Genomic DNA, 55,787 nt, shown 5'->3' on the forward strand with positions numbered 1-55,787 from the left:
CTCCCGGCCGGAGGCCTCACCCGTCGGCCAGTGGTCTCACCCGGACGAACCCGAACGAGGTCTCCGGGCCCGTCGCGACCCGGGCGGCGCTGACCGTGTACGCGCCGGCGCTCAGCGCCACCCGTACGTGGTCCGTCTCCCGCAGCGATCTGCCGGGCCGGACGGCGTCGAGGAGGACGACCGGGCCCGGCACCCGCCACCGCAGCTCCGGTTCCCAGGCGGTGGTGGCGAGCGCCGCCGGAACGTCCGCGAGGAGGGCGTCGGCGGAGTCGCCCGCATACCGGCGGACGAAGGTGCCGTGCTCGGGGAGGTACGCGGTGGGCGCGGGTTCGTCGCCGAGGACCAGGGCGCGGGTGTCGCCGACCGGCAGCAGGCCGATGTGTCCGGCGACGTCGCAGGCGCGGTCGTAGTCCGAGGAGGTCTCGTCGCCGTCGGCGCCCGCCCAGAACGCGAGCACCGCCTCCGGTATCGCCATGAGCGGTCCACCGCTCGACTTCACCCACCGCACCACATCGGGCACCGCCGCCGCGTCCGCGTATCCAGCCATGCCCAGAAGCTACACGGCGACGGCCGGGCCGAACTCGCTGCCCCTGAAGCTTTCTTGACAGTTTGTCAGCAAGCGGGGCGGCGACCGGTTCAGCAGCCGCAGTCCTCGGCGTCCACGGGCGCGGTCAGCGGGTCGGCGGCTCGGCGCGCCCCGCCCTCCCAGGTCTCGTAGGCGAAGCCCTCGCGCGCCCAGTACTCGAAGCCGCCGAGCATTACCTTGACCTGGAAGCCGAGTTCGGCGAGGGCGAGGGCCGCGCGGGTCGCGCCGTTGCAGCCGGGGCCCCAGCAGTAGGTGACGACGGGCACGGACTTGTCGAGCAGCTGCTCGGCCTGCTCAGGGATGAGAGCGGTGGGGAGGTGGACCGCGCCCGGGATGTGCCCCTGGTCCCAGGACGCGGTGGAGCGGGAGTCGAGGACCGCGAAGCCGGGGTCGCCGTCGGCGGCGAGGGCGGCGGCCACGTCGGAGACGTCGGCGTGGAAGACGAGACTCGCCCGGAAGTACGCGGCGGCCTCGGCCGGGGCGGCGGGGGCGACCCGCAGGACGGGGTTGACGGCGGATGCGGTGGCGACGGTCATGAGCTGGCCTTTCCCTTGGGGAAGCCCTTGTTTCCCTCACCGGAAATCTACGCCGGATGATCATCCGCCTGAAGGGGCGATCCACGGCCGGGGCCTTGATCGGCCGGGGATTCCCCTGCTATCCATCAGGCATGGCCGTGAATTCCCCGTACCTGCCCGATGCCACCGACTGGCGCATCCTGGAGGTCCTCCAGCGCGAGGGCCGGGCCAGCTTCGCCGAGCTGGCCCGCGCCGTGTCGATGTCGGCGAGCGCGGTGACCGAGCGGGTGCGGCGGCTGGAGGAGGCGGGTGTGATCCAGGGCTACGCGGCCGTCGTGGACCCGGAGCGGCTGGGACTGCCGATCCTGGCGTTCGTCCGCCTGCGCTACCCCACCGGGAACTACAAGCCGTTCCACGATCTGGTGGCCGTCACGCCCGAGATCCTGGAGGCGCACCACGTCACGGGCGACGACTGCTTCGTGATCAAGGTCGCGGCCCGTTCGATGCGGCATCTGGAGGAGGTGTCGGGCAAGATCGGCGCCCTCGGGTCGGTGACGACGAGCGTCGTCTACTCCTCACCACTGCCCCGCCGCCCTCTGGGTCACTGACCTCGCCACCGCCCCGCCGCCGCCCGCCGGGTCACCGGCCTCGCTGCCGCACGACCGAGCCCGTCCGCTCCTTCACGACCTCCAGCTGCGCGTGGACCCGCCTGCGCAGATCGGCGACGTGGCTGACGATGCCGACGCTGCGGTCGCGTTCGCGCAGTGCGTCGAGGACGTCGAGGACCTCGTCGAGGGTCTGGTCGTCCAGGCTGCCGAACCCCTCGTCGATGAAGAGGGTGTCGAGCCGTACGCCGCCCGCCTCGTCGGTGACGACGTCGGCCAGACCGAGGGCGAGCGCGAGCGAGGCGAAGAACGTCTCCCCGCCGGAGAGCGTGGCCGTGTCCCGCCCCCGTCCCGTCCAGGCGTCGACGACATGCAGCCCGAGACCGCTGCGACCGCGTCCGGCCCGGTCGTCGGAGTGGACGAGGGTGTAGCGGCCGGAGGACATCCGCTGGAGCCGTACGGTCGCGGCGGCGGCGACCTGCTCCAGCCGGGCGGCGAGGACGTAGGCCTCCAGGCGCATCCTGCGCTCGTTGTCGGCGGAGGTGCCGGCCGCGAGCCCCGCCAACCGGGCGACACGGTCGTACTCCTCGCGCAGCGGTGCCAGCCCGCGCACGGCGGCGGTGGCCCGCGCGGACAGCCGGTCGAGTTCGGTGCGACGCCGCTCGGCGGCGTCCCACGCGGAGACGGTGTCCTGGAGCCGCCGGGCGGCGGCTTCGGCCTCCCGCTCGGCGGCCTCGAGGTCGACGGGCGGCTGCCCGCCCGCGGCCGTCGTCCCGGCCTCGGCGAGGACGGCCCGTACAGCGGCCTCCTCCGACTGCCAGGCGTCGAGGCGGTGTTGCAGGTCCCGGTGGGCGGCGTCGTCGAGCACGGCGTCGGCCGCGTCCCGCGGCGTGTCGAACCCGGCGCGGAACGCCGCGTCGGCGAGACGCGCGTCGGCGTCCTTCAGGCGTTGCGCGGTGTCGTCGGCCACCCGGGCGGCCTCGGCGGCCGCACCGAGCCTCGCGGCCCGCGCCTCCAGCCGCCCGGCCAGCTCGGCCACGCTCCCGGCGTCGCCCCGGGCCTGCGTCAACTCGGCCTCCAGCGTGGCCCGTTCCCGCTCCAGCGTGTCGCGCCGGGTGTCGCGGGACGCGGCCCTGACCGCCGCCTCCTGCCGTGCGGCGGCCCGCCGGTCGCGCTCCTGTTCGGCGTGCAGCAGCGCCTCCTGCGCGGGGTGGAGGTCGACGGCACGCCGCCGGGCCTCCGTGTGCTCCCGCTCCAGTTCCGCCACCGTCGCCGCGAGCCGCTCGGTCGGGGTGTCACCGGCCTCGGCGCTCGCAGCGGCCAACGCCCGCTGCGCGACGCCCAGTTGCCGCTCCGCCTCGGCCCGCTCCTCGTCGGCCCGCTGGAACGCGGCGAGCGCCTCCTCCTCCGCCTCCCGGTCCACATGCCCCGCGACCTTCCGGGCGGGGGCGGGGTGTTCGGTGCCTCCGCAGACGGCGCACGGCCGCCCCTCGACGAGTCCGGCCGCCAGCTCCGCCGCGATCCCCGACAGGCGCTGCTCCTTGAGGTCCAGCCAGTGGGTGCGGGCCTCGGACGCCCGCTCGGCCAGCCGGAGCACCCGCGCCTGTGCCGCGTCGGTGTCGCGGCCGAGCTGGTCGCGCTGCCGGGCGGCGGCGAGCCGCTGCTCGGCGGGTTCCCGCCGCACGGCGAGCTGTTCGGCGCGGGCGGCGGCCTCCTGCGCGGACTCGATACGGCTCTGCAGCCCGGCCCGGGTGGTCTCCCACTCGGCGAGCCAGCCCTCGGCGTCCTGCAGAACCCCCTCGTCCGCCCGCTCCTCACCGTCCAACTCGGCCTGCTCGGCGAGGAGGACGGCGAGCCTCCGCTCGGCACGCCGGGCCGACTCCAGCGCCCCCAGCTCCTCCGAGGCCCTCCGGGCGGCGGCGGCCAGTCCGACGGCACCCGCGTCGGCGTGCTCCCCCGACAGGCGCGCTCGGGCGTCCTCCTCCTCCGCCCTGGCCCACCGGTGCTCGGCCTCGGCCGCGTCCCGCAGCTCCAGTGCCGGGACCACGGCCTCCGCCTTGCGGGCGCGCTCCATCCGCGCCCGGTCCTCCCGGTGGTCGTCCGCCCGCTCCTCCAGCCGTGCGGCGCGCTCCCGGGCCTCCGCGAACCGCCTTTGCAGCCGCGCCACTTCGCGTACGTCGTCCAGGACCCGGTCGGCCTCGGCGCGGGCCGACTGTGCCGCCGCCCGCGCGCAGTGGGCGATGGTGAGCCGTTCCCGGGCGGTGCTGCGGGCGACGGCGGCCCAGGCGAGGACCGCGTCGGCGAGACCGGGGTCCCCCGGGGCCAGCTCGGGCAGGTCCGGTGCGTCGCCCGCCGCCTGGTGCATCCGGTGGGCGTCGGCGAGCAGGGCGGCGTCGCCCTCGCGCACCCTGGCCTCGGTCTCCCGGCGGCGGTCGGCGAGCCGCTTCTCGACGGCGGCGAAGTGGTGGGTGTCGAAGAGGCGGCCGAGGAGCCGGCCGCGCGCCTCGGCGTCGGCACGCAGGAACCGCGCGAAGTCGCCCTGCGGCAACAGCACGACCTGGCAGAACTGTTCCCGGCTCATCCCCAGGAGCTGGGTGACCTCCTCACCGATCTCCTGGTGGGAGCGGCTGAGGTCCTTCCAGGCGCCGGCGACCGCGTCGTACTCGCGCAGCCAGCTCTGCGCCTTCTCGACCGTGGTGCCCGACCCGCGTTTCTTGGGCCGCTCCCAGGGCGGCTGCCGGGTGATCTCCAACCGGCGTCCGGCGACGGTGAGTTCGAGGCGGACCTCGGTGCGGGTCGTGGGTGCCGCGTGGTCGCTGCGCAGGTTCATGCCCTGGCCGCTCTGCCGGGCCCCCGGCACCGAGCCGTACAGCGCGTAGCAGACGGCGTCCAGGACCGAGGTCTTGCCGGCGCCGGTCGGGCCGTGCAGCAGGAAGAGGCCGGCGGCCGAGAGGTCGTCGAAGTCGACGGACTCGGTGCCGCCGAAGGGGCCGAAGGCGGCGATGTCGAGCCGGTGGAGTCTCATCGGGCGACCTCCCGGACGGTCTCGTCGGCCCGTACCGCGTCGAACGCGTCCCTGAGCACGGTCCGTTCGTGCTCGTCGGGGCCGGTGCCGCGGACATGGGCCACGAAGTCCTCGGCGATCTCCTGGTCATCCCGGCCGGCGAGGCGCCGGGCGTAGGAGACGTCGGGGTCGCCGGGGGCCCGTTCGGGGGCGAAGACGAGGCTGAGCGTGTGCGGGAAGCGCGCGCACAGCCGGGCCATGGGCTCGGCGGGCCGGACGGGGTCGGTGAGGGTGGCCTCGACCCATGCCTCCTGGTGCCGGTCCAGGGCGGGGTCGGCGAGCAGGTCGTCCAGCCGCCCGCGGATCCGGGCGAGGGGGCGTGGCACGGGGCAGTCGATCCGCTCGGCGTCGATCGAACCGTCGGCGCCGAGGTCCACCAGCCACATGCTCTTGCGGTGGTCGGCCTCGGAGAAGGAGTACGGCAGCGGGGAACCGGAGTAGCGCACCCGGTCGGTGAGGGTCTGGCTGCCGTGGAGATGGCCCAGCGCCACGTAGTCGACGCCGTCGAAGACACCGGCGGGCACGGCGGAGACGCCGCCGACGGAGATGTCCCGCTCGCTGTCGCTGGGTTCGCCGCCGGTGACGAAGGCATGGGCGAGGACGACGGAACGGGTGCCCGCCGGCCGGCCGGCCAGGTCGGCCCGGACGCGGTCCATGGCGGCGGCGAGCACCGTTTCGTGGCCCGCCTTCTCGACCCCGAACTCGTCCTTCACCAGGGCGGGTTCGAGGTAGGGCAGCCCGTAGAAGGCGACGTCGCCGTGGGCGTCCGAGAGCGTCACCGGGGTGCCGGCGGCCGAGGCCGACGTCCGCAGATGGATGCCGGCACGGCCGATGAGGCCCGCCGCGACACCGAGCCGCCGCGCCGAGTCGTGGTTCCCGGAGATCATCACCGTGGGCACGTCCAGCTCGGCCAGCCGGTGCAGGGCGTCGTCGAAGAGCTCGACCGCGGCCAGCGGCGGCACCGCCCGGTCGTACACGTCCCCCGCCACGACCACCGCGTCGACGTCGCGTTCCCGCACCGTCGCGACCAGCCGACCGATGAACTCGGCCTGCGCGCCCAGCATGTTCACCCGGTGGAACGTCCGACCGAGATGCCAGTCGGATGTGTGCAGAATTCTCAAGAAACTGCTCCGACCTGCATGCATCCCCCTTTGTCACCCGTGGACCCGGCACCCGACCGCCGCGGCCCCGCTCTCAGCACGGACCACGCTAACGCCTGTCGGTACCCGGTCCGGCACGGGCCTCGGTCCGCCGCCCCACGGCCGGCGGGTGCCGCGGAGCCCCGCCCGGGACGGGCGGGGCTCCCCCCGGCGCGCGCACGGCACGCCTCGGTCAGCTCTCGGCCCGCTCTCAGCTCACCGTCGGCGCCGGGCCGGCCGGTGCGGGCAGACCGGCGAGACCGGCTCCGCCGACCGGTCCCGCGAGGTCCGCCCCGGCGCTCTCGCCGAGGAAGCCGCCCGACTGGTGCTGCCACAGCTTGGCGTAGGCGCCGTTCGCCGTGAGCAGTTCCTCGTGGGTGCCCTGCTCGACGACGCTCCCGCGGTCGAGGACGACGAGACGGTCCATGCCGGCGACGGTGCTCAGCCGGTGGGCGACCACGAGGGCGGTCCGCCCGTCCATCAACCGCCACAGGGCGTCCTGGACGAGGATCTCGCTCTCCGAGTCCAGCGCGCTGGTCGCCTCGTCGAGGAGCAGGACCGGGGCGTCGCGCAGGATGGCCCTCGCGAGCGCGACGCGCTGACGCTGGCCGCCCGAGAGTTTCACTCCCCGCTCCCCCACCAGCGTGGCGAAGCCGTCGGGGAGCTGGCCGACGAACTCCGTGACGTGCGCGGCCTCGGCCGCGGCGTGGATCTCCTCGTCGGTGGCGCCGGGCCGGGCGAAGGCGATGTTGTCCCGCAGACTGCGGTGGAACATGGCGGGTTCCTGCGGGACGTAGGCGATCAGTGAGCGCAGATCGGTCTGGCGCAGCCGGCTGATGTCCTGCCCACCGATGAGGATGCGCCCGTCGTCGATGTCCGACATCCGCAGCAGCAGCCGGGTGAGCGTGGTCTTGCCGCCGCCGGACCTGCCGACCAGTCCGATACGCGCCCCCGCCGGCACGTCCAGGTCGAGTCCCTGGAAGATCGGCTTCACGCCCGCGTGGGCGAAGGTCACCGTCTCGAAGCGGACGCCGGTGTCGCGCGGTGCGAGCGGTTCGGGCTCCGGGGGGTCGAGCACCGTGGGCGGGTCCAGCAGCAGCTCGGTGAACTGCGCGGCCTCGGTCATCGAGCTTTCCAGGCGCCGGTAGATCTGGTTGAACTCGAACATGATCTGGGTCGCGTTGGAGTAGTAGGTGAAGGCGACGACGACCTCCTCCACTCCCCGGCCCGAGCCCCCGAAGACGATGGCGACCAACAGCCCCAGCACGTTGGTCAGTACGGACATGGGGGCGATCAGAGTGTCGACGCGAAGATTGCCGTAGTCCCACGACCGCAGCGTCAGACGCCGGGAGTCGGCGACACGGCTGCGGTGTTCCTCGGCCTCCCGCCGCTCGGCCGCGAACGCCCGGATGGTCTCCATGTTCACGAGGCTGTCGGCGACGTGGCCGGAGACCCGGGCGACCGCCGCCTCCCGGTCGTTGACGAGCCGCTGCCGACGTCGGATCAGCGGTGTCGCGGCCACCACGGTCACCGCGATCATCACCAGGAGGCCGACGACGAGCATCGGTTCGTAGGTCCACAGCACCACGGCCCCGAACAGCAGGGGGACGACGCTGCCCACGATCCGGTAGGTCAGCGTGTCGACGAAGTCCTCGAAGCGCTTGCCGAAGCTCAGCACCCGTTTGGTCAGGGAGCCGGCGAAGTTGTCGTGGAAGAACGCCGCGTCCTTGGCGAGGAGTTCGTCCATACCGCTCACGTACAGGTGCTCCATGCCGAGGGCGTCCACCCGGTTCAGGCAGTGCTGCCCGACCCGCCACACCGCCTCGGCGAGCAGCAGTGTCGCACCGAACGCCCACACGTACGGCAGCGCCGAACCGAGGGTGAGACCGCCGTCGTCGGCGGCCTGTCCTGCCAGTTTGGCGATCAGAAGGGGGGCCACATAGCGGATACCGATGTTGCCCACGGCCGGCAGCAGCAGCGCGGGCAGGGCCAGTCGTCGTAGGCGCAGCAGTTCCCGACCGTAGTGGCGCAGCGCCAGAACGACCGCGCTCCTGCCCGGCGTCGACCCTTGCGTGTCTGTCGTCCCCATCACACTCCCGGAGTTAGGAAGTCGGAAGTGTCCCGTTGATGGAGGCCGTCAGTCCACATATTTACCGCGGACCGGCGAGAATCGGACACGGTGTCACTCAGGGGACGCGGGGGGCTTTTTCGCTCAGCCGTCCCCGTACGCCTCCCCGCCGAGTTCGAACGCGGCGGTGCCCGCGGTGGCGTCGGCGAGCCAGGCGCGGAAGGCGTCCACGTCGGCGTCGGGCAGCCCGATCTCGATGGTGACGGTCTCGCCGTAGCGCACGTCCCGGACCTCGCGCCCGGTGGACCGCAGGTCGTTCTGCACCTTGCCGGCGCGCTGGTGGTCGACGGTCACCGTGGCCAGCCGGAAGCGCCGGCGCGTGATGGTGCCGAGCACGTCCAGCGCCTCGCCCACGGCACCGCCGTACGCCCTGATGAGGCCGCCCGCGCCCAGCTTGACCCCGCCGTAGTACCGGGTGACGACGGCGACGACGTACCGCATGTCCCTCCGCAGCAGCATCTGGAGCATCGGGACGCCGGCGGTGCCGCCGGGCTCCCCGTCGTCGCTCGCCCGCTGGACGGCCGCGTCGGCGCCGACGACGTACGCGAAGCAGTTGTGCGTCGCGTCGGCGTGCTCCCTGCGGACGGCCGCGACGAAGTCCTGCGCCTCCTGCTCGGTGGCCGCCGGGGCGAGCGCGCACAGGAAACGGGAGCGGTTGACCTCGGTCTCATGCACTCCGGGGCGGGCGACGGTGCGGTACTCGTCCTGCATCCGGCCAGCCTAATCCGTGGTGAAGGGCGTCCCGATGGGGCGGATGCGCCGCCGCGCATGAAACGGCCTGATGATGCGATCACAGATCCGCTGAGTGATCGGCCCTCTGAACCCGCCGGGCCGCGCTGACCTCAGCAAGCAGCTGCCGGGCTGCCTCGCGGCCGTCGGGACGTGGTGCCGGCACCCTCGGGCCGGCCAGATCGCGGCCGGTGAGTGACCGGGCCGGGACCGCGGCCCAGTCGTCTCGGTGGACCACCGCGACGTGCCCCTCCACACGGGCCTGTTCGTCCTGCCAGTCGTCGGGCGGGGCCATCAAGACGCGCAGGGCGTGTTCGTCGACCCACTCCAGCCCCAGGACCTGCCGGCCGCACTCGTGCTCGATGAGCGTTCGGGTTTCGTCGGTCTCGAGATGCACGAGCAGCAGTTCCCCCTCGAAGAGGTAGCCGCCGTCGTAGCGGCCGGTGCCGACCGCCAACAGCGAAAGCGCGGGATGGAAAGCCATCGCGTGCACAGGGAAGCGCGAGTGAACGAGGACACGGCAGCTCAGATCGGACGTGTCATAGACCGCCACCGGGGCCGGGACGTCATGTCCGCGCCTCCCCGCCACGGCCAGCAGACCACTCCGCTCGTCCCGCACAGCCAGGGCGGGTTCTGCTACGGCGGAGAAGGGATGAGGATCGGCTGCGGTCACACTCATGATCTTCGCAGGCCTCGAGGCAGCTGGGAAGCGTCCTGTTTTCAGGAAGCTTCCGGCGCAACCGGGAAACGACCTGCCCAGCTCAGACGTCCTTCGCGCGCTGGACGCCCTTGCTGCCCTTGCTGCCCTCTCTCCCCTTCGCTTCCTTCGCTTCCTTCTTGGCCTTCGGGCTCTTCCTCCCCCTCGCCACGATCATGTCCGTCAGCAGCGCCGTGCCCGGGGCGAGTGCGGACCAGGTCTCGCCGTGCCAGGAGAGGAAGGCGATCGCCGCGGTGGGGAACTTGGCGCGCACGTCGTCCAGCGCGTCGTCCAGGGCGTCTCCGGCGAGGTCGAGGACGAGTTCCTCGAGCCCCGGGTTGTGGCCGACGAGCAACAGCGTCCGCACCCGGTCGGGGGTCTCGCGCACCACGTCCAGCAACTCGGGCACCTCGGCCGCGTACACCCGCGCGTCGTGCCGTACGGGAGGCGGCGTGCCCCACTCCGCGGCGGTCAGTTCCCATGTCTGCCGTGCGCGGACGGCCGTGGAGCACACGGCCAGGTCGGGCAGGCAGTCCGCCTCGGCGAGGGCGCGCCCGACGGCGGGGGCGTCCCGTCGGCCCCGTGGCGCCAGGGGCCGCTCGTGGTCGGGGACGCCCACCGGCCAGGCGGACTTGGCGTGCCGCACGACGATCAGTCTGCGCAGCGGGCCCGCGCCGGCGCGGGCCGTCATGCCGATGCTCCGATCCGCCGCGTGAGTTCCAGTCCGAGGAGCCGGTCGGCGTAGGCGTACGTCTCGAACCGTGCCCCGTCCGGTACGTCCCGCGCGTGTTCCACGTCCCGGAGGACGTCGAGCACGGCGCGTACGTCCAGATCGTCCTCCCAGGCGGCGCGCAGGGCCTGCCGTACGGGCTCGGGAACGGGCCGTGACGGTCGCGTCGCCCACGCCGCCACCGCCGTGCGCCAGTGGTCGAGCGTGTCGGCGGCCTCGCCGAGCGCGGTGGCGTCGAGGGTCACGGGGGTCCGGCGGGGCTGGGTGAGCAGGGCGAGCCGGAGAGTGGTGCCGCCCGACGCGGCCGCGGCCTCGGTCCCGCGCACCGGGGCGACGTCGACCGTGATGTCGGTGTCGGCCCCCGCGGCGCCGACGCCGTGCCCGGCGTGCTCCGGCTCCCCCGAGCCGGTCACGCGCAGCACCCGCCCGCCGCCCCTCGGCGCGGTGGTCTCGCTCGGCCGGACGCCGAGGTCGTCGGCGCGCCGCCGCAGCGCGGCGGGCGGGTCGGCGACGAGGAGGACGGGGCTTCCGCCCAGCTCCAGGGCACGGGCGAGGACGTCGGCGACCAGCAGGACGCGCAGGGCCGAGGTGTCGTCCCCCGGCACCTGGGCGTGGACCCGGGTGAGCGCCCTGCGGATCTCAGCGGGTTCGCCGGTCCGGGCGTCGGTGATACGCAGCACGGGGTGAGCGTAGGCGCGGAACCGGCCGAACGCAGCGCGGAGGACGGCCTTCCGGTGAACGGGCCGCCCTGAACGCGCCCATGAGGGTGCCCGCCGCCCGGGAATCGCCGGGCGCCGCACGCTGTTGGCGCAGGCGGGCCCCGCCCCCGGGCGCTCCTGCCCCAGCAGACGGACGACCGGCGGACAACCGACGGACAAGCGACGGACCGGCGGCCCGACGGCCCGACGACGGACAGACGGACAGACGGACAGAGGAGACACACACATGCACGGCGACCCGGCCACGATCCGCAAGATCCTGACGGAACTCGGCGACACCTGGGCGGTCGTCGGCCTGTCCACCAACCGCGACCGGGCGGCGTACGGCGTCGCCCAGGTCCTCCAGCGCTACGGCAAGCGCGTCGTCCCGGTCCACCCCAAGGCCGAGCCGGTCCACGGCGAGCAGGGCTACGCCTCGCTCTCCGACATCCCCTTCGCGGTGGACGTCGTCGACGTCTTCGTCAACAGCGACCTCGCGGGGTCCGTCGCCGACGAGGCGGCCCGTATCGGTGCCAAGGCGGTCTGGTTCCAGCTGGGTGTGATCGACGAGGACGCCTACGACCGCACCCGCGAGGCCGGCCTCGACATGGTCATGGACCGCTGCCCGGCGATCGAGATCCCCCGCCTCGGCTGACCGCGCCGACCGCGGCGGAGCCGTCGCGCCCGGCGTGCGGGAGCGCGGGCGCCCCGGCACGACAGGCCTGGCCGGGTGCCGCGCCGGGTGACACACTGGTGCGCTGCTGGATCGGCGGAGCATACGGGGGCGCGATGGGCCAGGCGGTGACCGCGGCCATGCTGCGGGTGGCGGACGTGCACAAGTCGTACGGTCGGGGGGCCGGCGCCGTGCACGCCCTGCGGGGCGTCTCCTTCGAGGTCCCCCGCGGGGAACTCGTCGCCCTCAAAGGCCGCTCGGGCTCGGGGAAGACCACCCTGCTCAACATCGTCGGCGGCCTGGACGAACCGGACAGCGGACACGTCACCGTCGACGGGCTGGACCTCGGTGACCAGGGTGAGGACGCCCTGCTCGCGCTGCGCCGGGAGCGCATCGGCTTCGTCTTCCAGTCGTTCGGGCTCATCCCCATCCTCACGGCCGCCGAGAACGTGGGCGTACCGCTGCGCCTGCGCAGGGCGGACCCGCGCGAGCGGCAGGAGCGCGTCGATCTGCTGCTGTCCCTGGTGGGGCTCGCGGACCATGCCGCGCAGCGGCCGGGCGAGTTGTCGGGCGGGCAGCGTCAGCGGGTCGCCGTCGCCCGCGCCCTGGCCAACAGTCCCTCGATCCTCATCGCCGACGAGCCGACCGGCCAGCTGGACGCGGAGACCGGGCACTCGGTGATGGAACTGCTGCGCGCGGTCGTCCGCAGCGAACGGATCACGGCTCTGGTGGCCACCCACGACACGACACTCCTCGACCTCGCCGACCGTGTGCTGGAGCTGAAGGACGGGGAGATCACCGAGTCCTAGGGCGCCCTAGGACTGCTCCTCCGCCGAATTCCCGCCGGGGCGGTCGCTGCGGGTGTCGTCGGGGCGGACGGCGATGTGGTCGGGTTCCAGTTCCAGGGCGACGCGGTCGCGCATCCCGAGGGCCCGGGTGTACTCGGCGGGGAGCTGGAGGCGGCCGGCCCGGTCGAGCATGGCGTACTCGCGGGCGACCAGGTTCTCCTGGCCGGTGGCGGAGTCGACCTCGCTGTGGCGCAGGACCTCCGTCGCCGTGCGGCCGTCCCGGATGGCGACCGTACGGCGGACCTCACCGGCGACGGACTGGTCGTGGGTGACGATCACGATGGTGGTGCCCAGCTCCTCGTTGGCGGTGCGGAACGCGGCGAAGACCTGTTCGGCGGTGTGGGAGTCGAGTTCGCCGGTGGGCTCGTCGGCGAGCAGGACCGCGGGATCGTTGGCGAGGGCGACGGCGAGGGCGACCCGCTGCTGCTGTCCGCCGGACATCTCCCGCGGCCGGCGGTCGCGGCATTCGGCGACGCCCAGCAGGTCGAGGAGTTCCCCGGCGCGGACGGCACGGGCCCGGCGCCCGCCCCGGGCGCGCGCCAGCTGTAGCGGCAGCGCGACGTTCTGCGCGGCGGTGAGGTAGGGCAGCAGGTTCTGGGAGGTCTGCTGCCGGACGAAGCCGACGGTCCTGCGACGGTAGACCAGGCGTTCCTTGGCGGACATCGTGACCAGGTCGTGGTCGGCGACGCGGGTCGCGCCGGCGGTGGGCCGGTCCAGTCCGGCCAGGATGTTCATGAGGGTGGACTTGCCGCTGCCGGAGGCGCCGACCAGGGCCAGGAGTTCTCCTTTGCGGACGAGGAGGTCGAGGCCTTGCAGGGCCTGGACCTCCACGCCGTCGGCGGTGAAGATCCGCACCAGCCGGTCGCAGCTGATCAGGGCGTCCTGACCGTAGGCGGCGGCGTCGCGCGCGGCGAGGGCACGGTCGGCGAGTTCGTGGAAGGTCGGGCTGCTGGTCATCGGCTGCTCCTGGGCGGTCGGATGGGTACGGGCCGGTGTCGGAGAGGGCGTGGTCTCGGGTTCCGCTCACGGTGCGGGCCCTAGGTGTCCCCCAGCCGCAGCTCGCGCACCGAGCCCCGTCGGCCCGACCACCAGGCCTGCCCGGCGGGCACCCCGACGGCCAGGAGCAGCACGGCGAGCGCCGGAAGGACCAGGGAGAGCGGATCGGTGCGCAGGACGGCGTCCTCGACCGCGGACGGGGAGGCCGACGCGATGGCCGTGAGGTCGACGCCGGGCGACAGCAGGCGTATGGCGACCCAGCCGGTCAGCACGCCGCCGGCGGCGGCCAGGAACGCCTGGGGGAGGGCCGTGAGGATCAGCAGCCGCCGGCCCTGGGACCGGGTCATGCCCATCGTGCGCAGCCGGGCGAGCAGGGCGCCGCGGGCGGGCGCGGTGCGCAGCACGGTCAGTACGAGCGCGAGGACCGCGTATCCGGCGCCGGCGGCGACCGCGACCCCGTACAGGCGTTCCGCGCCGGACTGGAGCGGTGAGTCGGCGTCGCGTGCGCGTTCCTCGGCGCGCAGCCGGACGGTCGCCGCCGTGCCGTGCGTCGCCGAGCGCAGTTCCCGGCCGTTCAGGGCGTCACCGGTCAGCAGCAGGGTGGTCGTGCGCCGGGCGCCGCGCGGGAGGCCGGCGCGGTCCACGATCAGGAAGTCGTCGCCGGACACGGCCGGGGTGCGGTCCCGGACCTCGACGACGCGGACGGTGACGGTGGTGCCGTCCGGGAGCAGGACGGCGTAGGGGCCGGTGCCGTACTCGTCGGCCACGCGTGGTGAGGCCAGCGCGGGCAGGGGCCGGTCGGCGCCGCCCGTCGTACCGGCGTCCGTCCGCCGGAGGCGTGCCGCGTCGAACGGTCCGAGGTCCGTGCTGCGGGCGAGGCGAGCGTAGGCGTCGGGGTCCACGGCGGCGAGCGGCACCGCCTGGCTGCCCTGTTGCGGCTTGGCGTCGTAGGTGACGGTCGCCTCCGTCGCGTCCCGGACGCCGGGCAGTCGGCGTATCCGGTCGGGCAGGGCTCGGGGGAGTTCGCCGGTGGTGGTCTCGACGCGGCCGTCGGCCCCCACTTCGAGGAGGGCGGCCCGGTCGCGGGCGGCCGTGACGCCGGCCAGGACCGAGCCGCCGAACGCGGCCGTGGTCAGGGCGCTGAGCAGGGCGAGCAGGGGCAGTACGGCGAAGCCGGGGGCGCGGGCCACCTGGGCCAGCGACAGGGGAACCACCAGGCCGCGCATGCGCGTGGCCGCCCTGCTCAGCGCGCGGAGCGGCAGGGGGTGCAGGCGGGCCAGCAGCAGGGCCGCGACCACGCCCGTCAGCAGCGGGGCGGCGGCGACCAGCGCGGTTCCGCCGGATCCCTGTCGGCGCAGTGCGGCGACCGCTCCGGCCGCGATCACCACGACGGTCAGTTCCGCCACCGTCCGGCGGCGTGACGGCCGGGTGGCGGCGAGGTCCTCCCGCCCGTCCTGGATGCGTACGGCGCGGTGGGCCGCCATGGCGCGCAGGGGCAGGGCGAGGCAGGCGAACAGGGTGACGGCGAGGGCGGCGGCCAGGGCGGGCCCGGTGCGGGCGCCGGGCAGGGCGAGCAGCGCGGCGGTCAGTCCGAGGGCCCCGGCGGGCACCGCCACCGCCGCGGTCTCCGCCAGCAGTCTGAGGGCCAGGCCGGGCAGGGAGGCGCCGCGGGCGCGCAGCAGGGCCAGCTCCGCGCGCCGCCGATCGGCCGCCACGCCGCCGGCCATGGCGAGGACGATCACGGCGAGGCTGCCGGTGCCGACGGCGGCGAGGAGCAGCAGCGGGTCGAGCCCGGACCGCAGCCGGGCGTGGTCGGCGAGGACCGCGTCGAGGTTCGTCTCGGCCTCCAAACCGTCGTCCACGACCGTCCGCAGTCGCTGCACTCCCGGCCCCGACTCCAGGGCGGCCACGGCGGACGCCAGCCGGTCGAGGTCGTGGCCGCGCAGGGCGTCGACGTCGGGGGCGAGGTTCCAGTACCGCTGCGGGCGGCCGGGGGTGCCCAGGAGGACCGGGCCGGCGTCGGCGGCGAGCAGCAGGCCGCCGAGCCAGTGGACCTCCGTCGGCGGGAGGTCGGGCCGGCGGCTCAGCGCGGGGGTGCGCAGCACCGGCAGTGCCGACCAGTAGGCGCCCTCGGGTGCGCGGGGGGCGACGATCCCGGTGATCCGGACGGCGAGCGGGGCGCGGGCCGAGCCCGGCAGGTGGATCACCGAGCCCACCCGGATGTCGAGCGTGCGGGCGGTCTCCACCGTGACGGCGGCCTCGACCTGCGCGGTCGCCGCGGTCACGGGTGTGCCCGTGGTGCGGGGCAGCCGGCCCGCGCTGAGTCCGCTGTGGGAGGCCAGCTCCTGCTGGGCGGCGAGCACCAGTTGGGCGGGGCGGCCGCCGGGCTGGGGGAGCCAGTCGTCGGACGCCTCCATGGGGACGGTCGTGCGCACGCCGTACGACGACTGCGCGGGGTCGGGGACCAGGGGGGCCTCGGCGGTGGCGAGGATCTCGGCCCGCGCCTTGTCGAGCGGACCGGCCCGCAGCGCGGCCTCCATCTCCGCGACCGTGTCCATCCAGGGCAGCGGGACCTGCATCTGCACGGTCGTCCGGTCGGGCAGTGCCTGCTCGACGGCCCGGCGCAGGCCCGCGTCGCCGTACCGGTCGACGGCGCGCGGGTAGGCGGCGGCCAGCGTCGCGGTGACGGCCACCAGGAGCGCGAGGGCCACGGACGTGCCGGCGAAGGCCCTCAGCCGGGTCCGCGACCCGGCCCGTACGTGCGGTGGCACCTGCGTCGTCCCTCCGTCGCGTGGGGGTACCGGCTGCGGGGTCACTGCGTCACCTCGTCCCTCAGAGCCGTCACGGGTCTGGCCCGCCGGAGGGCGAGGGCCGCGGTCACGAGGGCGGGGCCCGCCGCGAGCGCCACCAGGAGGGAGGCCAGACGCGGGAGCGGCAGTTCGACCAGGACCGGGGGGAGCGGCCGGGTGGCCTGACCGGTCAGGACGACGAGGGGAACCAGGGCGTGTGTCAGGACTGTGCCCAGGGCCGTGCCGACCAGCAGCGCCAGGGTCACCAGGACGCCGTGCTCCACGGCGACCAGCCGGGCCAGGCGACGGCGTGGTGTCCCCAGGGCGCGCAGCACGGCGAACTCTCCGTCGCGGGTGCGCATGGCCCCGGCCGCGCTCACCGCGAAGCCGAGCGAGGCGAAGAGCACCGTCACCGCGGCCGCCGCGATCAGCGCCGCTTCCGGGGCCGCCCCGAACGGGTCGTCGCGCAGCTTCGCCGCCGTCTCGTCGCGCACCGTCACCTGTTCGGGGTCGACGTCGGGCAGGGCGCGCGCGGCCGCCGCGGTGGCGCCGGGTGCGGTCGTGCCGAGCCACCACTCGGTGGGGGCGAGGCCGGTCCCGTAGCGGGCCTGGAGGACCCGGTTGACGGCGCTGAGGTCGACCAGCAGGGCCCCGCCGTCCTGGGTGGTGGCCTCCGTCGTGGGCAGCGCCCTCGCGGTGCGGGCGATACGGACGGGCACGGAACGGCCGTCGAACGTCACCTCGACGCGCTGTCCCTCGCGTGCGCCGGACGCGTCGAGGAACCGGTCGGTGGCGACGGCGACGATCTCGGGCGCCGGCGGCTGGTCGACTGTGAGCCGGACCTCCAGCGGCAGGGCGGGCGGCAGCAGGTCGGGCAGCTGGTACCCGGTGCTGTACGTGAGGGTGAGGGGGGCCGTCGACGTGACCCGGGGGAGCGTCGGCCGGGCGTCGTCCTCGGGCGGGGCGGCGCCCGGGTCGGCCTCGGTCGCGGTGGTCCAGCTCGTCGGCAGCGCCGGCCGCCGGGTGGTGCCGTCGCCCGCGGTCGCCGTGAGCGCGCCGAGGACCAGGCGGTGCCGGTGCGGGCGCTCGGTCGGCTGGGGCGTGCTCAGCCGGATCCCGGTCAGCGCCAGGGGGCCCCGGGCGCCCTTCAGGTCCGGGGTCAGCCGGTGCGGGCGGCCGTCTGCGGGGAGGTGGCCGGACGGCAGTTCGTAGGAGGTCCCGTGCCGGTCGCGCACCGTGAGCGTGACGTCGGCCTCCGTCCCCGGTGTGGTGCTGTGCAGGGCGGCGGTCAGGGTGAGCCGGGTGGTGCCTTCGGGCACCTCGATGCCCGCGGGGGTTCCGGGAGGCGCGAGCCCGGCGAGCAGGGGGCCGTCGGTCAGGTCGGGCCGCACCAGCACCGCCCCGGCGGCCTCCTTCGTGTTCAGGGCCAGGACGGTCGCCCTGCGGCTGCCGGAGAGCGACATGGTGCCGCGGACCGCGGGGGCCACCGCGTCCACGTGCGGGAGGTCCCCGTAGACGTCGGTGCGGCCCACCACGCCGCCTCCAGAGGCCTGGACGCGCACGTCGGCCCCCGCGCGGAAGTCGGCCTGGTCGGCCTGGGACCGCCGCCAGGACGCGTCCTGCCCGAGCGCCACCACCCCCAGCGCCACGGAGATGACCAGCAGCAGCACGGGACCGGCCCCGCGCATCGGGCGGCGGCCGAACTGCCAGCCGACCATGGCCGCGGTCAGCCCCTGCCCGCGGGTCAGCAGCCGCTCGCCGACCCGCGCCAGCAGGGGCAGCAGCCGCAGCACCAGGACCGTTCCGGCGAGCAGCACGAGGGCGGGCGCCACGACCAGCAGCGGGTCGACGCCGAGGACGCCCTCGCGGTCGGCGGTGACGGCACCGGAGTCCTGGCTGTCGAGCATCCAGAAGGCGACACCGGCCACCGCGAGCAGCCCGACGTCCGCGCCGGCGCGCAGCGACGCGGGCAGCGCCCCCGCCCGGATCGCGACGGTGCCCGCGAAGGAGGCCCGCCATGCCGGGACCGCCACCGCCAGCGCGCACAGCGCGGCCACGCCCGCGGCGACCGCCCACACCTCGGGTCGGCCCCCGGCCGGCACGTCGACGCTCACCCCGGTCCGGCTCAGCGTGCCCCGCGCGGCCAGGAGCCGCGTCAGCGGTCCCGACAGCAGGGGCGCCAGGACCACCGCCGGCGCGGAGATCAGCAGGGCCTCCAGCGCGGCCAGGCCCGCCAGCCGTGCCCGGGTGGCACCGCGCGCACGCAACAGCCGGGTCTCGGCCGTCCGGTCGGAGTCGAGGAGCCGTGCGACGAGCAACAGGGCGCAGGCCGCGAGCAGTCCGAGCTGCCCGGCGACGATCAGCATGCTGGAGCGTGTGACGAGCAGGGAGCGTTCGATGCGGTCCAGCACCTCGGGCAACGCGGTGTCCGCCACGGTCGCGCTGCTGAGCGCGGGGCTCTCGCGCAGTTCCGCGTTGCCCGAGCGGGCGGCCTCGCGCAGCGGTCCGATCCGCTCCGTGGTGAGCGAGGAGTAGTCGGCCGAGGCCAGCCACCCCGACGCGCCGACGCTCACCCGGCCGGACATCGGCACGCCCGGGGCGGTGAGCAGGGGGCCGTACGTCGTGAAGCTCGACGCCTTCACACCGCGGCCGCCCAGGTCGTCCAGCTGCCAGTAGGGGGCCCGGACGTCCACCGGGCGGTAGACGCCGGTGATCAGCACGGGTACCGCCGGGCCGTCCAGCTGGTCGGTGACGGTGAGCCGGGCGCCGGGTTTCAGGCCGAGCCGCCGGGCGGCGCTCTGCGGCAGTGCGACCTCGAGGGGCCCGGCGGTCACCGCGTCACGGGGGAGCCGCCCGGCGAGGGCGCGCACCTGGGTGCGGTCCAGGGCCGCGAAGTAGGTGAGGTTCGGGTTCCCGCCTCGCTCGGCGGGCGGCCGCAGCTTCTCCGGCAGGGCGTACGGCCCCGACCTCAGCAGGGTGCGGACCCGCACGGGAAGCCCGTCGAAGATGCCGCGCGCGCCCTCCCGCACGGCGTCGTCGGCCGCCTGCCGCTCGGCGGCCGGCACATCGGCCTTGAGCACCAGGGCGGCCTCGGCGGCGGTCCGCTGCTCCGCGAGCGACCGCCGCAGCGCCGCGTCGCCTATGGCGCCCGAGTAGGCGGTGAGCGCGGCCAGCACGGCTGTGGTCAGCAGCACGGTCAGCAGCACGGCACCGAGGAGCGCGCGGTACATCCACGCGCGCAGCACGATGAAGCGCACAATGCCCGCGGGCACGGTTCGGTCCCCCACCACATCCCCCGTTTCGAGTCACACGGACCGGAACGCGCCAGGGCGTCGGCAGCGTGCGACTGCAAGTGGGCATTGTAGGACCGGCTTTGGGCGCCTTGTGATCGTATTTCGGCTGAACTTGAGGGTCCGTCATCGGACACGCCGCCCGAAACCTTCTGGAACCTCGTCTCCGATGTCCGGAACCTCGTCTGCGATGTCCTGGAAGGTCGTCTCCGAGGTCTCAGCCGTGCGGGACGACCGCCACGGGCACACCGGCGTGATGCAGCACCGCGTGGGCGACCGGCCCGATGTGCGCCCCCAGCGGCGAACGGCGGACGTGCCGCCCGACGACGACCAGACAGGCATCCCGGGACGCCTCCAGCAGATGGTCGGCGGCCTTCCCGCGCCGCGGCTCCTCCACCACCTCGACGGACGGGTACTCCAGCCGCCACGGACGCAGTACGTCGCTCAGCGCGGCGGCGTCCGTCCCGCCGAGGTCGGTGTCGAGATCGGCGTCCAGCCCGGGCCGCTCGCGCAGGCCGGAGTGGGACGGCGGGCGCCAGTCGTGGAGGACGCGCAGCGCGGTCCGGCGCACGGCGGCCGCCTCGCAGGCGAACCGGATCAGCGTGGGGTCGGGGTCGGCGAGGTCCACCCCGAGCACGACGGGCCGGAACGGCGCCTCGGCGGCCGGCGCCCCGGCCGGACCCGGCACGTGCTCGTCCGCCGCCCGCTCCCCAGCCCGTACGAGGACGACGGGCCGCTCGGTGTGCGCGACCACGTGCAGCCCCACGGAACCGAGCAGGAAGCCGGCGATCCCGCTCAGCCCACGGGAGCCGAGGACCAGCAGCTCGGCCTCCGGAGCCGCCTTCACCAGCTCCTCCGAGGCCCGACCCGTCAACTGCTCGACCGCCACGTCGACACCGGGATGGCGCAGCCGGATCCCGTCGGCCGCCTCCCGCAGAACCTCCCCGACGCCCGGCTCCGCCGCTGTCTCCGCTCCCGCGTCCGCATCCTCCCCCAGCGCCGGGGCCCGCCCCATCGGCTCGGGGACCATCTCCCAGACGTTGAGCAGCCGCAGCGGAAGTGCGCGCAGCCGTGCCTCCCGGGCCGCCCATGCGGCGGCGGCGAGGCTCTCGCGTGAACCGTCGATGCCCACGGTGACGGTGCGGGACATGGGCGCACCTCCTGAGGTCGAGGCCTGTTTCCAGCATCGCCGCAGGGCGGCGGTTCCGCAGGGGCGAGAATCGGACCGTGCTGAGAATCGGATCCGTGGTGATGGGTGCGTACGACGTGCGGCGGGCGGCCGCGTTCTGGATGGTGGCCCTCGGGTACGTCCCCCGCGAGGAGCCGGAGGACGACTGGGTCGTCCTGGTGGATCCGCGAGGCCTCGGAGCGCAGATCTCCCTGGGCCTCAGCGAGACCCCGGTGCAGGACCGGCCGCGCGTGCACCTGGACCTCTACGCGGGGAACGCGGAGGACCAGGCGGCCGAGGTCGAGCGGCTGGTGGGCCTCGGCGCGCGGCGCGTCGACTGGGACGACTACCCGCGGGACGCCGACTTCGTGGTCCTCGCCGACCCGGAGGGCAACCGCTTCTGTGTGATCGACACCGGCCGGGGGTGACGGCTCACACCGGCAGCAGCCGCGTCACCAGTTCCCCGAGCCGTCGCGCGTTCCGGCAGGTGTGCATGTCGACGATGTCGGCGTAGACCGGGGCGGCGGAGTCGCCCGTCCCCCAGGTGCTCGGTGTCTCGGGGTTCAGCCAGTGGACACGGCGGGCCCGGGCCACGATGCGCCGCAGGGCCTCCGCGTTGGGGTCGAACCCGTTGGTGCGGGCGTCCCCGAGCACGATCACCGACGTACGGGGGCCCACGGCGTCGAGATGGCGCTCGGCGAACTCACCGAGCGCGGCGCCGTAGTCGCTGCTGCCGTGCCACCCGGTGAGCGTGGCCTCGCTGGCGATCCGGCGGCCGAGTTCGGCGGGATCGGCCTGCCCGGTGGTGACGAGACGGGTGACCTCGTCGACGCGGTTGACGAAGGCGTAGACCCTGACCTTGCTGAACTGGTCCCGCATCGCCTGCACCAGGAGCATCGTGAAGTTCGCGAACCCGGCGACCGACCCGGACACGTCGCAGAGGAGCACGATCTCCGGGCGGGCCGGCCGGTGCCGTCGATAGGCCGGGCGCAGCGGCACTCCCCCGGTGGACAGCGAACGCCGGAGCGTGCGCCGGATGTCGATCTGGCCGCGCGCGGACCTGCGTCGCCTGGCGGCCAGCCGGGTCGCGAGCTTACGGGCCAACGGCTGGACGGTACGGCGCAGTTCGACGAGCTGTTCGCGGTTGGCGACGAGGAAGTCGACCTGGTCGGCGCTCGGCGCGATCCCGCGCTCGGCGATCATCTCCGCGCCCCGGCGCTCGGCGACCCGTCGCCGCGCCTCGGTCCGCACGCGGTTACGGAAGTCCTCGATCCGGCGCCGGATCTCGTCGGCGTCCAACCGCTCGGTGAACCCGCCCGCACCGAGCGCGGCCCCTGAGCCCGCGCCCGCCCCGGCACCCGCGCCCGCTCCGGCGCCCGCCCCCGAGCCGAGGACGAGCCCTCCACCGAACCCCATACGGAACCCACCACCGGCCCCGCCACCCGCACCGGCTCCCCCGCCCGCACCGGACCCGGCGCCGCCGAGCCCGGCCCCTTCGCCGTCCCCCCGCGCACCCGCGAGGATCCGGGCCAGCAGCGTCTGCGGTCGGAGGCGGTCCAGCGTCTGGTGGGCCGACCAGCCGTCCGAGCCCGGGGAGCCGTAACGGCCGAACAGTTCCACCGCCTCGGCGGCGAGCCGGGTGAGCGCGGCCGTGTCGTTCGCGGCCAGCGCCTCGGCGAGCCGTTCGCGCAGTTCGTCCCGGTCACCGGCCGACGCGCCCCGCGCCCCCGTCAACTCCCCCACGCCGAGCGGGAAGTACAGCTCGAAGGCCGCGTCGAAGACGGCCCGTTGCCGGTCGGCGCGCAGCAGCGCCGCCGCCAGCCCCTCCCGGATCCGCTCCCGGTCGGTGAGGCCCAGCACCTCCAGCACGGCCGCGGCGTCGACGGTCTCGCCGGGCCCGATCCGGATGCCGTGGCCGCGCAACGCCCGTACGAACGCGGTCAGCCGGTCGGGCAGAGTGGATGCCGGGGTCGTACCGCTCGCGCCGCGGGCCCCGGCGCTCATACCAGCGTCAGCTTCCGCGCGGCCTTCTCGATGTCGTCCTGGTGCTTGAGGATCACACCGAGACTGTCCCGGACGACGGCCTCGTCGAGGGTGTCGGCGCCGAGGGCCAGCAGGGTGCGCGCCCAGTCGATGGTCTCGGCGACGGAGGGGGCCTTGCGCAGCTCCATCTCACGCAGCGCGCCGACCACCCGGACCAGGGAGTCGGCGAGGGTGTCGTCCAGGCCGGGGACCCGGAGTGTGACGATCCGCCGCTCCAACTCGGCGTCGGGGAAGTCGAGATGGAGGAAGAGACAGCGGCGGCGGAGCGCCTCGGAGAGCTCGCGCGTGGCGTTCGAGGTGAGGACGGTGAAGGGGCGCCGGGTCGCGGTGATCGTGCCCAGCTCGGGCACGGTGACCTGGAAGTCGCTCAGCACCTCCAGCAGCAGCCCCTCCACCTCGACGTCCGCCTTGTCGGTCTCGTCGATGAGGAGCACGGTCGGCTCGTCGCCCCGGATCGCGGTCAGCAGGGGGCGGGCGAGCAGGAACTCGTCGCTGAAGATGTCGGAGCGGGTCTCGTCCCAGGCCTCGTCGCGCCCGGCGGTGATGCGCAGCAGCTGCTTGGCGTGGTTCCACTCGTACAGGGCGCGGGACTCGTCGATGCCCTCGTAGCACTGGAGCCGGATCAGGCGGGCGGCGCCGACCTGCGCGACGGCCTTGGCCAGTTCGGTCTTGCCGACGCCCGCCGGGCCCTCCACCAGCAGCGGCTTGCCGAGCCGGTCGGCCAGGAAGACGGTGGTGGCGACGGCGGTGGAGGCCAGGTAGCCGGCTTCGGCGAGCTGCGCCGAGACGTCGTCCACGGAGGAGAAGAACCCGGTCCCGGCGAAGTCCGTCCGGCCGCCCCCACCGCCTGCGGCGCTCTCGCCGTTCCCGTCGCTCACCGCGTTCGTGTCGGTCATGTGGCCCCTCCCGCTCCGCCCGGCGTACGAGGCCCCTCCCCGACACCCGCCCCCAAGTTACCAAGCGGTCGCTTTGACTGTCCTACGCCGCCACGACCAGCCGCGCGATCAGCTCCTCCCACCCCCGCTCCAGCCGGTCGAGGGACATCCCGCGCCGCTCCACCAGGTGGTCGACGAGGTTGATGTCCAGATAGCCCAGCAGGGTCTGCGCCAGCAGCTCGATGTCGCCCTTCACCCCGGCGCGGCGCAGCAGCATGCACAGGTGGCCGACGCGGAGCTGGGTGGCCGGGTTGGCGTGCCGGCGGGTGGCGTCCGCGCGGGCGGCGAGGTAGAGGTCGCGATGCGCGTACTCGTGCCGGATGACGGCGGCGCCGAAGGCGTGCAGCCGCTCGACGGGGGGCGCGTCGGGGCCGAGCGGGGGCGGCCCGGAGAGGAACGCGGCCTGGAGCTCCCGCTCCTGGTGGTCGAGGAGTGCGGCCAGGAGCCCGAAGCGGTCGCCGAACCGCCGGAAGACGGTGCCCTTGCCCACCTCGGCGGCGGTCGCCACGGCCTCCATGGTCAGGTTCGCGGCCCCGCACTCCGCCGCGAGGCGGGCGGCGACCTCCAGCAGCCGTGTGCGGTTGCGGGCCGCGTCCGCGCGCAGCCGGGGCTGGTCGGTGGCGGTGGGGGTGAGGTTCAGCAGTCCGTCGAGGGGGTCCGGGTCCTGAGGCGCCGGGAAGGGCGGCAGCGACTCTTTCATGAAATGAGCGTAACGCTCACCACACACAAGTGGACCCCGGTCCGGATAGCTGCTACAAATTTCAACGGACCCCGGTCCGTTTCGCAGGTACCGCAGACCCCCGGTCCGTGGCTCACCTCGCGTGTTACCTACGCGCACACCCTTTGCTAGGAGTCAGCTCATGTCCGTACGCATCCTCGCGCTCGTCGGCAGCCTTCGCGCCGGTTCGCACAACCGTCAGCTCGCCGAGGCCGCCGTGAAGCACGCCCCCGAGGGCGTCGAGATCGAGCTGTACGAGGGTCTGGCCGACGTCCCGTTCTACAACGAGGACATCGACAACGAGGCCGCCCTCCCGGCCACCGCCGCGCGCCTGCGTGAGGCCGCCGGCCGGGCCGACGGCTACCTGCTCTTCTCCCCCGAGTACAACGGCACCATCCCCGCCGTCCTGAAGAACGCCATCGACTGGCTGTCCCGCCCGTACGGCGCCGGCTCCTTCACCGGCAAGCCCGTGGCCGTGGTGGGCACCGCGTTCGGCCAGTTCGGCGGCGTGTGGGCGCAGGACGAGACCCGCAAGGCCGTCGGCATCGCCGGTGCCACGGTCCTGGAGGAGGCCAAGCTCTCCATCCCCGGCTCGGTCGTCCGCTTCGCCGAGACCCACCCGGCCGACGACGCCGAGGTCGTCACCGGCCTCACCGAGGTCCTGAACCAGCTCACCGCCAAGGCGGGCAGCGCCGCCGCCTGAGGCCCGTCCTCAGTCGCACCTCGTCGGGTCCGGGCCGCCGCCCGGGCTCGACATCGGCGTTCCGGCATGGGATCGGGTCGGCATCGGCATCCGGGATCGGGCCGGTGTGCAGTCGAGCCGATGCTCAGACGGTGACGCCCAGTCCCTCCAGCACCACCGCGTTCGGCAGCTCCGCGAACGCCTTGCCCGGCACCAGCAGCTTGCCGCGCCGCCGTCCGCTGCCGACCAGGACGTACGGCAGGTCGACCACGGCCGAGTCGACCAGGACCGGCCACGCGGCGGGCAGCCCGACGGGCGTGATGCCGCCGTACTCCATCCCGGTCTCCCCGGTGGCGGTGTCCATCGACGCGAACGAGGCCTTGCGGGCGCCCAGTCGGCGGCGGACCACACCGTTGACGTCGACACGGGTGGTGGAGAGCACGACACAGGCGGCCAGGCTCGACCCGCCGCCCCGCTTGCCCGCGACGACCACGCAGTTCGCGGACCGTTCGAGCAGGTCCTGCCCGTAGTGCTGGACGAACACCGCGCTGTCGGCCCACTCGGGCTCCGTCTCGACGTACAGGATCTGGTCGGCGGGCACGCTGCCGGGCCAGTCGCGTACGGCGTCGGCGACCGGGCGGACGAGGTCGTCCAGGCAGTCGGGGGCAGGGACGGCGTGGTCGAAGTCTCCGATGGGTGCGCGCATGGGCCGCACGGTAACAAAGGCCCGTGGACACCCTGATCCGGTGCCTCAGGGCACGGCCGGAACCGAGACCGTGAGCACCATCTCGGTCGGCACGTCGCCCCGGTTGGCGTACTCGTGGGCCGCGCCCGCCTCGAAGGTGACGCTCGCGCCGGCCGGGACCCGGTACTCGGCGCCGTCCACGGTGAGGGTCAGCTCGCCCGCCGTGACATGGGCGATCTCGACCGTGCCCACGGGGTGCGGGTCCGAGCGGCTGCCCTCGCCCGGCATCAGCCGCCAGTCCCACATCTCCAGCGGACCGGGCGCCTCCGTACCGGCGAGCAGTCGGCTGTAGCTGCCCGTCCCGGTGTGCCACAGGCGGACCACCTGCTCGGCCGGAACGACCCGGACCTTGGGCCCCTGTTCGTAGTCGAGCAGGGTGGTGATGCTGACCCCGAGGGCGTCGCCGATCTTGACGACGGTGCCGAGACTGGGGTTGGTGCGGGCCTGTTCGATCTGGATGAGCATCCCGCGGCTGACTCCGGCGCGAGCCGCCAGGGTGTCCAGGGTGAACCCGCGCTCGGTGCGCCAGCGCTTGACGTTCCGCGCCAGGGACTGGGTCAGCAGGTCGAGGTCCGACACATTCCGTCCAATATCTCGGTCACAGAGTCCAACACGACGAACGGAGGCGGCCGCACCCGACGTTCACCGAACTGTACTGCGAGGACCGCGCCCCCTCAGGACCCCTGGGCCGACCCCTCGGTCCCCCGCGCGTCCCACTCCGCCAACGCCAGCAGCTGCTCGGGCGTGACCCCGTCGGGGATCGGTACCGGCGCGGGTGTCCGGATCGGGGGCTGCCACCCCTCGGCCGGGTCCCACCGGCGCACCACCCGCGCGGGTGCCCCGGCCACCACCGAGTGGTCCGGCACCGCCCCGCGCACCACCGCCCCCGCCGCGACGACCACGTTCCGCCCGATCCGCGCCCCCGGCAGGATCACCGCGCCGGTGCCGATCCAGCAGCCGGGTCCGATCGAGACGGGATCCATCCGGGGCCACTGCCTGCCGATCGGCTCGTGCGGGTCGTCGTAGGAGTGGTTGGTGGAGGTCACGTACACGTACGGCCCGAAGTAGCAGTCGCTGCCGATGGTGACGGTGGTGTCGGCGATGACATGGCTGCCCCGCCCGAGCACGACCCCGTCCCCGATGCGCAGGATCGGTTCCGCGCCGAGGTCCAGGTCCGGCATGAGGCCGGCGGTCAGGGTGACCTGCTCGCCGATGATGCAGTGCGAGCCCAGGTGGATCCACGGCTCGCCGAAGACGGTGCCGAGCGGGAAGGCCAGCCTGGTACCCGTTCCCATCGCACCGAAGCGGAAGCGGCCGGGCCGCTCGGCCGTCACCGACCCCGTGCGCTGCAACCACGCCCAGCCCGCGTGGACGGCGCGCTGCACGAGGCGGCCCCACCAGGACGAGAACGTGTTCTTCTTCGGCACCCGCTCACCGTACTCACCGGGCGGCACCCGCATGACGTCGTACGGCTGTGATCTTCACCCCACGCGATGCGCACCCCATGGCTTACGGTGCGGGTGAGCACTGATCTTCACCCAGCATCTGGAGGCGGCGATGAACCGGCAGCGGGCCCTGATCACGACGTTCGACGGCAAGAAGCCGGAGGTGGAGGAGGCCGCGTTCGTGTCCCCCACGTCGACGGTGATCGGCGACGTGACCCTGCGGCCGGGAGCCAGCGTCTGGTACGGGGCGGTGCTGCGGGCCGAGTTCGAGCCGATCGTCATCGGCGCCGACGCCAACGTCCAGGACAACTGCACGTTGCACGTCGACCCCGGTTTCCCCGTCTCGATCGGCGAGCGGGTGTCCATCGGGCACAACGCGGTGGTGCACGGGGCGACCGTCGAGGACGACTGTCTGATCGGGATGGGCGCGACGGTGCTGAACGGCGCGGTGATCGGCGCGGGGTCGCTGGTGGCCGCGCAGGCGCTGGTCCCGCAGGGCATGCGGGTGCCGCCGGGCTCGCTGGTCGCGGGGGTGCCCGCGAAGGTGAAGCGGCCGCTCACCGACGAGGAGCGGGAACTGGTGACGCTGAACGGCACCCACTACACGGAGCTGGCCAAGGCGCACCGGGAGGCACAGGAGGAGTACGGGGCGTAGACCGACCACGGGCCGGCGCGCGGCCGCGTCCCGCGCACCCCCTCGGGGGCGGGCATCACTCCGCGGTGGTGACCAGCTCCCCCTCGGCCGTCCCGGCCGTCTCCGCCTTCTCCGCCGCCTTCTTCGCCTTGCGCTTGATCACCAGCATCGAGGTGACGCCGATCAGGACCGCCAGGACCAGGCCCAGCCAGGAGAAGCGCTTGAGCCAGGCCTCGGCGACGACACCGACGTAGTAGATGACGGCGGTGGTGCCGCCGGCCCAGAGGATGCCGCCGAGGACGTTGGCGACGAGGAAGCGCCAGTAGGGCATCTGGAGGACGCCGGCGAGCGGGCCGGCGAAGATGCGCAGGAGGGCGATGAAGCGGCCGAAGAAGACGGCCCACATGCCCCACCGGTCGAAGGAGCGCTCGGCGACGGCGATGTTGCTCTCGCTGAAGTGTTTCGGGAACCGCCGGTTCAGCTTGGCCAGCAGGGGGCGTCCGCCCTTGCGGCCGATGGCATAGCCGATGGAGTCGCCGATGATCGCGCCGGCGGTGGCGCAGGCCCCGAGGACGAACGGGTTGATCTCTCCGTGCTGGGACGCGAGCAGCGCGGAGGAGACCAGGATGATCTCGCCCGGCAGCGGGATGCCCAGGCTCTCCAGGCCGATGACCAGCCCCACCAGCAGGTAGATGGCGAGCGGGGGCACTGTTTCGAGCCACTCCTGGACGTGCAAAGCCGGTTCCTCCCGTGCAGGCGGATCATGTGGATCGGGCGGATCTCAGGGCCCTCGGCGCGCGTTCCGCACGGAGCGCGCGCCGGGGCAGCCTACCCGCTTACTCGGACGGCGCCGGAGCCCTGCGGGTTGTCCCGCAGGCCGCACCGGTGCTCACCGTGCATGTCCGCGCTCAGCGCGTGGCCGCCCCGCACCTCGTTGACGTGGGTCGCGCCGCGGGGGATCCCCTCGGCCGGCCTGCCGCGCGGACAGGCCACGTCCGCGTAGTCCGGCCGGGCCACCACCCGCGACGCCGTTGGGCGCGGGGTGCCGTCGCGGGTGTGGGCGTCGGAGCACCCTCCAAGAGCGACGGCGTCCGGGGCGGGGGGTGTCAGGTGTTGGGGCGCAGGGTCCAGACGACCGTCATCTCTCCCGTCACCGCACCGTCGGCGCGCTGGATGGCGATGGTGACGGGGAACTCCGGACGCTGTCCGGCGTCGAGTTCGGCGACGACCTCGGCGGCGGGGCGGCCGAGCGTGGCGGTGGCGGTCACGGACCCCATCGCGAGCTTCTTGTACGCGATCTCCGCCCGCACCGCGAGCGGCACGGCGCGGGAGAGCTGGTCCCCGAACGCGGCGAGCACGATCGCCCCGCTCGCCGTCTCCCCCAGCGTGAACATCGCACCGGCGTGCGGTCCGCCGACATGGTTGTGGAAGTCACCCTCGTCCGGGAGCGCCACGACGGCCTTCTCCGGGGTGGTCTCCAGGAACTCCAGCTTCAGGGTCCTGGCCATCGGCACCGTGGCGGCGAGCATCTCGCCGATCGACATCTGGTCTGCGCTCATGGCGCGATGTTACCCACGAGTAGACAGCGATGACCAGGGGCGCCCGCGGGCCGCGGACGTTCGCGTCCGAGAACCCGGCACCCCCGCGAGGAGCGGTCCACCTCCTGACGACCCGAGAGCCGGCGGCTCAAAAGTCCTCCGCCCGGGGCGTTTTGGAGCCGTTCGTCCCGACCGCGAAGCGGCTTGGTGGACTCCCGTGGCACCCCGCCCCCCGGCGCATCTATGGTTACGAGCCATGTGGCCAGGACAGCAGCAGCCGCCCGGGGGCGAGCACCAACCGCAGCAGCCGAATCCGTACCAGCAGCCGGGGTACGACCAGTCGGGTCAGCCGGTACAGCCGGGATACCAACAGCAGGGGTACCAGACACCGAACCCCTACCAGCAGCCCGGATACCAGTCGACGGGCCAGCAGGCCCAGTACGGGCAGCAACCGCAGTGGGGCGCGCAGGCCCCCGCGGGCCCGCCGGTGCCGCCGGGCGGAGGCGGCGGCAACCGGACGAAGCTGATCGCGATCATCGCGGCCACGGCCGTCGTCGTCGCGGCCGGTGTGACGGGCTTCCTGGTGCTCGGCGGTGACGGCGACAAGGACAAGGTGGACGCGCAGTCGTCCCCCTCGGCCTCCCCGTCGCCGACCGCGTCCGAGAGCACCGAGGACAACCCGCGCGGCGAGGACGCCGGCGCGAAGCCGACCGTCGAGGGCTGGAAGGTCGTCGTCAACCCCAAGTGGGGTACGGCCTTCGACGTGCCCGCCGACTGGGAGGTCCAGTCGCCGGACACCTTCATCGGCTTCGAGGACTCCGAGAAGGGCGACGGCTCGGTCCTCATCGGGATGTCGGCGCCCGCCATCCTCAAGGAGAAGTACTGCACCTCCGACGACGACAAGGACGGCAACGAGGAGTCGAGTTCCCTCGCCGCCGTGGGCACCAAGGGCCAGCAGGGCGCCAAGGGCACCGAGGACATCGCCCGCAACGACTCGGCGTGGTGGGTCTTCGGCGGGTACACCGACCAGAAGGCCGCGTCCAAGAAGAAGATGACCATCGGCAAGCCCAAGGCGTACACGACGGCGTCGGGCGTCGAGGGCAGTGTCGCGACCACGTACTCGACGGGCGTCGCCAAGAAGGACAAGTGCGACACCGACGGCAAGGCGACCACGTTCGCCTTCAAGAACTCGGCCGGTGACTACGTCTCCTGGACCTTCCACGGCGCCAAGGACGTCAAGGAGGAGGTCCCGGACGCCACGGTGCAGAAGATCCTGAGCACGGTACGCCTGTACGGCGACCCCACAGGCGGCTGAGCGAACGGGCCCACGGCCCCCGCTCGACCACCCCGCCCCCCACCTGGCCCGATCCCGCCCCACCTTGTGCGGAAACGGTTTGGCAGACGGGGTCGGGGCGGCGATAGTCGGCGGGTGACCACTCCCGCCGTCCCCCGTCGCCGCCCCGCCTGGGCCGGCCGTAACTACACCCTGCTGACGACGGCCGCGGTCGTCACCAACCTGGGCAGCAACGGCGCCCTGATCGCGGCCGCGTTCGCGGTGCTGGAGGCCGGCGGCGACGGCGGGGACGTCGGCCTGGTCGCGGCCGCGCGCACCCTGCCGCTCGTGCTGTTCCTGCTGGTCGGCGGCGCGATCGCCGACCGGCTCCCCCGGCACCGGGTGATGGTCGCGGCGAACGCCCTCAACTGCCTCTCCCAGGCCGCCTTCGCCGTCCTCGTCCTCACCGGCGAGGCCCGTCTGTGGCAGATGATGCTGCTCTCCGCGCTCGGCGGCGTCGGCCAGGCGTTCTTCGGTCCGGCCGCCGAGGGCATGCTCCTGTCGTCCGTCACCGCCGAGCAGGCGGGCCGCGCCTTCGCGCTGTTCCGCTTCGCGTCGCAGGGCGCGACCATGAGCGGCGCGGCACTCGGCGGCGCCCTGATCGCGGTGATCGGCCCCGGCTGGGTGCTCGCGGTGGACGCGGCGGCCTTCGCCCTGGCCGGCGCCCTGCGCGCCTTCCTCGACGTGAGCCACATACCGGAGCGCGGGGCGGGCGGCGGGCTGCTCGCGGATCTCCGGGACGGCTGGCGGGAGTTCACCGGCCGGACCTGGCTCTGGGCGATCGTGGTCCAGTTCTCCCTGGTGAACGCGGTCATCGTGGCCGCCGACGCGGTCTACGGCCCGCAGGTCGCCCGGGACAGCCTGGGCGGGCCGGGCCCCTGGGGCCTGGCCCTCGCCTTCTTCGGGGCCGGCAACGCCGCGGGAGCACTGCTCATGGCCCGCTGGAAACCTCGCCGCCTCCTCCTCGTGGGCGTCCTCTGCGTCTTCCCCTTCGCCCTGCCGTCCGCCGCGCTGGCCGTGCCGGTGCCGATCGCCGCGCTGTGTCTGGCCATGTTCGTCAGCGGTCTGTCGATCGAGGTCTTCGGGGTCTCCTGGATGACCGCGCTGCACCAGGAGATCCCCGAGGACAAGCTGTCCCGGGTCTCGGCGTACGACTGGTTCGGTTCGGTGGCCATGGTGCCGCTCGCCGCCGCGCTGGCGGGCCCGGCGGAGAGCGCCTTCGGACGTACGGCGGCCCTGTGGGGCTGCGCCGGGCTGTGCGTGACCGCCACGGCGGCGGTGCTGTGCGTACGGGACGTGCGCAACCTGACCCGGCGCGGCACGCCGGTGGTCCTGGTCGAGCCCGGCCCCGAGGCCGGCGGTGAGGCCGGCGGTGAGGCCGGCGGTGAGGCCGGTTCAGCCGATGCCGAAGGCCCCGTCGGGCGGCTCGGGTGACGGTACGGCGTCCTCCTCGCGCACGGGCGCCGCACCGCCGATGAACGCGCGCAGCGCCGGACCGTGCTCGACCCGGGCGGGGAAGGCGTCGGCGGCGGTCCGCCGGGCGAGGACGGCGATGTCGAGCGGCTGGTGGGCGGCGACCAGCACGGCGTTGCCGAACCGCCGCCCGCGCAGCACCGCCGGTTCGGCGATCAGCGTCAGTTCCTCGAACACCGTCGCCAGGGTGGCCAGTTGGGACCGCAGATAGGCGAAGGGCGCGGCGTCGGCCAGGTTCGCGAGGTACGCGCCGTCCGCGCGCAGCACCCGTGCGACGGCCCGCGCGTATCCCACGGTCGACAGATGCGCCGGGACCCGTGAGCCGCCGAACACATCGCCCACGAGGACGTCGGCGGAGCCGGCGGGGGCCGCTTCGAGCCATTCCCTCGCGTCCGCCCCGTGCAGCGCGATCCCGGCGTCGCCGGGCGGCGGCAGCTGCTCGACGACGAGGTCCAACAGGCCCCGGTCGTACTCGACGACATGCTGCCGGGACCCGGGCCGGGTGGCGGCCACGTACCGGGGCAGGGTGAGCGCGCCGCCGCCGAGATGCACCACGTCGAGCGGCCGCCCCGGTTCCGCCACGGTGTCCAGCACGTGCCCGAGCCGCCGCGCGTACTCGAACTCCAGGTGGGTGGGCTCGTCCAGATCGACGTACGACTGCGGCGCCCCGTCCACGGTCAGCAGCCAGGCCCGCTCCCGGTCGACGTCGGGCATGAGCTTGGCGGTGCCCCGATCGATGGCTCGGGACACGGGTATGGCTTCGTTCACGGTCCCCATTCTGGTGCAGGCGACGCCCCGCGACGGGCGCGGGGAACCGCGCGGCCGGCCGATCGCCGGCCCGCGGTCCCCCGCCCAGGGCGACCGTCTACCGGACGGCCGTCACGGTCCCCGCCCCGACGGTCCGGCCGCCCTCACGGATGGCGAACCCGAGCCCCGGCTCCAGCGGGACCTCCCGGCCCAGCTCCACGCTCATCGTGACGCGGTCCCCGGGCCGGGCGACGGCGACCTCGCCGAGGTCGATGTCCCCCACCACGTCGGCGGTACGGATGTAGAACTGGGGCCGGTACCCGCTGGACACCGGGGTCGTACGGCCCCCCTCGCGCGCCGACAGCACGTACACCTGCGCGGTGAAGTGCCGCCGTGGCTCGACGCTGCCGGGCGCGGCCACGACATGTCCGCGCCGGACGGCGTCCCGTCCCACCCCGCGCAGCAACAGCGCCACGTTGTCCCCGGCCTGGGCCTCCTCCATGGGCTTGCCGAAGGTCTCGACGCCGGTGACGACGGTCTCGATCCCCGCGCCGAGCACCTCGACGCGGTCGCCCACGCGGACGGTGCCGCGTTCGACGGCCCCGGTGACGACGGTCCCCCGACCGGTGATCGTCAGGACGTTCTCCACGGACAGCAGGAACGGCGCGTCCAGATAGCGCTCGGGCATCGGGACGTAGGTGTCCACGGCGTCCAGCAGCGCGTCGATCGACGCCGTCCACCGCGGGTCCCCTTCGAGCGCCTTGAGCCCGGAGACCCGTACGACGGGTACGGAGTCACCGCCGTACCCGTGCGCGGTGAGCAGGTCGCGGACCTCCAGCTCGACGAGGTCGCTGAGCTCCTCGTCGCCCGCGTCGGCCTTGTTGAGGGCGACGACGATGTGGTCGACGCCCACCTGGCGGGCGAGCAGCACGTGCTCGGCGGTCTGCGGCATGATCCCGTCGAGCGCGGAGACGACGAGGATCGCCCCGTCGAGCTGCGCGGCGCCGGTGACCATGTTCTTGACGTAGTCGGCGTGGCCGGGCATGTCGACGTGCGCGTAGTGCCGGGTGTCGGTCTCGTACTCGACGTGCGCGATGTTGATGGTGATGCCGCGCGCTGCCTCCTCCGGGGCACGGTCGATGCGGTCGAACGGGACGAACGTGCCGGCCCCGCGCTCGGCGAGGACCTTGGTGATGGCGGCGGTCAGGGTGGTCTTGCCGTGGTCGACGTGACCCATCGTGCCGATGTTGAGATGCGGTTTCGTACGGACGTAAGCAGTCTTGGACATGGCGGTACCTCGAAGCCTCTTCAGCGGTACTGGGTGATGGCCCCGGCGGCACGGAACGGCGGCCGGGACGGGGACCCCGAGGTCTTGCCGACCCTCCCCCTGCGGGGTCCGCCGGAATGTCCGGGAAGGGTCAGCTTCGGGCGCCGTCCGCGGCGGCCACGACGATCAGAAGGGCAGCCTTCGGGGCATCCGCGCCTGTGGCGGATGCGGCGAGAGCGAAGGCGTGCCGGAACATGACGTCGATCATCGTCGACAAGTCGGCCCGCGTCGAATGGTTTTCGGTGCGCGGGAGTTCCGGGAGGGAGCGGAAGAGAGATGCTTCACAGGAGGCCGCACGGGGTGAACGGCGCGCGGGCCGGGTCCGTGGTCCGGAAGGTGCAGGCAGCGCGGTGCGCGGTGCCCGGCGGACGTCCGGGCGCACCGGTCCCGGCGAGCCTGTCGTTCCGCTCGCTGTGACGCCCGTGAGACGTTCCGTGGGGCATACCCGTACATGGGTCGGTTACCGTCGTCGAATGCTCGATGCCACCACCCGCTCTGGGGGCACCGCCACGGTCCTTCCCCGGACCGCCGCCACGGAGCTCGCCGTCGTCACACCCACCACGGTCGCGGCCGTGCCACCGGGGCGCGCCGCCCGCTGGGGCAGAGTGCTGCTCTCGCCGTGGGCGCGGTTCTCGCTGCTCGTCGCGCTGCTCCTGGCCGCCGTGTCCACGGTGCTGCTGTTCGAGCCGCAGCGGCTGCTGGCCGACGGCTGGCCGCCGCAGCTCGGCGGTGCCGCCGCGGCCGCGGTGTTCGCGGTGGCGTACGGGCTCTGCACGGTCGCCTTCGTCCCCCGTCCGATCCTCAACATCGCGGCGGGCGCCCTCTTCGGCTCCCAGCTCGGTCTGGCGTCGGCGCTCGCGGGCACGGTCCTCGGCGCGGGCCTCGCCTTCGGCCTGGGGCGGGTCCTCGGTCAGGACGCCCTGCGCCCGCTGCTGCGCCACCGCTGGCTGAAGTCGGCGGACGGCCAGCTCAGCCGGCACGGCTTCCGCTCGATGCTGGCGGCCCGCCTGTTCCCGGGGGTGCCGTTCTGGGCGGCCAACTACTGCGCCTCCGTCTCCCGCATGGGCTACCTGCCCTTCCTGCTGGCGACCGCCCTCGGCTCCATCCCGAACACCGCCGCCTACGCCGTGGCCGGCGCCCGTGCCTCGTCGCCGACCTCCCCGGCCTTCCTGATCGCCATGGCCTGCATCGCGCTCCCGGCCCTGATCGGCGCGACGGTCGCCTGGCGCAAGCGCCACCACCTACGGGCCCGCTGAGGTCCGGCGGAGGGCCCGAAGGGCCGTCCTCCAGGGGCGCGGGGAACTGCGCGACCAACCCCCACTCACCCGCGCCCGACACTGGCCCGACGGGCCCCCCGCCTCAAACCGCCTCCAGCACCATCGCGTTGGCGAGCCCACCCGCCTCACACATGGTCTGCAACGCGTAGCGAGCGCCGCGCTCCCGCATCGCGTGCACCAGCGTCGTCGTCAGCCGGGTCCCGCTGGCCCCCAGCGGATGCCCCAGGGCGATGGCGCCCCCGTGGACGTTGACCTTGTCCAGGTCGGCGCCCGTCTCCTGCTGCCAGGCGAGCACGACACTGGCGAACGCCTCGTTGACCTCGAAGAGATCGATGTCGTCAAGGCCCAGCCCGGCCCGGCGCAGCACCTTCTCGGTGGCGGGAACGACCCCCGTGAGCATCAGCAGCGGATCCGAGCCGGTGACGGCGAAGGAGTGCAGCCGGGCGAGGGGACGCAGCCCCAGCCGGGCGGCCGTCTCGCCGGAGGCGACGAGGACGGCGGAGGCTCCGTCGTTGACGGGGCTGGCGTTGCCCGCGGTGATGTTCCACTCGATCTGCGGGAACCGTTCGGCGAAGCCGGGGTCGTGGTAGGCGGGCCGGAGCCCGGCCAGGATCTCGGGCGTGCTGCCGGGCCGTACGCACTCGTCGCGGGCCACCCCCTCCAGCGGCGCGACCTCGGCGTCGAACAGGCCGCTCTCCCAGGCTGCCGCGGCCCGGTGATGGGACGACACCGCGAACTCGTCCATCCGCCCACGCCCGAGGGACCACTTCGCGGCGATCAGCTCGGCGCTGATGCCCTGGGGCACGAGCCCCTCGGGGTAGCGCGCGGCGACGCCGGGGCCGAACGGATCCTTGCCGGGCGGCACGTTGGACCACATCGGCACCCGGCTCATCGACTCCACCCCGCAGGCGACGACCAGGTCGTACGCGCCCGACATCACGCCCTGGGCCGCGAAGTGCACGGCCTGCTGGGAGGAGCCGCACTGCCGGTCGACCGTGGTCGCGGGGACCGTCTCCGGGAAGCCGGCCGCGAGGACGGCGTAGCGGGTGGTGTTCATGGCCTGCTCGCCCACCTGGTCGACAGTGCCGCCGATGACGTCGTCGACGAGCGCCGGGTCGACGCCGGAGCGGTCGACGAGGGCGCGCAGGGTGTGGGCGAGGAGGTCGACGGGGTGGACATGGGCGAGGGCGCCGTTCGGTTTCCCCTTGCCCAGGGGCGTGCGTACGGCTTCGACGATCACGGCGTCACGCATGGGTCGGACCTCCACGACTACCAGTGAGTAGGATTTCCGAACTCACCATAATCCCGCGAGTCGGAAAAACAAACCCTCCTCTAGACTGGGCGTATGCCCGCCTCCGGAGATCCGCGCCCCTGTTCCATCGCCGACACCCTGGCGATCGTCGGTGAGAAGTACTCCCTGCTGGTCCTGCGCGAGGTCTGCCTCGGCAACGGCCGCTTCGACCAGTTGGTCCGCAACATCGGGGCGCCGCGCGACGTGCTGGCGACCCGCCTGAGGCGCCTGGTGGACGCGGGCGTCCTGGACAAGCACGCCTACCACGAGCGTCCGCGGCGCTACGAGTACCGGCCCACCCGGGCGGGGCTCGAACTGGAGCCGATCCTGATGACCCTCATGGCCTGGGGCGACCGCCATCTCCACACCGACGACGACCGCCCCATGGTGATCGAACACGCCTGCGGCAAGACCCTGGCCCCCACGGTCACCTGCGCGGCCTGCGGCACAGAGGTCCACCACGAGGACCTCAAGGCCCACCCGCAGACCCCGGGCTGGTCGGTGAAGGGCCCGACAACGGCCGCCCCATAGGGGCGCGGGGAACTGCGCGACAAGCCACGAGAGACCCCGCGGCCGCCGTACAACAGTTCCCCCCGATCCCTGAGGCGCCCCTCGCCCCCCTGAGTCCCCTCAGTCCCCCTTGTAGACGTCCAACCGCCCACACATCCCGAACTTCCCGTACACGGAGGGCTCCTCGGCGCGTACGACGGCATCGGCCAGATGGGACACGTCCCCCTGCTCCAGCCGGTCGAGTTGCGCCCCGGTCGCGGCGGCAGCCGCCCGCGCCCCCCGCTCCCAGCGCGCCCGCCACTGCGCGAGCCGGGGCCGTACGAGCGCCGCGGCGGCCCGGTGGAACGCGGCGAGCGGCTCGGGCCCGGACGCGTCCCGCAGCGCCCGGTAGCCCTCCAGGGCGAGGTCCCGCCGGGCCCGGGCGGCGCGCTCCCGCTCCTCCTCCGGAGCCTCGGGCGGGATGCGGGTGGCCGCGGCGTACGTCTCCGGGTCGGTCAGGTACTCCGGGGGCAGCGTGAGGACCGCGTCGCCCGCCTCCGGGAGCCCGTTGTTCTGCATGAGGACGGTGATGCGCAGCTCGTCCTCGTTGACCAGCCGGTGGATGGTGCCGGGCGTGAACCAGGCGACCGTCCCGGGCGCCAGCGGTGTGACCTCGTACCCGGAGGCCGTCAGGGTCTGCACGGCCCCGCGCCCGCCGGTGACGACATACGCCTCCGAGCAGGTCAGGTGCATATGGGGGGTGCCGCCGCAGACCCCGTCCGCCGCCGGCCAGTCGTACACGGACAGGTGCGAGAGCGCGACCCCGCCCGGCAGTCCCTCGTAGCCGCTCACCACGGGTGCGCCTCCAGGTACTTGGCGATCTCCTCCCGCTCCCAGGAACCGTCCGCCACGACGATCCGGTAACGGCGGGTGAGCGTCTCGCCCGGAGCCAGCTCCAGCTCCTCGAAGAACGCCCAGGAGGGGGCGACGGCGGCGAACGGCTCGTTGCGGACGAACCAGTGCGCCGGGTGGGCGCCCGCGGCTCCGGTGTGGTCGTTCTCGGGGGCGTGCGCGAAGACGAGCGTGGCGTGGCCGTCGGTGCCGTCGTGCTCGCCCGAGTACGCCAGCCAGGGCGCCTGTTCGCCCATCAGCCGGGGTCCCTCGCTGTCGGGCCCGATGATCCGCCCGTCCCGGAAGGCGCGCGGACCGCGCCAGAACAGACCGGTGTAGCCGGCCATCTCCCGGCCCGCGGTGGTCGGGCTGCCGAACAGCAGCGGTTCGTCCCGGCGGTTGGTGATCGCGCTCGTCCAGGTCAGCGCCCACGATCCGGACGCGGTGTCCACGTCGTGGATCTCGATCCGGCGCTCCTCGTCGGCCCACAGCTCGCCGGAGTACGGGTGCCAGGTCAGTCGCTCGGCGATCACGACCCGCTCACCGTCCGACTCGACGACGTCGAAGCCGGCGTGCGCCATCGAGCCGACCCGCTCGGGGATCGGCAGATAACCCTCGCCGTGGACGTAGGAGTTGCCGCCCCACAGGTTCTGCCCCGACAGGTGCGAGGCCGTCAGCTGGAGGCCCTTGTGCCAGCGGTGGTCGTTGGGGCGGAAGTCGGTGACGACGTCGCCGGCCAGCGTCCGGATCGGGTGCAGATACGGCTTCGGGGCCTCCCAGGCCGCCTCCGGCCGGTAGACGTAGCTCAACAGCTCGACGCCCGTGGTGGGTTCGGTGACCGTGATCCGGTCGCCGTGGGCGTGGACCACGCGCAGCCCGTCGTGGAAGGTCATGCGGTGATCTCCTCACTCGTGCCGACGGAGCCCGTGCCGACGGGGCTCGCGTCGACGGACACCTGGGCGGTTCCGGGCGCCCAGCCGGGGGCGCCGCCGTGCATGGCCGTGTAGTACGGGTCCCCGGGTCCGATCTCGCCACGCCGTACGGTCGCGTCCGTGAACGCCGACTTGTACAGGGCGGCGATCAGCTCCAGGCTCGTCCGCCCGTCGGCGCCGCTGCTGCGCGGCCGCTCGCCCGCGCGCATGCTCGCCACGAGCTCGCGCAGCTGGGCCAGGTGCGAGCTGGGCACGTCCTCGCCGAAGTCCCGCCAGGCCGCCGCGTCCGCCTCCGGGGTGCCGGGGGCGGGGGTGACGGACCAGTCGGCGTTGGAGTGGCCGTACAGATGCGTCAGCTCGACGGTGGCGCGCTCGCAGTCGATACGGATGCGGCTGACCTCGTCGGGGCTGAGGACGCTGTTGACGACGGTGGCCAGCGCGCCGCTCTCGAAGCGCACCAGGGCCGTGGAGACGTCCTCGGTCTCCACGTCGTGGACCAGCCGCCCGGCCATGGCGCGGACCTCGCTCCACGGGCCGAGCAGATCGAGCATCAGGTCCATCTGGTGGATGCCGTGCCCCATGGCGGGTCCGCCGCCCTCGGTGGCCCAGCGGCCGCGCCAGGGGACGGCGTAGTAAGCGGTGTCCCGGTACCAGGTGGTCTGGCAGTGCGCGACGAGCGGCCGCCCGAGGCTCCGCTCGGCGATCAGCCGCCGCACGTGCCGCGCGCCGGAGCCGAAGCGGTGCTGGAAGACGATCGAGGCGTACGGGCCCCCGGTCTCCGCGCCCTCCTCGGCCTCGACCGCGTCGAAGTCGGCGAGCGTCGGCACCGGCGGCTTCTCGCACCACACCCAGGCGCCGGCCCGCAGCGCGGCGATCGTCTGATCGCGGTGCAGGGTCGGCGGGGTGCAGATACTGACCAGGTCGGGCCGCTGCTCCGCCAGCATGCGCTCCAGGTCGGTGTAGCCGTGCGGGATGCCGTGCTCGGCGCAGAACTTGGCCACCGCGTCGGCATCGATGTCGACGGCCGCGACGACCTCGGTCTCGCCCTCCTCGGCGAGGTGCGCGAGCGCGGGCAGATGGGAGCCGCCGCCGATGGCGCCGATACCGACGATCGCGGCCCGGACACGGCGGCCGGTCAGCGGGGCCGGGGAACGGTCGGGGCCGTGGTCCGGAGTCGGGCTCGGGTCGCTGCTGGGTGTGGGCATGGACGTGATCAGCACTCCATCGAACGTGACATCGGACGGTGGCGGACGCCTGGTGGCGGGGGCTCCGGCGGAACGGTGACCCTCGGCACTGCAAGCGCTTTCCCTCGCCAGCAACGTATGTGCGGACATAGTGACTGGTCAACACCGCCGATCCAGCCGTTCGACGCCTCGGACCGCACGCGGTCCACCCGTCCCCCGCACTGCCTCCGCCCGGGCCCCGGCCCGCCCCGCGAAACCCCTGTGACAGCCCTGTCACCAAGGGGCGCTAGGCTGCCCCCAGCACCTGTGATCACCCGCCCCGCGGCGCGGCACGTCCTCCGTCGGCCCTCCACGATCAGCGCTTGGACCACGTAACTTCATGTCTTGGTTTGAATCCCTCATCCTCGGACTCGTCCAGGGGCTGACCGAGTTCCTCCCCGTCTCCTCCAGCGCGCATCTGCGCCTGACCGCGGCCTTCTCCGGCTGGGAGGACCCGGGAGCGGCCTTCACGGCGATCACCCAGATCGGCACCGAGGCCGCCGTGCTGATCTACTTCCGCAAGGACATCGCCAACATCATCTCGGCGTGGTCGCGCTCCCTGTTCAACAAGGAGATGCGCGCCGACCACGACGCCCAGATGGGCTGGCTGGTCATCGTCGGCTCCATCCCCATCGGTCTCCTCGGTGTGACGCTCAAGGACCAGATCGAGGGCCCCTTCCGTGATCTGCGGCTCACGGCGACCATGCTGATCGTCATGGGCATCGTGCTGGGCGTGGCGGACCGCCTCGCCGCACGCGACGAGACCGGCGGCAAGCACCGCGCCGCCAAGGAGCGCAAGAGCCTCGAACAGCTCAGCGTCAAGGACGGTCTGATCTTCGGCCTCTGCCAGGCCATGGCCCTCATCCCCGGTGTCTCCCGCTCGGGCGCCACGATCAGTGGTGGCCTGCTCATGGGCTACAAGCGCGAGGCCGCCGCCCGCTACTCCTTCCTCCTCGCCATCCCGGCCGTGATCGCCTCGGGCGGCTACGAGCTGAAGGACGCGTTGGAGGGCGGGCACGTCTCCTGGGGCCCGACGATCTTCGCCACGGTCATCGCCTTCTTCGTCGGCTACGCGGTCATCGCCTGGTTCATGAAGTTCATCTCCACCAAGAGCTTCATGCCGTTCGTCTGGTACCGCATCGCCCTCGGCATCGTGATCGTCGTCCTGGTCTCCATGGGCGTGCTGAGCCCGCACGCGGGCGAGTCGGGCGGCTGACCCGGCTCCGTCCCGGACAGCCCGTGCCTCCCCAACTCCCTTCCGTGACCAACCACATACGACATCCGTAGCCGCCCGGTAGCGCACTGTCAGTCCGGCCGCCTACTCTGTTCGGCATGTCCCCCGATTTCCCCGCCCGTGGTTCCGTGCGGTCCGCCGACGACCTGAACGACAGGATCAGAGCGCTGTGGCGCCACGCAGGCGCGTCACTGTCGGCGCAGGAGCGGGCGGAGTACGAACTGCTGGTCGTGGAATGGGCGGCGGCGACACGGGGAGACGTGATCGAGGCCGCGTGATCATCTTCCTGAACGGCACGTCCAGTTCGGGAAAGTCGAGCATCGCGACGGAGCTGCTGCGCATCCTCGACGAGCCGTACTTCCACCTCCCGGTCGACGCGTTCCACGCCATGCGGACCCGCCGGGAGATGCCGCCCGACCAGCTCACCACCGTTCTGCATCGCACCTGGCGGGGCTACCACCGGGCGGTCGCCGGCATGGCCGCCGCCGGCAACAACGTCGTCATGGACCACGTCCTGAGCGAGGAATGGCGCCTGCGGGACTGTCTCGACCTGTTCGTGCCCCAGGACGTCGTGTTCGTCGGCGTGCGCTGCGGACGTGACGAGTTCGCGCGGCGTGAACGGGAGCGCGGTGACCGGCCGTTGGGGCTCGCGGCCCGGCAGCTGGACCAGGTGCACGCCCACGGCCTCTATGACATCGAGTGCGACACGAGCCGCGCGGATCCGCTCCGGTGCGCCGTCGGCATCAAAGAGTTCCTGGCCGACCGGCCCATGCCGACAGCGTTCCAGAGGCTGATCGACAACAGGGAGGGCGTGGGCGCACCGGCCGGCTGAGCGCCCCCTCAGGGGCGCGGGGAACCGCGCGGGCGACCACGGACGATCTGCGCCCGGCCACCGACAACGCCCCCACACACCTCACCGGCCCCCGGCGACCCGCAGCACCGCCCCCGTCGTGTACGAGGCCTCCGGAGACAGGAGCCAGGCGATGGCCGACGCGATCTCGTCGGCGCGACCCGGCCGGCGCAGCGGCACCGACTCGGCGATCCGGTCGGGACGTTCCGGGTCACCCATCCGCGCGTGGATCTCGGTGTCGATGACCCCGGGTGCGACCGCGTTGACCCGGATGCCGTCCGGCCCGAGTTCCTTCGCCAGCCCCATGGTCAGCGTGTCGACGGCCGCCTTGGTCGCCGCGTAGTGCACGTACTCGCCGGGACTGCCCAACGTGGCCGCGGCCGAGGACACATTGACGATGGCGCCGCTCCCCCAGGCCGCCATCACCTTGGCCGCCCGGCGCGAACACAGCAGCACCCCCAGCAGGTTGACCTCCACCACCCGCCGCAGCACCTCCGGGTCGGTGTCCGCCAGCCTCCCGAACGGGCCCGTCACCCCCGCGTTGTTGACCAGCCCGGTCACCGGTCCGAGCCGGTCCGCCGCCGTCTCGAACAGCCGGTCCACATCGGCCTCGACCGACGTGTCCGCCTTCACCGTGACACAGCGCGCCCCGCCCGCCCGTACGCCCGTCGCGATCCACTCGGCCGCCGCGCCGTCGTTCACATAGCCCACCACCACGTCGTGCCCCTCCGCGGCGAGCCGCAGGCAGGTGGCGGCACCGATCCCCCGGCTCCCACCCGTGACCACCGTGACCGGACGTGACATCCCGACCTCCCCGACGAACCCAGACGAACTCAAACGATCGATCATCCTACGATCGCAGCTTCACGCCCGCCGCACCTCGAAGGCAACCATTCCGGCCCCGGCGGCAACCCATGAGTGGCAAGCTCCTTTCACGCGAGCCCCACACGCATCACGCTTTCTCCCGAACCAGGCACGGAACAGAAGGACTTGAACGTGGCAGCCCGTTCCCACCGCTCCGCCCGCCGCCCCAGGCGCCGCACCGCCCTCCTCTCCGTCGCCGCCGTGGCGGCCGCCGGGCTCGCCGCATCGCTCGTGATCGCCTTCGGCCCCGGCCGCGACACCGACACCGAGGCCGCCGGAAAGGCCGGGGCGACCCCCGTCGCCGCCACCACCCGGACGTCCGCGCCGCCCTCCGACGCACCGGAGCGGAAGAAGAAGCCCTCCCCCACCCCCTCGAAGTCCCCGTCCCCGTCGGCGTCGAAGAGCACCCCGTCGGCGACCCCGAGCCCCGAGCCCACCCGGCCCGCGAGCGCCGCCACCGGACGCTCCGGATCCGCCTCGGGACAGCTGGCGGGGCGGATCCGCCCCGGGGTCGACTACCAGGGGGTCGCCACCTTCTACGACGCGGGCACCGGCGAGGGCGGCGCCTGCTCGTTCGGCGCGAGCGACGACGTCATGACGGCGGCGATGAACACCACCGACTACGAGGTGTCCAAGGCCTGCGGGGCGTACGTGCGCGTCCGCGCGGGCGGCGCCGCCGTCACGGTACGCGTCACCAACGAGTGCCCGTCCCCCTGCCGGCCCGGCCAGCTCGACCTCAGCGCCGAGGCGTTCGCCAAGCTCGCCGCGCCCTCGCGGGGCGAGATACCGATCACCTGGAGCCTGCTGAGCCCCGCCACCTCCGACACCCTCTCGATCCGGTACAAGACCGGGTCCAGCCAGTACTGGTGCGGCATCCAGGTGCTCGGACACCGGAACCCGGTGGCCCGGCTCGAGGTCCGCGCCGGCGGCGCCTGGACCCCGCTGCCGCGCACCGAGTACAACTACTTCCTCTCCGAGCAGGGCGGCGGGTGCGGTGGCGCGCTCCGGATCACCGACATCTACGGGGAGCAGCTGACCGTGGAGGGGCTCCCGGTGCGGCCGGACGTCGTCCAGCGGACCGGCGCGCAGTTCGCGGCCCGCTGACCGGGCCCGGGTCCGCCGCCCGCGCCGCGGAGAACGGCTCGCGCGGCCGCTGCGCCGGATAGCGCAAGCTCGCGCGCGGGGGGTCGTGGTCCCGCCCGATGCTGAGGGGACCCCTGCCCGCCGAGCCTCACGGGACCCCCATGCCACGCACGCCCGCTTCCCGCCCGCACACCGTTGCTCAGCCCGACGGAGGTACGCGCCGCCTCCGTCCTGGTCGCCGCCCCCGCCTCCGTTCGCGTCCCCGTCTGCGCGCCTCCCTCGTCGCCCTGCTCGGCGCCTCCTGCCTCGGCGGTCTGCTCCTCGCCCCGACAGCGGGCGCAGCCGCCGACGGGGGTGGCGACGGCCGGGGCGAGCGCGCACTGCAACGGCAGCTCGAAGAGTTGGTGGACACCCCCGGAGGCCCGCCAGGTGTGATCGTCGCACTGCAACGGGACGGCAGATCACGCGTCCTGCGGGCCGGTGTCGCCGACCTGGAGTCGGGACGCCCGATCGAGCCCACCGACCACATGCGCATCGCCAGCACGGCGAAGGCGTTCAGCGGCGCCGTCGCGCTCCGCCTCGTGCAGCAGGGCGAACTCGCCCTCGACAGCACCCTCGGCGACACCCTCCCCCGGCTGCCGGACGCCTGGGGCGCGGTCACCCTCAGGCAGTTGCTGAACCACACCAGCGGACTGCCCGACTACAGCGAGGACCAGCAGTTCCTGGACCTGCTCCTGGCCGACCCGCGCCGCACCTTCGACCCCCGCCGGCTGCTGGACTTCGTCGCGGACGAACCGCTGCGCTTCGCCCCGGGCTCCCGCTACCAGTACTCCAACTCCGACAACATCGCCGTGGCCCTGATGGCCGAGGCCGCGACCCACAGGCCGTACGAGGACCTCCTCCGCCGGATCGTCCACCGCCCCCTCGGGCTGACCGACACCAGCCTTCCCCTCGGGTACGAGATGCCGGAGCCGTACATGCACGGGTACGCCGTCGAGCCGCCCGCGCCGCCGGAGGACGTCAGCGAGGCGCTCAGCGCGTCCGGGGTGTGGGCCTCGGGCGGGATCGTCTCCACCCCGCGTGACATGACACGGTTCATCCGGGGCTACGCCGCCGGAGAGCTGACGTCGAGAGCGGTCCTGCGCGAGCAGCGCCGCTGGATCGAGGGGGCGTCCGAACCGGCGGGCCCCGGCCGCAACAGGACGGGGCTGGCCATCTTCCGCTACGACACGCGCTGCGGAGTGGTTCTCGGCCACACCGGGAACTTCCCCGGGTACACCCAGCTGATCGCCGCGACCCCCGACGGCCGCAGATCCCTCACCTTCTCGCTCACCACCCAGGTGAACAGGACCCTGAACCCCGGTCTCCTGGAGAAGCTCCGCACCGTCGAGGAGAACGCGGTCTGCGCACTGCTCGGCCCCCGCCCCCACTGAGTACACCGCACACCCGCGTAGCGACGCGCGCCTCGCTCCGGGCTCAGCACCGCAGATGGGCCAGGACGTCATCCGCGACCGGATACGGCCGTTCCGCCGGAAGCAGCGCGGCGGCCGCGTCCAGGTCACGGACCCGTACGAGGCCGTGGATCTCCCTGGCGAGCGGCGTCACGTCCTCGATGCCGACGATCCACTCGTCGGCGTACCGTGCCGCCGCCTCGCCCGACAGGCCCAGTTGGAGCGAGCGGTACGGCAGCGGGTCGAGCCGCAGGTCGCGCTCGGGGTCCCACTGGACACGGGCGGGCGAGCGGCGCACCTCCCGCTGCCAGGCGGCCCGGCTCTCGTGCAGCTCGGGGACGTAGTGCGAGAGGCAGGAGTTGCGCAGCGCCCACTCGAAGCCCGCACGCCCGATCTCCACGGCCAGAACGGTCTCCTGACCTTCCTTCAGACCCCAGCCGCAGCGGTACATCATCCAGAGGAAGGACGGCTTGATCCAGGTCATCCGGTCCCGCTTCCACGCGGCCGGGAAACGACCGTGCCGCGCGGCCGGGCCGCCGATCTCCGGGCGGTACGCCTGGTAGACGGTGACCGTGTCGGCGGTGTGGCGGGCACGGACGCGGAACCTGGGCTCGGTCGCCGGGGGACGTTCACTTTCACTCACGGGCACCAGGTTCGATCACGACACTGCCTCCGAGCCACCGAATATCCACGCTCGACGCGCCGCCGGGCGTCGGACCGACAGCGAGTGCCGAGCCGACGCCGGCCACCCCCGCCCGTCCCGGACATATCCCCCATCCGCCCGCACGCCCCTTGGCGTGGCGCGTGTGCTGCCCCAAGACTGAGCCGATGACGCAGCGTGTGGAGCTAGCGACCGTGATGGACCGGCTCGCCGTCGACGGCCTGATCACCGAGTACGCGGTGGCCGTGGACGACGGGGACTGGGCGGCGTACCGGGGCCTTTTCGTACCGCGCGGCCGCGCGGACTACCGCTCGGCCGGCGGCATCGAGGGCGACGCCGCGCAGGTCGCCGGGTGGCTGGCGCGGAGCATGGAGCTGTTCCCCATGCGCCAGCACCTCATCGTCAACCGGCGGGTGCGCTTCGAACTCCTGGAGCAGGACACCGGCGACACCGCCCGGGTCCAGGCGGACTACATCAACCCGATGCGCTTCGCCGGCCAGGACGGGGGCTCCACCGCGCCCGACTTCGTCTGCGGCGGCCGCTACGCCTTCGCTCTCGTCCGCACTCCGGACGGCTGGCGCCTGAGCGAGGTCGTGGTCCAGGAGAAATGGCGCCGCGCCCCTGAGGGCCTCACCCAGGCCCAGCACCCCTCCCCGGCCTGACCGCGCCACCCGACCCCGGCGCCTCCGCCCCCGCCCCCGCCCAGGCCCAGGCCCTCTGTCGGAGATCGTCCCCCGCGCGCACACTGGAAGGACTGACCGGTGGGGAGGGAGGCGCTGGATGCGGACGGCGGACTGGGTGACCTCCCCATGGCGGCGGACAACGGACCGGTCGGCCTCCCCGTGGCGGCGGCGAGCGGCCCTCGTCGGGGCCGGGGCCCTGCCCGTGCTCGCGTTCCCGGCACCGGGCCTGTGGTGGCTGGCGTACGGGGCGCTGGTGCCGTGGATGCTCATGATCCGCACGGCCCCGACCGGCCGCCGGGCGATGTACGACGGCTGGCTCGGCGGATGCGCGTTCATGCTGGCCATGCACCACTGGCTGCTGCCGAACCTCCATGTGTTCACCTTCGTCATCGCCGGCCTGCTGGGTGCGCTGTGGGCGCCCTGGGCCTGGCTGGTGCGCCGCTTCCTGGCCGGGACGCCGTCGCGGGGCCGCGTCGCCGCCGCGCTGGTGGTCGTGCCGTCGGGCTGGCTGGCCATCGAACTCGTCCGATCCTGGCAGGGCCTGGGCGGGCCGTGGGGTCTGCTGGGGTCCAGCCAGTGGCAGGTGGAGCCCGCGCTGCGGCTGGCCTCGGTCGGCGGGGTCTGGCTGATCAGCTTCCTGGTGGTGGCTGTCGACGTCGCGGTCACCGTGCTGGTCGCCGTACGCCGGTCGCGGGCGCCGGCGCTGGCCGGTCTCGTCGCGACGGCCACCGCGACCTCGGCGGTGTGGCTGTGGTCGCCGCGCCCCGACGTCCGGGGCGAGGCGCGGATCGCCGTCGTGCAGCCCGGGGTGACCGACGGCCCCGACAACCGCTTCGACCGTGAGGAGGCGCTCACCCGGCGGCTCGCCGGACAGGACCTCGACCTGATCGTGTGGGGTGAGAGCAGCGTCGACCACGACCTCGCCGACCGCCCCGACGTCGCCGACCGCATCGCCGCCCTGGCCCGCGAGACGGACACGAACATCCTGGTGAACGTGGACGCCCGCCGCTCCGACCGGCCCGGCATCTACAAGAGTTCCGTGCTCGTGGGGCCCGACGGCCCGACCGGCGACCGCTACGACAAGATGCGCCTGGTCCCCTTCGGGGAGTACATCCCGATGCGCTCGCTGCTCGGCTGGGCCACCTCCGTCGGCGAGGCGGCCGGCGAGGACCGCAGGCGCGGCACCGAGCAGGTGGTGTTCGACGCCGGGAAGGGGCTGCGGATCGGCCCCATGGTCTGCTTCGAGTCCGCGTTCCCCGACATGAGCCGCCATCTCGCCCGGGACGGCGCCGAGCTGCTGCTCGCGCAGTCGGCGACCTCGACGTTCCAGCAGAGCTGGGCCCCCGAGCAGCACGCCTCGCTGGCGGCGCTGCGGGCCGCCGAGACCGGCCGTCCGATGGCCCACGCGACGCTCACCGGCGTCTCGGCGGTCCATGGCCCGGACGGCGAGCGCGTCGGCTCCCGGCTCGGCACGGACGAAAGCACGACGGCCGTGTACGACGTTCCGCTGGCGAGCGGCACGACGCCGTACGTCCGCTTCGGGGACTGGCCGGTGGACGCGGCGCTGCTGACCCTGCTCGCCTGGGGCGCCTTCGAGGGCGTACGGGCCGTACGGCTCAGGCGGCGGACCGGTCCTCCACCGCCCGGACCACCCGCTCGCACAGTTCATGGGTCGCCAGCGCGTCCCGCGCGCTGAGCACATTGCCCGCGCGCACCGCGTCGAGGAAGGCGAGGACGGCCTGCTCGATGCCGCGCTGCCGGGCCACCGGCACCCAGTCGCCGCGCCGCCTGATCGACGGCTGTCCCTTGTGGTCGATGACCTCGGAGAGGTTCACGACCTGCCGCTTGGTGTCCTGGCCGGAGACCTCCAGGATCTCCTCCGCCGAGCCGCTGAGCCGGTTCATGACACCGAGTGCGGTGAATCCGGCGCCGGAGAGCTGGAGCACGACGTGGTGCAGCAGTCCGTCCTCGGTCCGGGCCCGTACGGTCACGTCCTCGATCTCGCCCGGCACGAGGAACCGCAGGGTGTCCACGACATGGATGAAGTCGTCCAGGACCAGCGTGCGCGGCACCTCGGGCAGGCCGATGCGGTTCTTCTGCATGAGGATCAGCTCGCGCGGATGGTCGGCGCACTGCGCGTACCCGGGCGCGTAGCGCCGGTTGAACCCCACGGCGAGCCCGACGCCGCGCTCCTCCGCGAGCCGTACGAGCCGTTCCGAGTCGGCGAGTTCGTACGCGAGGGGCTTGTCGACGTACGTCGGCACACCCGCCTCCAGCAGACGGGCCACGATCTCGGGGTGGGCCGTGGTGGGCGCGTGCACGAAGGCCGCGTCGAGTTCCTGGGCCAGCAGCGCGTCGAGGTCGGTGTGCCGCCGGTCCGGCGGGAGGTGGAGGCTGTCGGCGACGCCGGTGAGGGTGGCGGGCGTCCGCGTCTGCAGATGGAGTTCGAGGCCCGCTCGGGTGCCGAGCACCGGCAGATACGCCTTCCGCGCGATGTCGCCGAGTCCGATGCAGCCGACCTTCACAGGGGTCTCCCGTCCACGGTGTGCCGTCGAAATGCCTCGTCGGCAGCATACGGGGGCTGCGAGGATGGTCGGCATGACCGACCTACGCACCGAACCCTCCGTCACCGCCGACGAACGGACCATGCTGGAAGGCTGGCTCGACTACCACCGGGAGACGCTCGCGCTCAAGTGCGAGGGCCTGGACGACGCGCAGTTGCGGACCGCCTCGGTGCCGCCCTCGCAGCTCTCCCTCCTCGGTCTCGTACGGCACATGGCGGAGGTCGAGCGCATCTGGTTCCGCAAGGTGCTCGTGGACGACGACCAGGGGCCGATCTACTTCAGCGAGGCGGACCCGGACGGGGAGTTCCATCCGACCGAGGCCGACACCTGGGAGGAGGCGTACGGCACCTGGCAGGCGGAGATCGCGATCGCCCGCCGCAACGCCGGGGGCTTCGCCCTGGACGACGTCGCCAAGGCCATGCACCGGCGGTCGGGCGAGCCGCCGAGCCTGCGGTGGCTCTACACCCACATGATCGAGGAGTACGCGCGCCACAACGGTCACGCGGACCTGCTCCGGGAGCGGATCGACGGGGCCACCGGGTACTGAGCGGGGCGCGGGGCGTCGTCGGGGGGCCGCGGGCGTCACCCGTGTGGGGCATCATGCGCCCGCCCTCTCCCCAAAGCCGCACGGACACAGCAGAGTTGCGCGCGTGCATCGACCGACCACCACCGCAACGCTCCTGGTCACCGTGGCCGTCTCGGCTCTCACCGGCTGCGTGACCGCGCACCACCCGCCCCCGCCGCCGACGTCGCCCGTCCCGTCCCGGCCGACCGAGCCCCGCCCGGAGGGCACCACCGAGACCCAGATCATGGAGGCCCCGGCCCGCGAGGCCCTGGAACGGGTCGGCCCGCCCCGGGAACCCACCCCGAGCGCGCCGCCGGAGCCGAAGCGCGCGACGTCCGCTCCACCGCCCGCCGCCGGCGCCGCCCCCACGCCCGCCGCGCCCCCGCCGCCCCGCGACGCGCGCACGGCACCGCGCGAGCGGCCGGGCCCCCCTCCCGGGTCCCGCCGCCCGCACGTCGAGATCCCGCCCCTCCCGAGGACCGTCCCGACGCCCCCACCGAAGAACTCCGACGTCTGCGCACTCGGCCACCGCTACGGCGGCTGGGGCAGGGACACCCCCCAGGCGGCCATCTGCAAGGACGTCTACGGCCGTTGACCCCAGGCGGCCACCCCGCGCGGGCCGCCCCCACCTCGCCGTGTCTCCCCAGGGGGTGTTTCGAGAGTCCTGTGCGGTGCCCGCGGCGTCCGGTGCGTGCTCTCGGCGTGCCGGACGAAAGCCCTCGTACTGGACGTACTTGGGCTTTCGGCCGGTGCGGCGGTGGGGGCCCCTCCCGCTCGAGCGAAGCCGAGAGTGGGGGAGCGTGCCGGGCGCCGTGGGTGCTGTGCGGGACTTTCGAAACACCCCCCTAGGGCCGCTGCCGCGGCGGCCCCGGTCTCCCGTCCCCGGTGGGGCCCGTCTCGTCGAGCCGGGCCTCCAGGCGGGCCAGGGCGGTGCGGACGCCGTCGCCGTGGCCGTCGTCCGTCAGCGTGGCCAGCGCTCCCCGGGCCAGCCGCAGATGGCTGCGGGCCGCATCGTGGCGGCCCAGCCTGGCGTAGTCGGCGGCGAGGTTGAGGTGGAGCGAGGGGTAGAAGGCCCGCACCGCCAGCTCGTCCCGGTCCTCCGCCGGACGGCCGTCGCGGAGTTCGTCGGCCGCCGACAGCGCCCTGAGGTCCCAGGCCAGTTCGGTGTCCGGGTCGTCCTGGGTGTCGGCCATGTAGTGCGCCAGGGTGCAGCGGTGGAGCGGGGCGCCGTCCTCCCCGATCTCCGCCCACAGCCGCAGCAGTCGGTCGCGGGCCTCCTCGCGGTCACCCCCGTGGTGCAGCATGACCGCCTGCCCGATCCGGGTCAGCACGGCGTCCGGCGCCGTCCGCTCCTGTCGCTCCACCACCGCGTCCTCCGCACTCGTCGGCCCCCTGACCCGTCTGTAACCCCCGACGCTAACGGCAGGCACCGGCAATCCGGGTCAGGCGGCTCCGTACGACGGAGGCAGCGGGCCGTCAGCCCAGGTCGGGGATCGTCCAGTCGATCGGCTCGTGGCCCTGCCGGGCGACGGCCTCGTTGATCTGCGTGAACGGCTGGGAGCCGAAGAACTTCTTCGCCGACAGCGGCGAGGGGTGCGCGCCCTTCACCACCACGTGGCGCTTTTCGTCGATCAGCGGGAGCTTCTTCTGCGCGTAGTTGCCCCACAGCACGAAGACCGCCGGGTCGGGCCGGTCGGCCACCGCGCGGATCACCGCGTCGGTGAACTTCTCCCAGCCCTTGCCCTTGTGCGAGTTGGCCTCGCCGGCACGGACGGTGAGGACCGCGTTGAGCAGCAGCACGCCCTGCTGGGCCCACGGCATCAGATAGCCGTTGTCCGGGATCGGGGTGCCGAGCTCGGCCTGCATCTCCTTGTAGATGTTCCGCAGCGAGGGCGGGGTCTTCACGCCGGGCCGCACGGAGAAGCACAGCCCGTGGCCCTGGCCCTCGCCGTGGTAGGGGTCCTGGCCGAGGACCAGCACCTTCACGCTCTCGTACGGCGTGGCGTCGAGCGCGGCGAAGACCTGCTCACGGGGAGGGTAGACGGGACCCTTGGCGCGCTCCTCCTCGACGAACTCGGTGAGTTCCTTGAAGTAGGGCTGCTGCAGCTCGTCCCCCAGGACCCCGCGCCAGGACTCGGGCAGCATGGCGATGTCGGTCACGTCAACTTCCTCCGGTGTGCGCTCACTTCACGGCCGCGGAAGGCGCGGCCATGGGCAGCCGCGCGAGGCGCGGCCGCCGTCAGAGCACAGAACCTACAGGCGCCCACCGACATCGTGACCCGGCACCCGGAATCTGCGGACCTACCAGCTGGTCTTCCAGGACAGCTGCCACATGGTCATCATCGTCGCGGGGTCGATGACGTTCTCCAGGCCGGCGATCTCCTCGTTGGCGGCCGTGTACGCCTTGCCCTGCCACAGCGGGATCAGGCGGGCGTCGTCCACCATGATCTGCTGGGCCTCCTCGAACTCCTCGGAGACGGCCCCGCGGTCGCTCTCGGCGCGCGACTCCGGGAGCAGCTTGTCCGTGATCTCGGGGGACTTGTACGGGGTGCCGAGCGCGTTCTGCTCGCCCACGAAGGGGGCGATGAAGTTGTCGGCGTCGTTGAAGTCGGGGTTCCAGCCACGTCCGAAGACCGGGTACTCGCCGTTCTGGTAGCCCTCGGAGTAGGTCTTCCAGGGGCGGCTCTTCAGCGTGACCTTGAAGAGTCCGGACGCCTCCAGCTGCCGCTTGAGCTCCTCGAAGGCCGGCTTGGTCTGGGAGCCGTAGCGGTCGGTGGTGTACCAGAGCTCGAGAGGAACCGTTTCGGTGATGCCCGCCTCGGCCAGGATGGACTTCGCCTTGGTCGCGCTGGGGTTGCCGTAGTCGTCGAAGAAGCCCGTCGTGTGGCCCACCAGACCCCTGGGGATCATGGAGTAGAGCGGCTCGACGGTGTCCTTGTAGATGTTGTGCGCGAGCGCCGGCCGGTCGAGGACCTGGGCGACCGCCTTGCGGACCGCGGGGTTCTTCGTCCAGGGGTCCTTGGGGTTGAACACCAGGTAGCTGATCTCGGTGGTGGGGTTCTCCACGATCTGGAGCCCCTCCTGGTCGTGGTTGGCCTGGATGTCCACGATGTCCGAGGCGCCGAGACCCCGGTAGATCACCGAGATGTCCTTGTCCTTGAGCGCCTTGACCATCGCGTCCGACTGCTGGAAGTACTGGATGGTGACGCCGGAGTTCTTGATCTCCGCGATGCCCTTGTAGTTGTCGTTGCGGACCAGCTCGGCCGTCTTGCCGTCCTCGTAGGAGGCGAGGTTGTAGGGCCCGGAGCCGACGATGTCCGTGCCCTCGCGGAGCTTGTCCGCGGGGTACTCCTCGGGGTCCACGATCGACATCGCGGGTGTGGTGAGCACCAGGGGGAAGGTCGCGTCGGGCTGGCTGAGGTGGAAGACGACCTCGCGGTCGCCCTTCGTCTGCACCCGGGAGAGGGTGGTCAGCAGACCGGCGGGGCCGCCGTTGACGTTGATCTTCTTGATGCGGTCGAACGAGTACTTGACGGCCCTGGCGTCCAGCGCGTGCCCGTTGGAGAACTTCAGGCCCTCGCGCAGGGTGCAGCTGTAGACCGTGCTGGAGCTGTCCGTGAACTCGCAGCTCTCGGCGGCGTCGGGCTCGGGCTCGGACCCGCCGGGCGAGTAGCCGAGAAGGGGCTGGAAGACGTTGCGCATCAGCTCCCAGGAGCTGTCCCAGGCGGCGGCCGGGTCCAGGGTGCTCGGCGTACTGGTGGTCCCCACGATGATGGGCTCCGCCTCGTCGGAGGCGTCCGAGGAGAACACACCGCACCCGGTCACCACGGATATGGACGCGATCACCGCGAGTGGCGGCAAGTATCGGTTCCGGTTGAACACGTGCATGCTCCTCGAAATGCCGTACCAAGAGTGGCCGAACGATACCGCAGGCCCCGGAGCCGGTCCCGCCCGGCCGGTGGAGCCCTTGGTCAGTCCGCGTGTGACGGCTTTGTCGAGGCCCCGTGAGGGGTGCGGACGGGCGTCGGAGATGTTCGGTGAATCGGGACCGGCGCCCGTCCGTACTCTGTCAGCCCACCCCGGCGTTGAGGAAGATGCCGCCGTCGACCACGAGAGTCTGTCCGGTGATCCAGTCGGACTGCTCGGAGGTGAGGAAGGCGGCGGCGCCTCCGATGTCGGAGGGCACACCGAGCCGCCCAAGCGGGTAGGACGCGGCCGCCTCGGCCTCCCGGCCCTCGTAGAGGGCCTGGGCGAACTTGGTCTTCACCACGGCGGGCGCGATCGAGTTGACCCGCACCTTGGGCGCGTACTCGTGCGCCAGCTGGACGGTCAGGTTGATCATGGCGGCCTTGCTGATGCCGTACGCGCCGATGAACGGCGACGCGGAGACACCGGCGACGGAGGCGATGTTGACGATGGCGCCGCCGTTGTCCTTCTGCCAGGCGTGCCAGGTCTTCTGGGCGAAGCCGAGCGCGGAGACGACATTGGTCTCGAACACCTTGCGGGCCACGTCCAGGTCGAGATCGGCGATCGGGCCGAACACCGGGTTCGTACCCGCGTTGTTGACCAGGAAGTCGACGCGGCCGAAGGCCTCCATCGTGCGCTCGACGGCGAGGGTCTGATGGGCCTCGTCGTGGGCCTTGCCGGCGACGCCGATGACGCGGTCGGCGCCGAGCTGCTCGACGGCCTCCTTGAGCGCGTCCTCGTTGCGGCCGGTGATGCAGACCCGGTCGCCGCGTGCGACGAGGGCCTCGGCGATGCCGTAGCCGATGCCGCGGCTGGCGCCGGTGATGAGCGCGACCTTGCCCGAAAGCTCGGGGAGTTCCACCGAAGTCATGTTCTGGATCCCTTAGTTGAGCGGTCCGCCGGCGACGTACAGCACCTGGCCGGAGACGAATCCGGCGTCCTCGCCCGTGAAGTAGGCGATGGCTCCGGCGATGTCCTCCGGGCGGCCCACGCGCTGCACGGGGATCTGGGTGGCCGCGGCGGCCTGGAAGTCCTCGAAGCCCATGCCGACGCGGGCGGCGGTGGCGGCGGTCATGTCGGTGACGATGAAGCCGGGGGCGACCGCGTTGGCGGTGACGCCGAACTTGCCCAGCTCGATGGCCAGGGTCTTGGTGAAGCCCTGCAGACCGGCCTTGGCGGCGGAGTAGTTGACCTGGCCCCGGTTGCCGAGCGCGGACGACGAGGAGAGGTTCACGATCCGGCCGAACTTGGCCTCGACCATGTACTTCTGCACCGCCTTGGCCATCAGGAAGGCGCCGCGCAGGTGCACGTTCATGACCGTGTCCCAGTCGGACGCGCTCATCTTGAACAGCAGGTTGTCGCGGAGCACACCCGCGTTGTTCACCAGGATCGTCGGGGCCCCCAGCTCCTCGGCGATCCGGGTGACGGCGGCCTCGACCTGGGCCTCGTCGGAGACGTCGCAGCCGACCGCGAGCGCCCTGCCGCCCG

Annotated in this window: 54 protein-coding genes (1 of these 54 cut by a window edge); 19 read left to right on the forward strand and 35 right to left on the reverse strand. The window is 73.3% G+C overall.

Annotation, left to right across the window (positions count from 1 at the left end; genetic code table 11):
- Positions 1–16 precede the first annotated feature (16 nt).
- Entirely contained in the window at positions 17–547 is a 531-nt protein-coding gene (locus ACZ52C_RS27835; protein WP_469077328.1) for an Imm21 family immunity protein, read from the reverse strand.
- A gap of 89 nt (positions 548–636) precedes the next feature.
- Positions 637–1,122, reverse strand: coding sequence for a rhodanese-like domain-containing protein (locus ACZ52C_RS27840; protein WP_469077329.1), 486 nt, complete (start codon positions 1,120–1,122; stop codon positions 637–639).
- 131 nt (positions 1,123–1,253) lie between these two features.
- On the opposite strand from ACZ52C_RS27840, the gene ACZ52C_RS27845 reads away from it, so the two are divergent.
- Entirely contained in the window at positions 1,254–1,709 is a 456-nt protein-coding gene (locus ACZ52C_RS27845) for an Lrp/AsnC family transcriptional regulator (protein WP_469077330.1), read from the forward strand.
- Positions 1,710–1,740: 31 nt separating this feature from the next.
- On the opposite strand, the gene ACZ52C_RS27850 is transcribed toward ACZ52C_RS27845, so the two are convergent.
- The 7 genes from ACZ52C_RS27850 to ACZ52C_RS27880 form a co-directional block, all read right to left on the reverse strand.
- The gene (locus ACZ52C_RS27850) at positions 1,741–4,731 is read right to left on the reverse strand and encodes an AAA family ATPase (protein WP_469077331.1); all 2,991 of its coding nucleotides are present in this window, start codon (positions 4,729–4,731) and stop codon (positions 1,741–1,743) included.
- Positions 4,728–5,891 (reverse strand): exonuclease SbcCD subunit D, encoded by a 1,164-nt coding sequence (locus tag ACZ52C_RS27855; RefSeq protein ID WP_469077332.1) that lies wholly within the window; start codon positions 5,889–5,891, stop codon positions 4,728–4,730. The genes ACZ52C_RS27850 and ACZ52C_RS27855 overlap by 4 nt, the downstream gene beginning before the upstream one ends.
- A gap of 229 nt (positions 5,892–6,120) precedes the next feature.
- Positions 6,121–7,998: an ABC transporter ATP-binding protein gene (locus ACZ52C_RS27860; protein ID WP_469077333.1), complete on the reverse strand. Its 1,878-nt coding sequence runs from the start codon at positions 7,996–7,998 to the stop codon at positions 6,121–6,123.
- Positions 7,999–8,121: 123 nt separating this feature from the next.
- The gene (locus ACZ52C_RS27865; protein WP_469077334.1) at positions 8,122–8,748 is read right to left on the reverse strand and encodes a YigZ family protein; all 627 of its coding nucleotides are present in this window, start codon (positions 8,746–8,748) and stop codon (positions 8,122–8,124) included.
- A 79-nt stretch (positions 8,749–8,827) separates the two neighbouring features.
- Entirely contained in the window at positions 8,828–9,439 is a 612-nt protein-coding gene (locus ACZ52C_RS27870) for a hypothetical protein (protein ID WP_469077335.1), read from the reverse strand.
- Between the two features lie 88 nt (positions 9,440–9,527).
- Positions 9,528–10,154: a SixA phosphatase family protein gene (locus ACZ52C_RS27875; protein WP_469077336.1), complete on the reverse strand. Its 627-nt coding sequence runs from the start codon at positions 10,152–10,154 to the stop codon at positions 9,528–9,530.
- Complete coding sequence (locus tag ACZ52C_RS27880) at positions 10,151–10,873, reverse strand: hypothetical protein (RefSeq protein WP_469077337.1); 723 nt, start codon at positions 10,871–10,873, stop codon at positions 10,151–10,153. Before ACZ52C_RS27880 ends, ACZ52C_RS27875 begins: the two co-directional genes overlap by 4 nt.
- Positions 10,874–11,138: 265 nt before the next feature.
- On the opposite strand from ACZ52C_RS27880, the gene ACZ52C_RS27885 reads away from it, so the two are divergent.
- Together ACZ52C_RS27885 and ACZ52C_RS27890 are read left to right on the forward strand one after the other, a co-directional pair.
- Positions 11,139–11,546: a CoA-binding protein gene (locus ACZ52C_RS27885; protein WP_469077338.1), complete on the forward strand. Its 408-nt coding sequence runs from the start codon at positions 11,139–11,141 to the stop codon at positions 11,544–11,546.
- A 134-nt stretch (positions 11,547–11,680) separates the two neighbouring features.
- On the forward strand, positions 11,681–12,373 hold the full coding sequence (locus ACZ52C_RS27890) for an ABC transporter ATP-binding protein (protein ID WP_469077339.1): 693 nt from the start codon (positions 11,681–11,683) through the stop codon (positions 12,371–12,373).
- Positions 12,374–12,379: 6 nt separating this feature from the next.
- On the opposite strand, the gene ACZ52C_RS27895 is transcribed toward ACZ52C_RS27890, so the two are convergent.
- From ACZ52C_RS27895 to ACZ52C_RS27910, 4 genes are all read right to left on the reverse strand, one after another.
- Positions 12,380–13,369, reverse strand: coding sequence for an ABC transporter ATP-binding protein (locus ACZ52C_RS27895; protein WP_469077340.1), 990 nt, complete (start codon positions 13,367–13,369; stop codon positions 12,380–12,382).
- Positions 13,370–13,449: 80 nt separating this feature from the next.
- On the reverse strand, positions 13,450–16,179 hold the full coding sequence (locus tag ACZ52C_RS27900; RefSeq protein WP_469077341.1) for an ABC transporter permease: 2,730 nt from the start codon (positions 16,177–16,179) through the stop codon (positions 13,450–13,452).
- Positions 16,180–16,220: 41 nt separating this feature from the next.
- Complete coding sequence (locus ACZ52C_RS27905; protein WP_469077416.1) at positions 16,221–19,427, reverse strand: FtsX-like permease family protein; 3,207 nt, start codon at positions 19,425–19,427, stop codon at positions 16,221–16,223.
- Positions 19,428–19,704: 277 nt separating this feature from the next.
- Entirely contained in the window at positions 19,705–20,637 is a 933-nt protein-coding gene (locus tag ACZ52C_RS27910) for a universal stress protein (RefSeq protein WP_469077342.1), read from the reverse strand.
- A gap of 77 nt (positions 20,638–20,714) precedes the next feature.
- Between ACZ52C_RS27910 and ACZ52C_RS27915 the strand changes: the two genes are divergently transcribed.
- A complete protein-coding gene (locus ACZ52C_RS27915; protein ID WP_469077343.1) occupies positions 20,715–21,083 on the forward strand; it encodes a VOC family protein in 369 nt (122 codons plus the stop codon).
- Between the two features lie 4 nt (positions 21,084–21,087).
- On the opposite strand, the gene ACZ52C_RS27920 is transcribed toward ACZ52C_RS27915, so the two are convergent.
- From ACZ52C_RS27920 to ACZ52C_RS27930, 3 genes are all read right to left on the reverse strand, one after another.
- Positions 21,088–22,659 (reverse strand): VWA domain-containing protein, encoded by a 1,572-nt coding sequence (locus ACZ52C_RS27920; protein WP_469077344.1) that lies wholly within the window; start codon positions 22,657–22,659, stop codon positions 21,088–21,090.
- Positions 22,656–23,594 (reverse strand): AAA family ATPase, encoded by a 939-nt coding sequence (locus ACZ52C_RS27925; protein WP_469077345.1) that lies wholly within the window; start codon positions 23,592–23,594, stop codon positions 22,656–22,658. Before ACZ52C_RS27925 ends, ACZ52C_RS27920 begins: the two co-directional genes overlap by 4 nt.
- 82 nt (positions 23,595–23,676) lie before the next feature.
- Positions 23,677–24,333, reverse strand: coding sequence for a TetR/AcrR family transcriptional regulator (locus tag ACZ52C_RS27930; RefSeq protein ID WP_469077346.1), 657 nt, complete (start codon positions 24,331–24,333; stop codon positions 23,677–23,679).
- Between the two features lie 160 nt (positions 24,334–24,493).
- Here ACZ52C_RS27930 and ACZ52C_RS27935 point away from each other — a divergent pair, with 160 nt between their 5' ends.
- Complete coding sequence (locus tag ACZ52C_RS27935; RefSeq protein ID WP_469077347.1) at positions 24,494–25,054, forward strand: NAD(P)H-dependent oxidoreductase; 561 nt, start codon at positions 24,494–24,496, stop codon at positions 25,052–25,054.
- 124 nt (positions 25,055–25,178) lie between these two features.
- Here ACZ52C_RS27935 and ACZ52C_RS27940 read toward each other — a convergent pair whose 3' ends face one another.
- From ACZ52C_RS27940 to ACZ52C_RS27950, 3 genes are all read right to left on the reverse strand, one after another.
- Complete coding sequence (locus ACZ52C_RS27940; protein WP_469077348.1) at positions 25,179–25,739, reverse strand: YbaK/EbsC family protein; 561 nt, start codon at positions 25,737–25,739, stop codon at positions 25,179–25,181.
- Positions 25,740–25,784: 45 nt separating this feature from the next.
- A complete protein-coding gene (locus tag ACZ52C_RS27945; protein WP_192362750.1) occupies positions 25,785–26,357 on the reverse strand; it encodes a helix-turn-helix domain-containing protein in 573 nt (190 codons plus the stop codon).
- 95 nt (positions 26,358–26,452) lie between these two features.
- The gene (locus ACZ52C_RS27950) at positions 26,453–27,205 is read right to left on the reverse strand and encodes an acyltransferase (RefSeq protein ID WP_469077349.1); all 753 of its coding nucleotides are present in this window, start codon (positions 27,203–27,205) and stop codon (positions 26,453–26,455) included.
- A gap of 130 nt (positions 27,206–27,335) precedes the next feature.
- On the opposite strand from ACZ52C_RS27950, the gene ACZ52C_RS27955 reads away from it, so the two are divergent.
- Positions 27,336–27,878, forward strand: a complete 543-nt coding sequence (locus ACZ52C_RS27955) for a gamma carbonic anhydrase family protein (protein WP_469077350.1) — start codon at positions 27,336–27,338, stop codon at positions 27,876–27,878.
- Between the two features lie 55 nt (positions 27,879–27,933).
- Here ACZ52C_RS27955 and ACZ52C_RS27960 read toward each other — a convergent pair whose 3' ends face one another.
- Entirely contained in the window at positions 27,934–28,593 is a 660-nt protein-coding gene (locus ACZ52C_RS27960; RefSeq protein WP_469077351.1) for a DedA family protein, read from the reverse strand.
- Positions 28,594–28,963: 370 nt separating this feature from the next.
- Complete coding sequence (locus ACZ52C_RS27965; RefSeq protein WP_045563209.1) at positions 28,964–29,401, reverse strand: DUF4442 domain-containing protein; 438 nt, start codon at positions 29,399–29,401, stop codon at positions 28,964–28,966.
- A 250-nt stretch (positions 29,402–29,651) separates the two neighbouring features.
- Here ACZ52C_RS27965 and ACZ52C_RS27970 point away from each other — a divergent pair, with 250 nt between their 5' ends.
- Together ACZ52C_RS27970 and ACZ52C_RS27975 are read left to right on the forward strand one after the other, a co-directional pair.
- The gene (locus tag ACZ52C_RS27970; RefSeq protein ID WP_469077352.1) at positions 29,652–30,710 is read left to right on the forward strand and encodes a DUF8017 domain-containing protein; all 1,059 of its coding nucleotides are present in this window, start codon (positions 29,652–29,654) and stop codon (positions 30,708–30,710) included.
- A gap of 114 nt (positions 30,711–30,824) precedes the next feature.
- On the forward strand, positions 30,825–32,162 hold the full coding sequence (locus tag ACZ52C_RS27975; protein ID WP_469077353.1) for an MFS transporter: 1,338 nt from the start codon (positions 30,825–30,827) through the stop codon (positions 32,160–32,162).
- Here ACZ52C_RS27975 and ACZ52C_RS27980 read toward each other — a convergent pair.
- Both ACZ52C_RS27980 and tuf read right to left on the reverse strand, forming a co-directional pair.
- Positions 32,124–32,969, reverse strand: a complete 846-nt coding sequence (locus ACZ52C_RS27980) for a spermidine synthase (protein ID WP_469077354.1) — start codon at positions 32,967–32,969, stop codon at positions 32,124–32,126. The two genes, ACZ52C_RS27975 and ACZ52C_RS27980, sit on opposite strands and share 39 nt — an antisense overlap.
- Positions 32,970–33,066: 97 nt before the next feature.
- Complete coding sequence (gene tuf / locus ACZ52C_RS27985; RefSeq protein WP_469077355.1) at positions 33,067–34,236, reverse strand: elongation factor Tu; 1,170 nt, start codon at positions 34,234–34,236, stop codon at positions 33,067–33,069.
- Between the two features lie 512 nt (positions 34,237–34,748).
- On the opposite strand from tuf, the gene ACZ52C_RS27990 reads away from it, so the two are divergent.
- Entirely contained in the window at positions 34,749–35,531 is a 783-nt protein-coding gene (locus tag ACZ52C_RS27990) for a TVP38/TMEM64 family protein (protein ID WP_469077356.1), read from the forward strand.
- A 103-nt stretch (positions 35,532–35,634) separates the two neighbouring features.
- Here ACZ52C_RS27990 and ACZ52C_RS27995 read toward each other — a convergent pair whose 3' ends face one another.
- A complete protein-coding gene (locus ACZ52C_RS27995) occupies positions 35,635–36,804 on the reverse strand; it encodes a thiolase family protein (RefSeq protein WP_469077357.1) in 1,170 nt (389 codons plus the stop codon).
- Between the two features lie 93 nt (positions 36,805–36,897).
- Here ACZ52C_RS27995 and ACZ52C_RS28000 point away from each other — a divergent pair, with 93 nt between their 5' ends.
- Positions 36,898–37,374 carry a winged helix-turn-helix transcriptional regulator gene (locus tag ACZ52C_RS28000; protein WP_469077358.1) on the forward strand — a complete coding sequence of 159 codons (477 nt, stop codon included), beginning with the start codon at positions 36,898–36,900 and terminating at the stop codon, positions 37,372–37,374.
- Between the two features lie 99 nt (positions 37,375–37,473).
- Here the strand turns inward: ACZ52C_RS28000 and ACZ52C_RS28005 are convergent, their stop codons facing one another.
- The 3 genes from ACZ52C_RS28005 to ACZ52C_RS28015 are packed head-to-tail and all read right to left on the reverse strand — an operon-like array spanning position 37,474 to position 40,360.
- Positions 37,474–38,187: a cupin domain-containing protein gene (locus ACZ52C_RS28005; RefSeq protein ID WP_469077359.1), complete on the reverse strand. Its 714-nt coding sequence runs from the start codon at positions 38,185–38,187 to the stop codon at positions 37,474–37,476.
- Positions 38,181–39,116, reverse strand: coding sequence for a DUF6807 domain-containing protein (locus ACZ52C_RS28010; protein WP_469077360.1), 936 nt, complete (start codon positions 39,114–39,116; stop codon positions 38,181–38,183). The genes ACZ52C_RS28005 and ACZ52C_RS28010 overlap by 7 nt, the downstream gene beginning before the upstream one ends.
- Positions 39,113–40,360 carry a Gfo/Idh/MocA family protein gene (locus ACZ52C_RS28015; RefSeq protein WP_469077361.1) on the reverse strand — a complete coding sequence of 416 codons (1,248 nt, stop codon included), beginning with the start codon at positions 40,358–40,360 and terminating at the stop codon, positions 39,113–39,115. Before ACZ52C_RS28015 ends, ACZ52C_RS28010 begins: the two co-directional genes overlap by 4 nt.
- Positions 40,361–40,718: 358 nt before the next feature.
- On the opposite strand from ACZ52C_RS28015, the gene ACZ52C_RS28020 reads away from it, so the two are divergent.
- The 3 genes from ACZ52C_RS28020 to ACZ52C_RS28030 all read left to right on the forward strand — a co-directional run bounded on the left by ACZ52C_RS28020 (position 40,719) and on the right by ACZ52C_RS28030 (position 42,444).
- Positions 40,719–41,594, forward strand: coding sequence for an undecaprenyl-diphosphate phosphatase (locus ACZ52C_RS28020; protein ID WP_469077362.1), 876 nt, complete (start codon positions 40,719–40,721; stop codon positions 41,592–41,594).
- A 116-nt stretch (positions 41,595–41,710) separates the two neighbouring features.
- Positions 41,711–41,890, forward strand: coding sequence for a hypothetical protein (locus ACZ52C_RS28025; protein WP_469077363.1), 180 nt, complete (start codon positions 41,711–41,713; stop codon positions 41,888–41,890).
- A complete protein-coding gene (locus ACZ52C_RS28030; protein WP_469077364.1) occupies positions 41,848–42,444 on the forward strand; it encodes a chloramphenicol phosphotransferase CPT family protein in 597 nt (198 codons plus the stop codon). Before ACZ52C_RS28025 ends, ACZ52C_RS28030 begins: the two co-directional genes overlap by 43 nt.
- 81 nt (positions 42,445–42,525) lie before the next feature.
- Here the strand turns inward: ACZ52C_RS28030 and ACZ52C_RS28035 are convergent, their stop codons facing one another.
- Positions 42,526–43,266, reverse strand: a complete 741-nt coding sequence (locus ACZ52C_RS28035) for an SDR family NAD(P)-dependent oxidoreductase (RefSeq protein ID WP_469077365.1) — start codon at positions 43,264–43,266, stop codon at positions 42,526–42,528.
- A gap of 192 nt (positions 43,267–43,458) precedes the next feature.
- On the opposite strand from ACZ52C_RS28035, the gene ACZ52C_RS28040 reads away from it, so the two are divergent.
- Together ACZ52C_RS28040 and ACZ52C_RS28045 are read left to right on the forward strand one after the other, a co-directional pair.
- A complete protein-coding gene (locus ACZ52C_RS28040; protein ID WP_469077366.1) occupies positions 43,459–44,430 on the forward strand; it encodes an expansin EXLX1 family cellulose-binding protein in 972 nt (323 codons plus the stop codon).
- 140 nt (positions 44,431–44,570) lie between these two features.
- Positions 44,571–45,842, forward strand: coding sequence for a serine hydrolase domain-containing protein (locus ACZ52C_RS28045; protein WP_469077367.1), 1,272 nt, complete (start codon positions 44,571–44,573; stop codon positions 45,840–45,842).
- Between the two features lie 43 nt (positions 45,843–45,885).
- Here the strand turns inward: ACZ52C_RS28045 and ACZ52C_RS28050 are convergent, their stop codons facing one another.
- Entirely contained in the window at positions 45,886–46,503 is a 618-nt protein-coding gene (locus tag ACZ52C_RS28050) for a DUF4291 domain-containing protein (protein ID WP_469077368.1), read from the reverse strand.
- Positions 46,504–46,688: 185 nt separating this feature from the next.
- Between ACZ52C_RS28050 and ACZ52C_RS28055 the strand changes: the two genes are divergently transcribed.
- Both ACZ52C_RS28055 and lnt read left to right on the forward strand, forming a co-directional pair.
- On the forward strand, positions 46,689–47,183 hold the full coding sequence (locus ACZ52C_RS28055) for a nuclear transport factor 2 family protein (protein ID WP_469077369.1): 495 nt from the start codon (positions 46,689–46,691) through the stop codon (positions 47,181–47,183).
- A 118-nt stretch (positions 47,184–47,301) separates the two neighbouring features.
- Positions 47,302–48,900 carry an apolipoprotein N-acyltransferase gene (gene lnt, locus ACZ52C_RS28060; protein WP_469077370.1) on the forward strand — a complete coding sequence of 533 codons (1,599 nt, stop codon included), beginning with the start codon at positions 47,302–47,304 and terminating at the stop codon, positions 48,898–48,900.
- Here lnt and ACZ52C_RS28065 read toward each other — a convergent pair.
- Positions 48,821–49,729 (reverse strand): Gfo/Idh/MocA family protein, encoded by a 909-nt coding sequence (locus ACZ52C_RS28065; protein WP_469077371.1) that lies wholly within the window; start codon positions 49,727–49,729, stop codon positions 48,821–48,823. The genes lnt and ACZ52C_RS28065 overlap by 80 nt on opposite strands.
- Before the next feature lie 73 nt (positions 49,730–49,802).
- On the opposite strand from ACZ52C_RS28065, the gene ACZ52C_RS28070 reads away from it, so the two are divergent.
- Entirely contained in the window at positions 49,803–50,315 is a 513-nt protein-coding gene (locus ACZ52C_RS28070; RefSeq protein ID WP_469077372.1) for a DinB family protein, read from the forward strand.
- A gap of 103 nt (positions 50,316–50,418) precedes the next feature.
- Positions 50,419–50,928, forward strand: a complete 510-nt coding sequence (locus tag ACZ52C_RS28075; protein WP_469077373.1) for a hypothetical protein — start codon at positions 50,419–50,421, stop codon at positions 50,926–50,928.
- Positions 50,929–51,178: 250 nt separating this feature from the next.
- Here the strand turns inward: ACZ52C_RS28075 and ACZ52C_RS28080 are convergent, their stop codons facing one another.
- The 5 genes from ACZ52C_RS28080 to fabG all read right to left on the reverse strand — a co-directional run.
- Entirely contained in the window at positions 51,179–51,700 is a 522-nt protein-coding gene (locus ACZ52C_RS28080; protein WP_469077374.1) for a hypothetical protein, read from the reverse strand.
- Between the two features lie 109 nt (positions 51,701–51,809).
- On the reverse strand, positions 51,810–52,493 hold the full coding sequence (locus tag ACZ52C_RS28085; RefSeq protein ID WP_469077375.1) for a uracil-DNA glycosylase: 684 nt from the start codon (positions 52,491–52,493) through the stop codon (positions 51,810–51,812).
- A gap of 141 nt (positions 52,494–52,634) precedes the next feature.
- Positions 52,635–54,221 carry an ABC transporter substrate-binding protein gene (locus ACZ52C_RS28090; protein ID WP_469077376.1) on the reverse strand — a complete coding sequence of 529 codons (1,587 nt, stop codon included), beginning with the start codon at positions 54,219–54,221 and terminating at the stop codon, positions 52,635–52,637.
- A 181-nt stretch (positions 54,222–54,402) separates the two neighbouring features.
- Positions 54,403–55,170 (reverse strand): SDR family oxidoreductase, encoded by a 768-nt coding sequence (locus ACZ52C_RS28095; RefSeq protein ID WP_469077377.1) that lies wholly within the window; start codon positions 55,168–55,170, stop codon positions 54,403–54,405.
- Positions 55,171–55,182: 12 nt separating this feature from the next.
- On the reverse strand, positions 55,183–55,787 hold the 3' portion of the coding sequence (gene fabG / locus ACZ52C_RS28100) for a 3-oxoacyl-ACP reductase FabG (RefSeq protein ID WP_215451095.1). Its footprint extends 157 nt past the window's final position; only the last 605 of its 762 coding nucleotides appear in the window; the start codon falls outside the window, past its right edge — the gene reads right to left on this strand; it ends in the stop codon at positions 55,183–55,185.

This window comes from Streptomyces sp. NPDC034049, from assembly GCF_055575575.1.

Coding starts and splice junctions, on each gene's coding strand:
- ACZ52C_RS28020 (WP_469077362.1), top strand. CDS start 40,719: ATGTCTTGGTTTGAATCCCTCATCCTCGGACTCGTCCAGGGGCTGACC.
- ACZ52C_RS27845 (WP_469077330.1), top strand. CDS start 1,254: ATGGCCGTGAATTCCCCGTACCTGCCCGATGCCACCGACTGGCGCATC.
- ACZ52C_RS27895 (WP_469077340.1), bottom strand. CDS start 13,369: ATGACCAGCAGCCCGACCTTCCACGAACTCGCCGACCGTGCCCTCGCC.
- ACZ52C_RS28095 (WP_469077377.1), bottom strand. CDS start 55,170: ATGACTTCGGTGGAACTCCCCGAGCTTTCGGGCAAGGTCGCGCTCATC.
- ACZ52C_RS28015 (WP_469077361.1), bottom strand. CDS start 40,360: ATGCCCACACCCAGCAGCGACCCGAGCCCGACTCCGGACCACGGCCCC.
- ACZ52C_RS27995 (WP_469077357.1), bottom strand. CDS start 36,804: ATGCGTGACGCCGTGATCGTCGAAGCCGTACGCACGCCCCTGGGCAAG.
- ACZ52C_RS27875 (WP_469077336.1), bottom strand. CDS start 10,154: ATGACGGCCCGCGCCGGCGCGGGCCCGCTGCGCAGACTGATCGTCGTG.
- ACZ52C_RS27905 (WP_469077416.1), bottom strand. CDS start 19,427: ATGTACCGCGCGCTCCTCGGTGCCGTGCTGCTGACCGTGCTGCTGACC.
- ACZ52C_RS28010 (WP_469077360.1), bottom strand. CDS start 39,116: ATGACCTTCCACGACGGGCTGCGCGTGGTCCACGCCCACGGCGACCGG.
- ACZ52C_RS28045 (WP_469077367.1), top strand. CDS start 44,571: ATGCCACGCACGCCCGCTTCCCGCCCGCACACCGTTGCTCAGCCCGAC.
- ACZ52C_RS27930 (WP_469077346.1), bottom strand. CDS start 24,333: ATGAAAGAGTCGCTGCCGCCCTTCCCGGCGCCTCAGGACCCGGACCCC.
- ACZ52C_RS28025 (WP_469077363.1), top strand. CDS start 41,711: ATGTCCCCCGATTTCCCCGCCCGTGGTTCCGTGCGGTCCGCCGACGAC.
- ACZ52C_RS27865 (WP_469077334.1), bottom strand. CDS start 8,748: ATGCAGGACGAGTACCGCACCGTCGCCCGCCCCGGAGTGCATGAGACC.
- ACZ52C_RS27955 (WP_469077350.1), top strand. CDS start 27,336: ATGAACCGGCAGCGGGCCCTGATCACGACGTTCGACGGCAAGAAGCCG.
- ACZ52C_RS27970 (WP_469077352.1), top strand. CDS start 29,652: ATGTGGCCAGGACAGCAGCAGCCGCCCGGGGGCGAGCACCAACCGCAG.
- tuf (WP_469077355.1), bottom strand. CDS start 34,236: ATGTCCAAGACTGCTTACGTCCGTACGAAACCGCATCTCAACATCGGC.
- ACZ52C_RS27910 (WP_469077342.1), bottom strand. CDS start 20,637: ATGTCCCGCACCGTCACCGTGGGCATCGACGGTTCACGCGAGAGCCTC.
- ACZ52C_RS28035 (WP_469077365.1), bottom strand. CDS start 43,266: ATGTCACGTCCGGTCACGGTGGTCACGGGTGGGAGCCGGGGGATCGGT.
- ACZ52C_RS27940 (WP_469077348.1), bottom strand. CDS start 25,739: ATGCGCGCACCCATCGGAGACTTCGACCACGCCGTCCCTGCCCCCGAC.
- ACZ52C_RS27990 (WP_469077356.1), top strand. CDS start 34,749: ATGCTCGATGCCACCACCCGCTCTGGGGGCACCGCCACGGTCCTTCCC.
- ACZ52C_RS27840 (WP_469077329.1), bottom strand. CDS start 1,122: ATGACCGTCGCCACCGCATCCGCCGTCAACCCCGTCCTGCGGGTCGCC.
- ACZ52C_RS27925 (WP_469077345.1), bottom strand. CDS start 23,594: ATGACCGACACGAACGCGGTGAGCGACGGGAACGGCGAGAGCGCCGCA.
- ACZ52C_RS27885 (WP_469077338.1), top strand. CDS start 11,139: ATGCACGGCGACCCGGCCACGATCCGCAAGATCCTGACGGAACTCGGC.
- ACZ52C_RS27965 (WP_045563209.1), bottom strand. CDS start 29,401: ATGTCGATCGGCGAGATGCTCGCCGCCACGGTGCCGATGGCCAGGACC.
- ACZ52C_RS28070 (WP_469077372.1), top strand. CDS start 49,803: ATGACCGACCTACGCACCGAACCCTCCGTCACCGCCGACGAACGGACC.
- ACZ52C_RS27835 (WP_469077328.1), bottom strand. CDS start 547: ATGGCTGGATACGCGGACGCGGCGGCGGTGCCCGATGTGGTGCGGTGG.
- ACZ52C_RS27920 (WP_469077344.1), bottom strand. CDS start 22,659: ATGAGCGCCGGGGCCCGCGGCGCGAGCGGTACGACCCCGGCATCCACT.
- ACZ52C_RS27850 (WP_469077331.1), bottom strand. CDS start 4,731: ATGAGACTCCACCGGCTCGACATCGCCGCCTTCGGCCCCTTCGGCGGC.
- lnt (WP_469077370.1), top strand. CDS start 47,302: ATGCGGACGGCGGACTGGGTGACCTCCCCATGGCGGCGGACAACGGAC.
- ACZ52C_RS27860 (WP_469077333.1), bottom strand. CDS start 7,998: ATGGGGACGACAGACACGCAAGGGTCGACGCCGGGCAGGAGCGCGGTC.
- ACZ52C_RS28055 (WP_469077369.1), top strand. CDS start 46,689: ATGACGCAGCGTGTGGAGCTAGCGACCGTGATGGACCGGCTCGCCGTC.
- ACZ52C_RS27935 (WP_469077347.1), top strand. CDS start 24,494: ATGTCCGTACGCATCCTCGCGCTCGTCGGCAGCCTTCGCGCCGGTTCG.
- ACZ52C_RS28030 (WP_469077364.1), top strand. CDS start 41,848: ATGGGCGGCGGCGACACGGGGAGACGTGATCGAGGCCGCGTGATCATC.
- ACZ52C_RS28090 (WP_469077376.1), bottom strand. CDS start 54,221: ATGCACGTGTTCAACCGGAACCGATACTTGCCGCCACTCGCGGTGATC.
- ACZ52C_RS27890 (WP_469077339.1), top strand. CDS start 11,681: ATGGGCCAGGCGGTGACCGCGGCCATGCTGCGGGTGGCGGACGTGCAC.
- ACZ52C_RS28000 (WP_469077358.1), top strand. CDS start 36,898: ATGCCCGCCTCCGGAGATCCGCGCCCCTGTTCCATCGCCGACACCCTG.